Consider the following 57,671-nt stretch of genomic DNA (forward strand, 5'->3'; position numbering starts at 1 on the left):
CGGCGCCGACGCATCCGCGCCCGGGATGGTCACCAACACCCGGACCGGTCCCAGCGCCCCCGGACCCAGGGCTTGGGCCGCTGCGGCCACCCCGCCCCGGATCTCGTGGGAAGAATCGAACTGGCGAAGCATGCTGTTGCCCAGCGACAGCGACAGCGCCGGCGCCGCGAGCGCCAGCAGGAATCCCGCAGCCACCAACGCCGAGGCCCAGGGGCGCCGCATCACCGAAGCCGTCCAGCTGGTCCAGAACCGGGACTGGATGGTCTGCGGGCTGCGCGCCCAATGCAGCAGCGCCGACCGCTTGGCTACTGCTCGGCCGAACAAGGCCAGCACCACCGGGGTCAGGCTGACCGACGCCAGCACCGCCACCGAGACAGCCAGGATCGCTCCGGTCGCCATCGACACCAGCACCGGCGTGTTGATCAGATAGATCCCGGTCAGGGAGGCCACCACGGTGAGACCCGACAGCACCACCGCCAGCCCCGACGTCGCCATCGCCGCGTCGACGGCTTCCTGCGGCTGGCGGCCGGCCCGCAGTTCCTCGCGGTAGCGCATCAGAATGAAGAGCGAGTAGTCGATCGCCAGGGCGATCCCGAACATCGACACCGTCGACGTGACGAACACCGACATCGTGGTGAACAGCGACAGCAGATAGACCAGCCCCATGGTGACGATCACGGTGCCGATCCCCAGCGCCAGCGGGATCGCGGCGGCCGCCAGTGAGCCGAACACCGCCAGCAACACGACCAACACGATCGGCAGGTTCCATCGCTCTGCTGCGCCGATGTCCTGCTTGGTCTTCGCCGACGCTGCGGCGCCGAGGGCGCCCTGCCCGATCACGTAGAGGTTCACCGAACCGTTTTCGACCCGGCCGGGATGTTCTCCTTCCACCCCCAGCTTGGTGCGCAGCTTTTTGGCGACGTCAACCGCGCCGGTGTTGTTGAAGTCCACTCGCAGGGACACCACGTACGGCCGGTCGGGCCGCGGCGGCGGCTGTGTCGTATCCGGCAGCACCGTCACGCTGGGAACTTCGCCGGCGGCCCGCTGGAGCAGTGCGACGGCATCTGTCATGTCCCGGTAGGTGGCGTCGGCGCGGGGTGCGGCCACCAAGGCCAGCGGTGAGGCGCCCTGCTCGGGAAAATGGTCCTCGAGCTGGTACTGCACGTGCAGCGATTGCGATCCCTGGACCTCGAAGCCGCCACCGGTGAGGTGGCCGGACTGGGTGGCGGCCAGGTAGAGCGAGGGGATCACAGCAAGTAACCACCCTGTGAAGACCACCCAGCGGAATCTGCGCAGGTTGCTGCTGAAGCGCATCATGAACTGCTGGATTTCGTCTCTCCCCGCTCTCGCCCGCACTGGTGCGTCGCGTGCAGCGAGCCTACCGCAGCAACCTGTTGCGCTGGCCGTTTCTGTCGCCTCTGAGCTGCTCCGATGCCGTCCGGGAACCACACTGTGACCAGGCTGACCTGTGCTCGGGTGGCAGCATCAGGTGGTTACTGTCAGGATGGGGAAAAGGCCGTCTTTCGATCTGCCGTTGCTGCCGGGGGGCATCGCGCGCACACCAGACCATCGTCGAATCGCTATCCGCAATGTGGCGGGACTCGTCGGGGGCCGATCGGAGATCTCGCCAGTCGTGAGGAGAATTCGTGAACATCACCCGCGCCACCGTGCGTCGCAGTCTGTCGGGCAAGGGCGTCCTAGCTGCCGTGCCTGTCATTCTGGGCGGGGCCGTCACGGCCGCGCTGCTGGCCACCCCGTCGGCGCCCTCGGCGACCGCCGGCAAAGATCCCTGCGTGGCGAGCGAGATCGCCCGGACCATGGGCAAGGTCGTTACCTCGACCGGTGACTATCTGGACTCGCACCCGGACACCAACCAGGTGATGACCGGTGCGCTGCAGCAGCAGCCCGGCCCGCAGACGCTGGCAAACCTGAAGGCGCACTTCGACGCCAACCCGAAGGTCGGGGACGACCTGGCCAAGATCACGGCGCCGGTCCAGGAGGTGACTGACCAGTGCAAGCTGGCGATCAGCCTGCCGCAGGTGCTCGGGCTATTGCAGGCCGTGCAGGCTCAGGGCGGCCTGCCGGGTGGCGGACTGCCTGGCGGCCTGCCCGTAGGCGGCCTGCCGGTGACCGGCCTGCCGGTGAGCGGACCTCCGGCCGGTGCGGTGACCCAACCGATCGCGGTTCGCTGAGGACCGGCGCGTACTCGTCGGTGTCGTGGTCGGCCGCGTTGTCGGTGCGGAAGACGAAGAAGAACACCAGCCAGCCGGCGGCTGATATCAGCACCCAGCTGATCATCCGGTAGATCAGCACTGCAGAGATCGCGTCGGGCAACGTCAGCCCGCTCGACACCAGGCCCGGCACCAACACGGCCTCCACCACCAACAGGCCACCGGGGATCAGCGGAATCGTCCCCGCCGCGCGGGCGGCGGCGTAGGCCACCGTCAAACCGGCCACCGACGCCCGCCCACCGGCGGCATAGGCGGCGCACGCCAGGCAGGCGACGTCGGCGACCCAGTTGAACAGTGACCAGCCGAACGCCGTCGACAGGTCGCGGCGGCCCAGACTCACCGACTCCAGTTGGCCCAGCAGCCGGCGCCAGGTCGCCAGCCCGGCGTCCAGGGGCCGGGCACGCATCGAGTTGAACCAGGACAGCACGCGAACGCCGATACCGTCGATCAGCTCCGGTCGTGAGGCGACCGCCTGCGCCAGCAGTAGCAGCGCGATGAAGCCGCCGAGGGTGAACAACAGCGAGAACGGGTTGCTACGGGCCCCGAGGAGGAACGCGCCGCCGAGGCCCAGCACGGCCAGCCCGACCGCCTGCAGTACCCCCGACATCACCAGTTGCCATGACGCCACCACCGGGGTCGCACCCCAACGGCGTTGCTGCCGGTACAAGAAGGTCGCCGACAGCACCGGGCCACCGGGCAGGGTGGTACTGAGCGAGTTAGCGGCGTAGAAGGCGGCCTCGGACTGCCGTTGCGATACGTGCACACCGGCCGAGCCCAGTAGCGTCCGCTGGATCTGCGCGAAGCTGTGCATCGATGCCGCCGCGGCCACCACCGCTCCGAGGAGCCAGCGGGCGTCGGCACGGCAGAGACTGCACCACGCGGCGGAAACCTGATCCCACACCAGCACGAGTTCGACCGTGAGCACGACCGCGACCAGACCCACCAGGACGGGGCGCACCCACCGGTATTTGCCACCGGGGCGCTGTGGAGACGAGGGTTCTCGCCCGCCGACGCCATGAACGACGACGTCGGGATCGACGCAGTCGCGCGAAACGGGGGCGTGGGGCACGAATTTAAAGGTTAGCCGCGGTACGTCGATATTCGGCTACCTGATGTGCACCCGCTGCGGCATCGTTACGCTACCGGAATGTCAGCCAGCGCAGACGAATCCGTACATCCAACGGTGCGCAAGGCGGCCGCGTGGGCCTGGCGCTTGCTGGTGCTGTTCGCCGCGGCACTGCTGGTGCTGTTGATCATCAGGCGCCTTGAAGTGATCGTCGTTCCGGTGGCGATCGCGATGATGATGTCGGCTCTGCTGCTGCCCGGTGTGGACTGGTTGGCCCGGCACGGGGTGCACCGGGGGCTTGCGGTGTTCCTGCTGCTGCTGAGCGGTCTGGCGGTGCTCGCCGCGCTGCTGAGCTTCGTCGTCGACCAGTTCATCGACGGGGTGCCCGAACTGGTCGAGCAGGTCACCCAGGTGATCAACTCGACTCAGCACTGGCTCGTCGAGGGGCCGCTACACCTGAGCAGTGAACAGATCGACAGCGCCGGCGATACCGTGGTCAATGGCTTGCGCAACAATCAGGCGAAGCTGACCAGCGGCGCCCTGTCCACGGCAGAGACCGTCACCAAGATCATCACCGGCGCCTTCGTGGTGCTGTTCACGCTGATCTTCTTCCTCTACGGCGGCCGCGACATCTGGCGGTTCACGGTGAAGTTCTTCCCGAGCCAGGTGCGCGAGCGGGTGCACGCAGCCGGCATCGCGGGATTCGAATCACTGATCGGGTATGTGCGGGCCACGTTCCTGGTGGCGCTGGTCGACGCCCTCGGTATCGGAATCGGCCTGGCCGTCATGGCCGTGCCGTTGGCGTTGCCGCTGGCCTCGTTGGTGTTCCTGGGCGCCTTCATCCCGCTGGTCGGTGCGGTGCTCACCGGGTTGCTGGCCGTACTGGTCGCCCTGATCGCCAAGGGCTGGATCTACGCTCTGGTCACCCTGGGACTGATCATCGCGGTCAACCAACTCGAAGCCCATGTACTGCAGCCGCTGGTCATGGGGCGTGCCGTCTCCATCCACCCGCTGGCAGTGGTGTTGGGCATCTCCACCGGCGGAATCCTGGCTGGCATCGTCGGTGCGCTGCTCGCGGTCCCGACCATCGCTTTCATCGATCGGGCGGTGCGGGTACTGGTCGGAACCTCAGATTCGGGCGCGCCGGCCGATCCGGATGCCCCGGACGACGCGACTGTCGAGACGCCGAAAACAGCAGCCGACGACGTCAGTACCGACCCTCCCGACGCAGCAGTTCAGCAGCGCTGAGACCGCCGGAGGCACCGCGCCGCTGGGGACTCTGCGGGTTGTCAGGCGCATCGTCGCCGGGCTGATCACCGACCGCGGTGAACTTCTCGGTAGCCGGGTTCTCGGGGTCGGTTGCGGAGCCCTGAGCCGGGATCGCCGTCGTGGGAGCGTTCTCGGTGCTGTCTCCGCCGCCGGGGGGTTTGGGCAGGGACCGGGTTCGCTCGTCGGACGCCTCCGGCTCAGTTTCACCCTGCCGGCCGCGCCGGGCCTGCGACGCGTCACGGCCGCCGCGTAGTTCGCCCAGCCATGACTCGATTTCGCGTTCCTCGCCCGGTCCCGCGGATTCCTTGCCGGGGGACGGCACCCGCTCGGTCGCCGGGTCGGCTGCCGAGAAGCGGGTCGTCGGCGGCTCGGCCGGGCCGGTGTTGATCCGATTGGTCCGGGCGTTGGACGGATTGCCGCTCACCGGCCGGGTCGGAAGCTGTTCGGCGGGACGCCGTGCCGGGGCAGCGCGGCCCGGGGCGGGATGCGTGGGGTCGTGCGTCGGGCGCGGGGCGGCAGCACCTGCCGGGGCCGCCGCGACGGTTGCCGTCGCGGGGCGGCGGGTCACCCGGCGCCGCTCGTCGGGCAGCCGGATTTCGCCCAGACCGATCCGGTTCTGCAGGCGCTTCATCCAGCGTGGCGCCCACCAGCAGTCGTCGCCGAGCAGCTTCATCACCGCCGGCACCAGGAACATCCGGATCACGGTGGCATCCAGCAACAGTGCCGCCATCAGGCCGAACGCCAGGTACTTCATCATCACCAAGTCGGAGAACACGAACGACGCGGCAACCACCGCGAGGATCAGTGCGGCCGCGGTGATCAGCCGGCCGGTTGTGGCCGTGCCGATCCGGATCGCCTCGGTGGTCGACATCCCGGATTCTCGTGCCTCCACCATCCGGGAGACCAGGAACACCTCGTAGTCGGTGGCCAGGCCCCAGCCCACCGCAACGACCAGGGCGATGACCACCACCATCAGGGGAGTCGGGGTGAAGTTCAGCAGCCCGGCGCCGTGCCCGTCGACGAACATCCAGGTCAAGATGCCCATCGTCGACCCGATGGTCAACGCGCTCATCACCGCCGCCTTCAACGGCAGTACCAGGGAACCGAACGCCAAGAACATCAGCAGCGTGGTGGTGATCAGCAAGAGCGCCAACATCAGCGGTCCCTTGTCGACCATCGCGTGGATGCTGTCCTGTTCGAGCGCGGGTGTCCCGCCGACCAGCACGTCCAGGCCCTTGGGGGTGCTCAGGGTGCGCAATGCCTTGATCTTCTGTGCGGCGTCGTTGCGGTTGACCAAGCCGTTCTCGATCACCCGGACGGAGGGGGACTTAGAGGCCCCGGGAAGGTAGGGGCGCTCCTTCCACATCTCGGCGGGATCGTCATCGGGAACGACGAACCCGCTGATCGCCATCGCGCGGTTGCGGATATCGGCAACCTGCTGGTCGGTGACCGGTTTGTCGGTATCGCTCGTGATCACCAGGGTCAGCTTCTCGGTACGGAAGCCGGGGAAGATCTCGTCGAAGTGCTCTTGGGCCACTCGAGCGGTGTTGTCGGGCGGCAGATACTTCTCGCTCATTCCGCCGAACGACAACTTGCCCAGCGGGATGATCAACAGGATCATCGCGATGACAATGGGGATCGCGAAGGCCAGCGGTCGCTGCATCACGTAGTTGACCAGCTTGCCCCAGAACCCGGCCTCGACCTCTTCGCGGGTTTTGGTTTTCTGGGTCTTCTCGGCGAACCAGCCGATGATGCGGTTGGAGAAGTCCCATTCCCGCAGGAACGGAATGCGGTACAGGGTGCGGACCCCGAGTGCGTCGACATTGGTGCCCAGCACACCCAGAATGGCGGGCAGCAGCGTGATCGACAAGATCGCGGCCAGGCCCACCGAGGCAAAGAACGCGTAGGTCAGCGAGTGCACGAAGCCCTGCGGCAAGACCAGCAGGCTCGCGCACGAGACGATGATCAGCACCGCAGAGAACACCACGGTGCGCCCGGCCGTCATCACCGAGCGCCGTACCGCCGCCTCGGTGTCATAGCCCTCGGCGATCTCTTCTCGGAATCGGCTCACCACGAACAGGCCGTAGTCGATCGCGATACCCAGGCCGATCAGCGAGACCACCGGTTGGGCGAAGAAGTGCACCGGCCCGAAATGGGTGGTGAGCTGCAGGATGCCCGTCGCCCCGGCGATGCTCAATCCACCGACGATGACCGGGAGACTGGCGGCGATCACCCCGCCGAACACGAAGAACAGCACCACCGCCACCAACGGCAGCGCCAGCACCTCCATACGCTGTTGGTCGCTGGCGATAGTTCCGGTCAGGGCGTTGGCGATCGGTTGCAGGCCGCCGAGTTCGACCTTGCCGCCGTCGAGCTTCTGCAGATCCGGCTCGACAGCCTGGTAATTCTTGAGGATGGTGTCGTCGTCGTCGCCCTTGAGCTGGATCGACGCGAACGCATGCTTCTTGCTTGAGTCCGCCATGTTGGCCAGGGCTTCGGGATTCGTGAAGTAGCCGACCCAGCTCATGATCTGATCGGGGTGGTCGCTCTTGACCTTGTTCAGCCCGTTCTTGACTGCGTCGAACCATTCCGGGTCATCGACCGTCTCGCCCTTGGGTGCGGTGAAGACTGCCACCACATGGCTGGTGCGGTCCCGGCCGTAGACCTCGTCGCCGACGATCGACGCCTGCACTGACTGACTGCCATCGTCGTAAAACCCGCTCTGGGTGACGTGATCGCCCAGGCTCATTCCGTAGACGCCGCCACCCAGGCAGAGCGCCACCATCACGCCGATTACGATGAACCGGTAGCGGTATACAGTTCGACCCCACCAGGCGAACACCTATACGCTCCTTACTAAGGTCTGTGGAGACATCTTTCGGACCCGCGCGTCCCTGAATTCAAGCTCTCCAGTTGTCACTCTCGCGAGGTCAGTAGCGAGCTCAGCGGCCGGAACGGCTGCAGCCACGCCCCCTGTTCCGGCAGCGAATCAAGGCTGATCCGCGGCAACCGCTCCCGGAACACACCAGGGATGTCCTCGAGGTCGACGAACTCCAAGGTATCCGAGGCTAGCGCCCAGCTCGCATGTTCGCGAAATCCGAGCACAGAGGCGGCGATGCCGAGACCACATAGTTCTTCCAGCGGTTCCCGGAAAGCCTGACCGTCGGCGGAGGCGACCGCCACCGCCACCAGTCCCTGCTCCTTCCGCAGCGCGATGTGTTCGAGCATGTCGGAGTCGACATCACTGTCCTCATCGATCTTCGGCTTGGCAAAGACCGCAAAACCCACGTTACGCAACGCTTCGACCCAGGGCCGGACGACGTCGGCGCTGCCGGGGGCGATATTGGTGAACACGGTCGCCTCGGGCTCCACCCTGACCTGCGGGTGCAACGCCGCTACCTCGGCAGTGCGGTTGAGCAGCCAGCGGCCCAATGCATCGAAGCGGGGCCGCTCCACGCCGGTTGGACGGCGGCCCAGGATCGCGCCCAGACCCATGTCCAGATTCGGGGCGTCCCACACCAGCAACACCCGTTGTGTCGGTGGTACCTCGACGGTCGGGTCGGTCCCAGTGGGCTCGGCGTCCACTCCGACTTTCAGGTCGGGGCTGGTCATCAGACCCGCTCCCAGACGAACTCGTTGATGACGCTGCCCGCAGTGCGGCCCTTCGCCTCGTACTTGGTCGTGGGGCGAGCGATCGAGATCGGCAGGGCGGCGTCCCCGACCGGGTTGGTTACCCGGCGCAGACCCGGTTCGCCGTCGCCGGACTCGGCGATCTGCACCGCGTAGTCGGCATGATCGGTGGCCGCGTGCAGGATCCCGCCAGGCTGCAGCCGATCGGCGATCAGCGCCATGGTGGCCGGCTGCAACAGCCTCCGCTTGTGGTGCCGGGCCTTGGGCCACGGATCGGGGAAGAAGACGCGCACCCCGATCAGCGATGACGGGGCGATCAGGTACTCCAGCACGTCGAGGCCGTCGCCGCGCAGCAACCGGATGTTGCTCAGCTGTTCGCGGTCGATCGCGCACAACAATTGCGCCAGCCCGCGCTCGTAGATTTCGACGGCGATGACGTCGAGGTCCGGCTCGGCCTGTGCCATCGCCACCGTGGAGGTACCGGCTCCGCAGCCGATCTCGAGCACCAGGGGAGCGTCGCGGCCGAACCAGCCCTGCGGGTCCAGAGGCTGGGGCCGGTCCGGACCGTCCGGCGGCACGACCTCGGCGCCCAGGTCGGGCCAGAGCCGCTCCCAGGTCTGGCGCTGACCGTCCGACAGTGCGGAGTGCCGGTAGCGGACGCTGAAGTTGCGGAAACGGCGTGGAGAGGGGGTGTCGACGCCAGGGACGTCTGGTGCTGACTCGACGTCGCGCTGAGCATGCATGCAGTCCATGGTGGCCCATGGACCGTCGTGTACCCACTTCGCGGTCCACATTGATACCCAACAGTTGCCTACCGGGGCCCATGGGCGGGCGGTTCTGATCCGGCGGTGACTCGCGCCGCGGCGGGGCAGCTGACACCATGGCCCCGGGGCCGAGCGCGCAGGGAGGCAGGGCCGTGACACAGGGGCACCAGCTCTTCGCCGACGAGCTGACAGCGCTGGCCATGCAGAACGCCGACCCGCGACTGGCGATGATCGCCGCGGCCATCACCGCGCCGTTGCAGGTCGCGGTACGTGGCCGGCGCGGTGTCGGTCGGCGCACCGTTGCCGCGGCGCTGGCCGCCGCCGGGGTCCGCGTCGCCGAGCAGCCCGCTGGCGCTCAAGTCGCCGACTTGTCCGTTCATGTCGTCGCCGAGGTGATCAAGCCCGAGGACACTGCCGCACTGCATGCCGCGCGTCGGCACCCGGTGCTGGTGGTGCTGAACAAGGCCGACCTATGCGGGCACGACGGTGTTGCCGAGGTCGCGGGCGCGACTCGGGGGCCGGTTGAGCCGATGTCGGCGTTGTTCGCGCTGGCCGCACTCGGCGGTGGGCTGGACGAGGCACTGTGGGAGGCCCTAGGCCGCGTCGCCGCGCGGCCCGCCGATCTGCGCTGCGCCGAGCTGTTCGTGAGCGGTCCGCACCCGGTGCCGCGCCAGACTCGCGAGCGGCTGTGCGCCACCGTCGACCTCTCCGGGGTCGCGGCACTGCTTGACCTGGCCGGCAGCGACGGCACCGTGGCGCAGGCCCGCGCACGGATGCGCCGGCTCAGCGGTGTCGATCGTGTCGTTGCCCAGCTGAAGATGATGGGCGCGGCCGTCCACCACCGGCGGATGTCGGAGGCGGTGATCCGGTTGGAGGCGATGGCGGTCGGGGACAGCCGCCTCGACGAGTTTCTGAACCGCGACGCGACGGCCGCCGCCCGGCTGAGCGCTGCGGCGACCGCGGTCGACGTACCGGAGGAACCGGTGCTGGCACGGGCCCGCCGCTGGCAGGCTCACCGCAGCGCGCCTGTCAATGCCGCCCAGCGGTCCTGTGCCGCCGACATCGCCCGGGGATCGCTGCGGGCCTGGGCGGCGACGCGGGACCGCCCATGACCGCCTCTGGTGCAGATTCGGCCGATCCAGACCCCACCATCGGGGTTGACGCCCTCGTCGCTGAGGTTGCTCCCGAAGTGCGTCCACCGACGGTGCGGCGCTGCGACGTGGTGGTGGTGACCGGCCCCTGGCTGGCGGGGGTCAGTGCGATGACCCAAGCCCTGACCGACCGGATGCCGCAATGGCTGGTGATGGAAGCCACCGAACTCGCACCGGGGGAGGTGCCGCTGGCGGTGGTGTTCGTGGTGTCGGCAGCCGCCGTACTGACCGAGTCGGACTGCGCGCTGCTCGATGCCGTGGCCGCCCACACCGATGTGGTGATCGGCGTGGTCTCCAAGGTCGACGTCCACCGGCAGTGGCGCGAGATGCAGGCAGCAGCTCGCGAAACCCTTATCGGCCACGCGCCGCGCTACCGCGACGTGACCTGGGTGGGGGCAGCCGCGGCACCCGAACGTGGCGACCCGCGGATCGACGACCTGATCGCGGAACTGACCCAACAGCTCGAGGAAGGCGACGCCCCGCGGCGTAACAGGCTGCGGTCTTGGGAGTTCCAGTTGCGTACCGACGCCGATCGCATCGACCGCGACGCCCGCGCGGAAGGGCGTCGCGCTCGAGTGACGCAACTGCAGGAGCAGCGTGACGAGGTGGTGCGGCAGCGGCGAATGTCGAAATCGGAGCGCGTGATCGCTCTGCGCAGCCGCATCGCCCAGGCCCGTGTGCAACTGTCCTACTTCGCCAGCAAGCGGTGCGCCTCGGTACGCAGCGAGCTTGCCGAAGACGCGGCGGGCATGACGCGGCGCCGGTGGGCCGAGTTCGAGTCCTATGTCCACGACCGGCTGACCGAAGTGGTGGCGGAGGTCGACCAGGGGATCACCGACCATTTGGCCGACGTCGCCCAGGAACTTGGGCTGGCCGCCCACGAACCGTCGGCCGTAACGGCGGTGACACTGCCGCAGGTCGACTCCGGCAAGCCGCCGTTGGAGTCCCGACGGTTGGAGACCCAGTTGATGGCGGTGCTGGGGATCGGCTTCGGGCTGGGCGTGGCCTTGACCTTGAGCCGGGTCTTCGCTCATCTCGCGCCCGGACTTGCCGCGATGGGTGCGGCCGGATGCGCCATCGCCGGAGTGGTGGCCACGGTGTGGGTAGTCCGGATTCGGGGGCTGTTGCGCGACCGGGTGGTGCTCGATCGGTGGGTGGGACAGGCCACCACCGCAGTGCGGTCCTCGGTGCAGGAGCTGGTGGCCCTGCGGGTGGTGGCCGCCGAGTCGGTGCTCACCGCCGAGCTCGCCGGGCACAACGAGACCGAGGCCGCGCGCGTCGCCGACCGGGTTGCCGCATTGGACCGGGAACTGCGTGAGCATGCGACCGCCACGGCCCGCGCTGCCGCGGTACGCGATCGCAGGCTGCCGGCGTTGCGGCGGGCGTTGGACAATGTGCGCGCTGAGCTGGGTGAATCAGGCCCCGTCGACGCCGCGGTCACGGGCGACAGATAGCTCGAGTTGCGATTGTTTCGATCCGTGTAGCTATTGACGGTAATCTCTTATTTAATGACGGTATAAGAGGTGACAGCGGCGCGCAGCTGCGGCAACGCCACCGAGTGACACAGGTTACACAGGAGAGCTCAATGACCTCAGCGACCATTCCCGGTCTGGACACCGCCCCGACGAAGCATGGCGAGTTGTTGGCCTGGGTTCGGGAGGTCGCGGAGCTCACCCAGCCCGACCGGGTGGAATGGTCCGACGGTTCCGAGGAGGAGTGGAACCGGCTGATGGCCCTGCTGGTGGAGTCCGGCGCGGCGGTCAAGCTCGACGACGAGAAGAAGCCCAACTCCTACCTGGCGCTCTCCGACCCGGCCGACGTCGCGCGGGTCGAGTCACGCACCTTCATCTGTAGCCGCACCGCCGAAGGTGCCGGCCCCACCAACAACTGGATGGACCCGGACGAGATGCGGGCCACCATGACGGAGCTGTACCGCGGTTGCATGCGCGGTCGCACCATGTACGTCATCCCCTTCTGCATGGGCCCGCTGGGCGCCGAGGACCCCAAGCTGGGCATCGAGATCACCGACTCGCCCTACGTGGTGGCGTCGATGAAGGTGATGACCCGGATGGGCACCGCCGCGCTGGAGAAGATCGGCACCGACGGCGCCTACGTCAAGGGCCTGCACTCGGTCGGCGCCCCGCTGGCCGAGGGTGAGCAGGACGTGCCGTGGCCGTGCAACTCCGAGAAGTACATCACCCACTTCCCGGAAACCCGCGAGATCTGGAGCTACGGCTCGGGTTACGGCGGTAACGCGCTGCTGGGCAAGAAGTGCTACGCGCTGCGGATCGCGTCGGCGATGGCCCACGACGAGGGCTGGCTGGCCGAGCACATGCTGATCCTCAAGCTGATCTCGCCGGAGAACAAGGCCTACTACGTGGCGGCCGCCTTCCCCTCAGCCTGCGGCAAGACCAACCTGGCGATGATCCAGCCGACCATCCCGGGCTGGCGGGCCGAGACCCTCGGTGACGACATCGCATGGATGCGGTTCGGCAAGGACGGCCGGCTTTACGCGGTGAACCCGGAGGCGGGCTTCTTCGGCGTGGCGCCGGGCACCAGCCGCAGCTCCAACCCGAACGCGATGATCACGCTGGAGCGTGGGAACACCGTCTACACCAACGTCGGCCACACCGACGACAACGACGTGTGGTGGGAGGGCATCGACGGGGAGACCCCGGCGCACCTCACCGACTGGAAGGGCAACGACTGGACGCCCGAGTCGGACACCCCTGCCGCGCACCCGAACTCGCGGTACTGCACCCCGATGTCGCAGTGCCCGATCCTGGCGCCGGAGTGGGACGACCCGCAGGGCGTGCCGATCTCGGCGATCCTGTTCGGCGCCCGTCGCAAGACCACGGTGCCGCTGGTGAGCCAGGCCCGCGACTGGCAGCACGGCGTCTTCATCGGCGCCACCATGGGCAGCGAGCAGACCGCCGCCGCCGAGGGCACCGTGGGCGCGGTGCGCCGCGATCCGATGGCGATGCTGCCGTTCATCGGCTACAACGCCGGGGACTACATGCAGCACTGGATCGACACCGGTAAGCACTCCGACGAGTCGAAGCTGCCGAAGGTGTTCTTCGTCAACTGGTTCCGTCGTGGCGAGGGCGGCCGGTTCCTGTGGCCCGGCTTCGGCGAGAACAGCCGGGTGCTCAAGTGGATCGTCGAGCGGGTCGAGGGTAATGCCGGCGGCCAGGAGACGCCGATCGGCACCGTGCCCACCGCTGCCGACCTGGACCTGGACGGGCTGGACGTGACCGCCGCCGACGTGGACCAGGCGCTGATCGTTGACGCCGACGAGTGGCGCGCGGAGCTGCCGCTGATCGAGGAGTGGTTCGAGTTCATCGGCGACAAGCTGCCCACCGGCCTGCGTGACGAGTTCGAAGCCCTCAAGCAGCGCTTGGGCTAGTAACCCGTTTCGAGTACTTCACGGAACCGCACTTAGGGGATTCCCTGAGTGCGGTTCTGTTTTCTCCGGGTGCGGGGGTGCGGCTCAAGTGACTGACGCCCCCACTTGACAGCCGTCAAGTTTGCCCCCAGTACAGTCAGCCCATGCAGATTCGCGAACACCTCGATGCCGAGAACCCGGCCGTCATCCTGCACCCCTCGGGCACTGTCGTCACCTTCGGTGAGTTGGAAGCCCGGGCGAACCGGTTGGCGCACTTCTTCCGGGCCGCGGGGCTGGTCGAGGGCGACGTCGTCGCGATCATCATGGAGAACAACGAGCACATCCACGCCGCGATGTGGGCGGCGCGGCGCAGCGGCCTGTACTACGTGCCGATCAACACCCACCTCACCGCTGCCGAAGCCGCGTACATCATCGACAACAGCAATGCCAAGGCGATCATCGGCTCGGCCGCGCTGCGCCAAACCTGCGCGGACCTGGCCGAATACTCCCCCGCAAGCGGGAGGGACCCCCAGCCGGCCGGCCTGCCCGAGCTGCTGCTGATCGCCGATGGCGACCTGGACGGCTGGCAGCGTTACCCGGAATGTGTTGCCGACCAACCGGATACACCTATCGACGACGAAATCGAGGGTGATCTGCTGCAGTACTCGTCGGGCACCACCGGGCGACCCAAAGGCATCAAACGTCCGCTGCCGCACCTGCCCCCGACCGAGGTGCCGGGACTGATGGCGATGCTGGTCTCGGTATGGATGGGCCCGGGTTCGGTCTATCTGAGCCCCGCCCCGCTGTATCACACCGCGCCGTCGGTGTGGTCGATGCAAGTGCAGGCAGCCGGGCTGACCACCGTCGTCATGGAGAAGTTCGACGCCGAGTCCGCACTCGACGCCATCCAGCGCTATCACGTCACACACGGGCAGTTCGTGCCCGCGCACTTCACCCGGATGCTGAAACTTCCTGCGGACGTGCGGGACTCATACGACGTCTCCAGCCTCAAGCGGGTCATGCACGCCGCCGCGCCGTGCCCGGTGGAGATCAAGCAGCAGATGATCGACTGGTGGGGGCCGATCGTCGATGAGTACTACGCCTCATCGGAGGCGCACGGCTCCACGCTGATCAGTGCCGACGAATGGCTCAAGCACCCCGGCTCGGTGGGCAAGGCGATGTTCGGTGCGGTGCACATTCTCGACGAGGACGGCAACGAGTTGCCGGCCGGGCAGTCCGGTGAGATCTACTTCGAGGGCGGCAACGCTTTCGAGTACCTCAACGATCCGGACAAGACCGCGAAATCGCGCCACGCGCAGGGCTGGACGACCGTCGGCGACGTCGGCTACCTCGACGACGAGGGCTACCTGTACCTCACCGACCGGCGCCACCACATGATCATCTCCGGCGGGGTGAACATCTACCCGCAGGAAGCGGAGAACCTGCTCATCACGCACCCGAAGGTGTTGGACGCCGCAGTGTTCGGGATCCCCGACGACGAGATGGGCCAGAGCGTGAAGGCGGCCGTGCAGACCGTCGACCCGGCCGACGCCACGCCCGCGTTCGCCGCGGAACTACTCGATTGGGTGCGGAATCGCTTGGCGCACTACAAATGTCCGCGGTCGATCGCGTTCGAGGAGCAGTTGCCCCGCACCGACACCGGCAAGCTCTACAAGAACGAACTGGTGGCCAAGTATTCGGCGTGATGCCGGCCCGTCGCGGCGAGGTTAGGACGCGTCGCCCGGCTGCCCGGGGGCGCCTTGACTGCCGGCCTGCCCGTGCACGGTGCCCGGTCCGGCGGCGCCGCCAGGGCCGCCTGCACCGGCGGTAGACCCGTCGCCCCCATTGCCGCCCGCGCCGCCGTTGCCGCCGTCACCGCCGAAGCCGACCCCGTGGCCGCCGTCGCCGCCATGGCCGCCGGCCCCGCCGGTCCCGGCGGCGCCAAGGGCGTCGCCGCCGTCGCCCGCCGTACCGCCGTTGCCTCCGTCGCTGCCGCTGCTGCCGACTATCACCGGGGTGGCACCGCCGCCGGTCCCGCCGTCACCGCCGCGGCCGCCCCGGCTGCCGGTTCCGGTGGCCGTGCCGCCGTCGCCGCCGTGACCGCCCTGCCCGCCGCCGGCCGCGTCGCCGCTGCCGCCGATTCTGCCGCCGTCACCTCCATTGCCCCCGGACCCGCCGGCAGTGCTGTTGCCGGTCGCCGACCCGCCGTGGCCCCCGATGCCGCCCGCGCCTCCGCCGCCGGCCAGCTGGCCGCCGTCGCCTCCCCGGCCGCCGCTTCCTCCGGACCCGGCCGTCCTGCCGTCGCCCACGGCGGCGCCACCGTTGCCACCATCACCGCCGGCGCCCCCGCTGCCGTACAGGTAGTTGCTGTCGCCGCCGTTACCACCGTTGCCGGCCGAACCGCCGTCTTCGGCGCCCTCGCCGCCGTGCCCGCCATTGCCGCCGTTGCCCCACACTTCGCCGCCATTGCCGCCGCTACCGCCGTCGGCGCCCAGCCCACCTGCGCCGCCGTCACCGCCGTTGCCGAACAGGCCGGCATTGCCGCCGTTACCAGCAGCGACACCCGCGAGGGTCGACGACCAACCGTTACCCCCGTCGCCGAACCACAGGCCGCCGGAACCACCGTCTGGGTGGTCCGCGGTCCCATCGGCACCGTTGCAGATCACTCCGCAGCCGCCGTCGGCCAGCGGTGCGAACAGTGGGTTTACCAGGTTGTCGAACAACTGGCCGGCCGGACTGTCGAGCCAGTCCTGCATGGACTCGTGCAGCCACTCGTAGAGACCGGCCGTACCGGAGGCGTCGGCGGCCAGCGCCAGCACGTCGCTGCCGCTGGGATCTGGGCTCGCCAAGCTCCAAACAGTGGGATCCAGCCAGGCCAGGCCCGCGGTCGATGCGCCCGTGTCTTGGTCCGTCAAGCCGAGAAGCGGGTTGAGCAGATCGGCGATCCAATCGAACTCGTCCGCGCGTGCGCCAGGGGCCGAACCGATCGGAGCCAGGCCGAACGCGGCCAGTGCTGCCAGCGCGGGAACGGTCCGTCGCGTGGCCTTACTGCGGTGAAGCGGCATTACTGAGCAACCTTTCGGGAGCGCGTCGCGCGAAGCGGGCGGAAGGCGCCCGTCCGGCTGGACCTTTTGCAGCAGTTCGGTCCGTAGCCGAGAAATGACTCATGGTCTCCCTAGGCTACTAAACCAACCCATTGGTATGACTTTATAGCACTTTACCGTATGTTCATGTGGACAACGGTCGGCTTGAAGGCTACCGTCAAGCACTGTAGGGGGACGGGCACAGATTCTCTTAAGCCCAAACAAAGTCTTAGTCAAGTTCAGAAGGGGCGGGCCAACGGTGGCACATATTCGGCGCGGTAGTCAGAACACTCAATCGGCAGCGCGGCGACGCGACCGTGCGATCGGGGCGGCAGCCTCGGTCGGGGCCTTCTTGGCGTTCGGAATGGCGCCCCTGGCGGCCGCTCCGTCTGCGCAGGCCGACGACTTCGGCCTCGACGCGTTCTGGGACATGTTCGGCGTCGGCGACAGCAACACCACGGGATTCGACCTGTTCGACGTCTCCGCGTGGGGTGTCCCGGGCGCTGCCGACGGTGGCCTGTACGACGCTGACTTTGCCCAGATGTGGCAGGACAGCTTCTACCTCCCGCTGCACGCCATGATGCAGGACTGGATCAACAGCGACTTCGGATCGAGCGTTAACGGTGTGGTCAACCAGCTCTTCGCGCCGTTCACCGATGGCTTCTGCGGGATGATCTGCAACGGCGCGGACGGCACCGAGACCAGCGTGGACGGCCGGGCCGGCGGGTTGTGGTTCGGCGACGGCGGTAACGGCTGGGCCTCGAACCTCGAGGGCATTGCCGGTGGTAACGGCGGGCACGCCGGCGGTATCGGAAACGGCGGTGACGGAGGCGTGGGCGGCCTGGGCGCCGACGGCGGAAACGGGGGCCACGGCGGCGAGATGTGGGGCAACGGCGGCGACGGTGGCGCCGGCGGTAACGGCACCGCCACGTTGGACGCGGGTAACGGCGGCAACGGTGGCTCGTCGGGTCAGGCCCAGGACCTCTTAGGCATGGGCGCCTGGGGCAACGGCGGCAACGGTGGGGCCGGCGGCGCCGGCTGGACCGGTACCAACGGCTCCGCGGGAAGCGGTTCCGGGGGCGCCGGGGGTGACGGTGTGGCCGGTGGCAACGCCGGCAACGGTGGCGCTGGCGGCGCCGGCTCCTCCTATGTCGGCATCGGAGGCAACGGCGGCGCGGGCGGTGTCGGTGGCGCCGGCGGCAGTGGCGGCAACGGCGCGGCCGGTGACGGTGGCACCTTCGCCAACAACGGTTCTGGAGACGGCGCCGGCGGCGGCAACGGTGGCAACGGTGCCGTCGGCGGCAAGGGCGGTGTCGGTGGTGCTGCCGGTAACGGCGGCTCCGCCAACGGCATGGTCGGTGTCAACGGCGACGGCGGCCTCGGTGGTAACGGCGGCCTCGGTGGCGACGGCGGTACCGGCGCTGCCGGCTTGGCGGTGAACGGCGTCGGCGCCAACGGTGCCGCCGGTGGTAACGGTGGCACGGGAGGTAACGGCGGTGCCGCGGCGGCCGGCGGCGCAGCCGGTGGAACCGGTGCCACCGTGGGCGCTGCCGGTGCCGACGGCGACGGCGGAAACGGTGGCAACGGCGGCGCCGCCTCGGCTGCGACCGACGGCCGCGACGGTGTCAACGGCTACCGCGATGGCGGCACCCCGCCAGACATCTCAGCTACCAGTGGCGGTAGCGGCGCTGCCGGCGGTAACGGTGGCGCCGGCGGAAACGGCGGCGGGACCGCCGGCAATGGCGGCAACGGCGGTGTCGGCGGTGCCGGCTCCGACGGTGGCGACGGCGGCCACGGCAGTGCCTCGATTCACGGGACGACCGATTCCGTGCACGGCCTCTACAACGCCCCCGGCAACGGTGGCTCCGGTGGCGCCGGCGGTAACGGTGGCGCGGCTGGTTCCGGTGCGGCCAACGGCAGCGACGGCCAGATCGGTGACGGCGGCGACGGCGGTAACGGTGGTAGCGGCGGCGACATCGCCGACGTCACCGGCCAGGCATCCGTGGAGGGCCCGGCCGGCTCCGGGACCCTGGGCCCGCAGGGCTCGGCCGGTACCGGTGGAGCCGGTGGCAACGGCGGCTCGGGTGCCACCGGCGGTACCGGCGGCAACGGCGGCAACGGCGGTAGCGACCCGAACGCGGGTGGCGCCCACGGCGGTGACGGTGGCGCCGGTGGCTCCGGCGGCGTCGGCCTGGCGAACGCCGACGGCTCCGGCGGCGTCGGTGGCGACGGCGGTACCGGTGGAAACGGCGGCAACGGCAGCAACATTCGTTGGGGTGACCCGGACTGGAACACCACCTCCAACGACTCGTCCTCTGGCCCGATTGACAATGTCCACGGTGGAGCCGGTGGTGACGGTGGTGCCGGCGGTGCCGGTGCCAACACCGGTGGTAACGGCGGCACCGGCGGTGACGGCGGCGACGTCATCACCCCGCACCTGGGCGACGACGGCCTCAACGGTGGCGCCGGCGACACCCCAGGAACCGGCAGCACCGGTGGTGCTGAAGGCGCCGGGGGCGCCGCGGGCGCCGGCCCCGCCGCGGGCGACGCGGGCCAGGACGGCACCCCGGGCGTCGTTGTCCCGTAGTAGGACAGCCCACAAAGAACACCCCGCACGAATCGTGCGGGGTGTTCTTTGTGGCGGATAGGCTGGCGTAGCGGCTAGATCCCGCCGCGGGAAACCAGTTGTGCTGCAATCACATTGCGTTGTATCTCGTTGGTTCCCTCGCCGACGATCATCAGCGGTGCATCCCGGAAGTAGCGTTCCACGTCGTACTCGGTCGAGTAGCCGTAGCCGCCATGGATCCGTACCGCGTTCAGCGCGATCTCCATCGCGGCTTCCGACGCGAACAACTTGGCCATGCCCGCCTCCATGTCGCAGCGCTGCCCACTGTCGTAGCGTTCCGCGGCATACCGGGTGAGCTGGCGGGCGGCCGTCAACTTGGTCGCCATGTCGGCCAGATAATTGCCCACGCTTTGGTGCTTCCAGATCGGCTGGCCGAAACTCTCGCGTTGTTGGGCGTAGGCGAGTGCATCCTCGAGCGCGGCGGTCGCCACCCCCAGGGCCCGCGCCGCGACCTGGATGCGACCGGTCTCCAGCCCCTTCATCATCTGGGCGAAGCCATTGCCGGGGGTGCCGCCGAGCACCGCCGCCGCCGGCACCTGGCAGCCGTCGAAGCTCAGCTCGCAGCTCTCCACCCCCTTGTAGCCCAGCTTCGGCAGGTCGCGTGAGATCGTCAGGCCGGCGCTGGGATTCTCCACCAGCAGCACCGAGATACCGCTGTGCCGCGGCGTGGCCTTCGGATCGGTCTTAGCCAGCAGCGCAATCAATCCCGAATAGCGGGCATTGGAGATCCAAGTCTTGGACCCGTTGATCACCAGCGTCTCCGGGTCGGCCGACGGCACCGCGGACGTCGTCATGCTCTGCAGGTCACTGCCGCCGCCCGGCTCGGTCAGGGCCATGGTGGCGCGCAGCGCCCCGGTGGCCATCGCCGGCAGATAGCGCTGCTTCTGCTCATCGGTACCGAACAGGGTCAGCAACTTGGCCACCACGGTGTGGCCGCCCATCGCCCCGGCCAGGCTCATCCAGCCGCGGGCCAGCTCCTGGGTGACCAGTACGTAGCACGGCATCGACACCGGGGTACCGCCGAACTCCTCGGGAACAGCCAGGCCGTAGATGCCGAGGTGCTTCATCTGTTCGATCCACGCCTCCGGGTAGGTGTTGGCGTGCTCGACGTCGCGGACCGTCGGCTTCACCTCCCGGTCGATGAACTGACGCACGGTTTCGACCAGAATCGACTCTTCGTGGTTCATCGGTTCACCGTATGTCAGGATTTTCCCGTGACCAGCGGCCCCTACTTCGATGAGCTCCAGGTCGGTCAGGTGTTCGACGAGGCTCCCGCGATGACCCTGACGGCCGGTGCGGCCGCGCTGCATCAGGCGATTCTCGGGGACCGGCTCCGGCTGCCGCTGGACGCCGAACTGTCCCAGGCCGTGACCGGGGCGACGACGCCGCTGGCCCATCCCGGGCTGGTCTGCGACGTCGCGATCGGTCAGTCCACGCTGGTCACCCGGCGCGTCAAAGCCAACCTGTTCTACCGCGGCCTAGCCTTCTTCCGGTATCCGCTGATCGGCGATACCGTTTTCACCCGCACTGAAGTCGTTGGACTGAAGCAGAATTCAGCCAAGCCCGGGCGCGAACCCACCGGTCTGGTGGCACTGCGGATCACCACCATCGACCAGGTGGACCGGCTGGTGCTCGACTTCTACCGTTGCGCGATGCTGCCGCTAAGTCCGGGTGCCTCAGATACTGGCCACAGCGATGACCTCTCTGCCATTGGTGCGGGCCTCGCGGTGCCGCCGGACGTGACCGCCGAGTGGGACGCCGCGGAGTTTCGTCAGCGGGTACCGGGACCGCACTTCGACCCCGGTCTTGCCGGTACGGTCCTGACCAGCACCGGCGACGTGGTCTCCTCCGCCCCGGAGCTGGCCCGATTAACCCTCAACATCGCTGCCACCCACCATGATTCGCGGGTTGCCGGGCAGCGGTTGGTCTACGGCGGGCACACCATCGGCTTGGCGCTGGCCCAGGCCTCGCGGCTGCTGCCGAACCTGGTCACGGTGCTGGGCTGGCAGTCCTGCGATCACACCGGGCCCGTCCACGAAGGTGACACCCTCTACAGCGAACTGCACGTCGAATCCGCCCGCGACAGCGTGCTGGAGCTGCGGTCGCTGGTCTACGCCGCCGGTGCCGCCGGTGAAGCGGACCGTCAGGTACTGGACTGGCGTTTCACCGCCCTGCAGTTCTGAGCGCAGCTCTGCTCGCCAATGAATTAGTGCGGCAGGTCGCGGAACGGGGCCTCTCGGTACGGGTCGGGCTCCTTGGGCAGGCCCAGCACCCGCTCGCCGATGATGTTGCGCTGAATCTGGTCCGTGCCACCACCGATCGAGGTGAAGTAGGCGTTGAGCGCCCGGAAGGTCACCGCGTCGCCGACCGGATTGTCCGGACCGGAGAGCATCGACTCGACGCCGACGATCTCGGTCTGGACCCGCGCAGTCTCGTGCAGGATGCGGGACATCGCGATCTTGCCCAGTGCCAGCAGGGTGGCCGACTCGGCGCGATCGGCGCTGGTTTTGGCCCGCTGATTATTCCAGCGGTTCACCGTGGTCAGCGCCTGTATGCGGGCGATCTCCTGGCGAATGTGCGAGTCGCCAAGACAACCGGCATCGCGGGCCAATTCGACCAGGCCGCTGGACTTCTCCTTGCGGCGTGCGGTGCGTGCGACGTCGCCCATCAGCCGACGCTCGTAGCCCAGCGCGACCTGCAACACCGACCATCCTTCGCCCGGTTCCCCGATCCGGTTGGCGTCGGGAACCCGGGCGTTGGTCAGAAACACCTCATTGAACTCTGATTCACCGGTGATCTGGTGGATCGGCCGGACTTCCACGCCGGGCTGGCGCATCGGGAGCATGAAAAAGGTGATTCCATTGTGCTTGGGCACGTCCGGATTGGTGCGCGCCACCAGCATGCCGTAGTCGGCGGTGGTCGCGAACGACGTCCAGACCTTCTGCCCGTTGATGATCCAGTCGTCACCGTCACGCTCGGCTCGGGTGCGCAGGCCGGCCAGATCCGATCCCGCGCCGGGTTCGCTGTAGAGCAGGCACGACTTGGTCTCGCCACGCAGCGCCGGCGGCAGCAGCCTGTGCTTCTGCTCGTGCGAGCCGCGGTCGTGGATGGTGCAGGCGAACAGGTCGGCCCGGTCATGGCCAGTCCCCGGAGCGCCGACTGCAGCGAATTCGGCTGCCACCACGCGGGATTGACGGTCGGTCAGGCCGCGGCCGTAGCAGTCCGGCTCCCAGCTCGGAGCGGTCCATCCGGCGGCGAGAATCGCCGCGGCGTAGGTGGCACGGTCGGTTCCGGGTGACCAGTTGGCGGCCAGCCAGTCGCGGACTTCACCGCGAAGTTCGTCGTTGGGGTCGGGCAGCGTCATCTCACGCTCCGATCTCTTGCAGGTAGCGTTCCCGGTGCCAGGAGGGGCTGCCGAACAGGTGGGCATCGCTGCGCGCCCGGCGCAGATACCGGTGCGCGGGATGTTCCCAGGTGAACCCGATTCCGCCGTGCACCTGAATGTTGGTGGCGCCAACAAAGACAAAGGCATCCGAGCAATACGCCTGGGCCAGTGCCAGATCCGCGGTCCAGTCGGCAGATCCGTCGGCGCCCGCCGCAGCCACATGGCGAGCGGCCGTCACCGCCGACTCGGCCTCCAACAACATGTCGGCGCACATGTGCTTGACGGCCTGGAAACTGCCGATAGCCCGGCCGAATTGGAAGCGGGTCTTGGCGTAGTCGCGCGCCATCTCCATGGCGAACCGGGCGGCACCCGCCTGCTCCCCGAGCAGTGCCACCGCGGAACGGTCCAGCGCGGAGTTCAATGCGGCGACGCCGGCTGCGGCCGAGCCGACCGCCGTCGCCGGAGCGTCTGCCAACCGGACCAGACACAATCGTCGGGAGGGATCGACGGTGGTCAGCGGCTCCACCGTCACGCCCGGCCCGGCCGGATCGACAGCGAAGATTCCGGGTCCGTCCTCGGAGTCAGCCAGCACGTAGAGCAGGTCGGCGGTGTCCGCGTCGAGGACGAACCGCTTCTCGCCGGAGACCAGTCCGTCGCGCGCCGTGGTGGCCGGTATCGCGGGTGGACGGGTCGAATCGCTCTCGGCGAAGGCAACCGCGACCCGGGTGCGCCCGGCGGCAATCGCCGGCAACACCGCCTCGTGTTGCGCCGGGTCATCCACTGCCATAAGAAGATTGACCGCAAGCACCGCCGTCGACAAGTACGGGCCGGAGAACAGGACCCGACCCAGCTCTTCGGCTACTACGCCTACCTCGACCAATCCGGCACCGGCGCCGCCATACTGCTCGGGCACCAACAGGCCCAGCAGACCCATCGCCGCCAACTCGGACCAGGCATCGTCGTCGGGCGAGCGTTTGGTCATCAACTCCGCGACCGCGCCGCGCAGGGCCCGCCGTTCTTCGGGGCTGGAGCCTGCCACCGTCAGGCCCTCCGGCCGAAGGCGTTCCGCAGGCTCGCGCACTGGGAGGCGAAGAAGGCCCGTGACACCGCGACTTTGGGCATCAACAGGTCGAACCCGTGGAATGCCCCCTCGACGGTCTCGACCTCGCAGGGCACACCGGCTTGACGCAGTCGCTGCGCGTAGGCCAGATCCTCGTCGTGAAACAGATCCAAGGTGCCCACTCCGATCCAGGCCGGCGCCAGCCCGCTCAGGTCCGCACGCCGTGCCGGCACTGCGACCTGCGGATCCGCGTCGCCCAGATACGCGGTCCAGCCGAACAGATTGCTCCGCGGATTCCACAATCGGTAGCTCCGATTGGCCGGCAGCGCCGCGCTGCGATCATCGAGCATCGGGTACACCAGCAGCTGCAGCACGGGGGAGACCTCCCCGCGGTCGGCGGCCAACTGCGCCAGCGCGGCAGCCAACCCGCCACCGGCACTGGCGCCGCCGATCGCGATCCGGGCCGGATCGACCCCGGGCAGCTCAGCGAGCCGGGTCAGCGCCGCCCAGCAGTCCTCCAACGCGGCGGGATAAGGGTTCTGCGGCGCCAGTCGGTAGTCCACCGACGCGACCGTGGCACCCAGTTCGGCGCTGAACCTGCGGCAGAGGCGGTCATCCTGGGCGGCCGTGCCGATGACGTAGCCGCCGCCGTGAATCCACAGCAATGCCGGTGCCGGATCGGCGGCGCGATTCGGCGGCCGAAAGATCCGGACGCCTGCGCCCGAGGGCAGGCCCAAGACCTCGACGTCGCCGGGGGTGCGCCGGCCCTGCACCCCGGTGAGTGCCTGCAGCACCGGCAGCGTCCGACGCCCGATCCCGCCACGCGGAAGGAACCGGGCAGTTCTGCGCAGATCTGGATGGAACCCGCTGCTTACCATCGGCTCAGTATTACCGGCGCCGGATCGGCGGCGTCGTCAACCCACCGGATTGCAACCGCCTCCGAACCCAAACGCGGTACCCTGCGCCAATGACGGGACGATCGCAGACCCCGGAGACCGGGCTCGACCTGGCCGGCCGGCTGCGTTGGCTGATGCGAGCTCGGCCGAGCGACTACCTGCTGGCGCTCAGCGTCGCCTCAGCGTCCTTGCCGGTGGTCGGCAAGCACCTGGAACCCCTGGGCGGGATGACCGCGATGGGGGTATGGGGCACGCGCCACATGCCGGAATTCTTCTCCAGCGCCACCAAGTCCTGGCTGGCGCCAGGGGCCGCCGCCGCCCGCAAGCAGGAGCGCGAGCAGACCCCTGTGGTCAGCGATGCCGCGCTGCGCGGGGTGGTCGCGGCAGCCGACCTCGACATCGACTGGCCCCAGCCGGAACAGGCGCCGCCGGTGGTGAAGGCGTTGCAGCACCGCCGGCACATCTATCGCTCCGGCGTGCAGTACGGCAGCGACCCCGCGCAGGTGCTCGATGTGTGGCGGTCCCGCGAGCTGCCCGACGGGCCTGCACCGGTGCTGATCTACGTCCCCGGTGGTGCCTGGGTGCACGGCAGCCGGCTCTTGCAGGGTTATGCGCTGCTGTCCCACCTGGCCGAGCAGGGCTGGGTGTGCCTGTCGATCGACTACCGGGTCGCCCCCCACAACCGGTGGCCGAGCCACATCGTGGACGTCAAGACCGCGATCGCCTGGGCGCACGCCAACGTCGATAAATTCGGCGGCGACCGCAATTTCGTTGCCGTGGCGGGCGCTTCGGCCGGCGGGCATCTAGCCGCCCTGGCCGGGCTGACCGGCAATGCGGTCCGCGACGCCGAATTCGCCGATCAACTGCCGGCCGGTGGGGACACCTCGGTGGACGCCGTGGTGGGGATCTACGGCCGCTACGACTGGGAGGACCGCTCCACCCCCGAACGGGTGGCGTTCGTCGACTTCTTGGAGCGGGTGGTGGTCGGTCGCTCGATGCGGCGCCATCGCGACATTTACCGGCAGGCTTCCCCGATCGCACGGGTGCATCTGGATGCGCCGCCCTTCCTGGTGGTGCACGGCAGCGCCGACACCGTCATCCCGGTCCAGCAGGCGCGTAGCTTCACCGACCGACTGCGGGCGGTGTCACGTTCCAAGGTCGGCTACCTGGAGCTGCCGGGTGCAGGGCACGGTTTCGACATGACCGACGGGGCCCGCACCGGTGCGGTGAGCACGGCAATCGGTTTGTTTCTCAACCAGATTCACCGCGACCGCACCACGGTCGGGAGCAAACAGATCATCTGAACCCGCCCGCCGCGGTATGGTCCCTGCATGGCGAGGGGTGTGGGGTGAAGCGGCTCACCGGGTGGGATGCGGTTCTGCTGTACAGCGAGACGGCGAACGTGCACATGCACACTCTCAAGATCGCGGTGATCGAGCTGGATTCCGATCGGCACGGGTTCGACGTCGAGGCTTTTCGGCGGGTGATCCACGGTCGGCTCTACAAGCTGGATCCGTTCCGGTACCAGCTGGTGGACATCCCCGGTAAGTTCCACCATCCGATGTGGCGGGAGAACTGCGAAGTCGACCTGGCGTATCACATCCGGCCGTGGTCGCTGCCCGCTCCGGGTGGGCGCCGCGAACTCGATGAGGCCATCGGCGAGATCGGCAGCACGGCACTGGACCGTAGCCGCCCGCTGTGGGAGATGTACTTCATCGACGGCCTGGCAAACAACCGGATCGCGGTGGTCGGCAAGATCCACCACGCCCTGGCCGACGGGATCGCATCGGCGAATCTGATGGCTCGCGGGATGGATCTGGTGGCCGGTGGGCCAAACGAGCGTGACTCCTACGAAACCGATCCCGCCCCCACCGGCGGGCAGCTGGTGCGCTCGGCGTTCCGCGATCATTTCCGGCAGATGGGCAAGATCCCGGCGACCATCGGCTATACCGCAGCCGGCATCGGTCGGGTCCGGCGCAGCAGCCGCAAACTCTCCGCCGACCTGACCCGGCCGTTCACCCCGCCGCCGAGCTTCATCAACCACGTGCTCACACCCGAACGCCGCTTCGCCACCGCAACGCTGGCGCTGGCCGATATCAAGGCGACCAGCAAACAGTTGGGGATCACCATCAACGACCTGGTGCTGGCCATCTCGGCCGGGGCGTTGCGCACGCTGCTGCTGCGCTACGACGGGAAGGCGGATCACCCGCTGTTGGCGTCGGTGCCCATGAGCTTCGACTTCTCCGCCGACCGGATCTCCGGCAATCGGTTCTCCGGAGTGCTGGTGGCCTTGCCGGTCGATGTGGCCGACGTTCGGGATCGGATCGCAAAGGCCCGGGAGGCGGCTGATCTGGCCAAGGAGGCCCACCACTTGGTCGGGCCGGAGCTGGTCAGCCGGTGGTCGGCGTACCTGCCGCCGGCGCCCGCGGAGTCATTGTTCCGGTGGCTGTCGGGTAAGGACGGCCAGAACAAGGTTCTCAACCTCAACATCTCCAATGTTCCCGGTCCGCGGGAGCGCGGCAGGGTCGGCGGTGCGCTGGTCACCGAGATCTACTCGGTGGGGCCGTTGACCGCCGGCAGTGGCCTGAACATCACGGTGTGGAGCTACGTGGACCAGCTCAATATCTCGGTGCTGACTGACGGTGTCACCGTTGAAGATCCGCATGAGGTGACCAATGCTCTGGTCAACGAGTTCGTCGACATCCGCCGTGCCGCTGGACTTTCCGAGCAGCTGACAACCGTCGAGACCGCGATGGCGCCGGCTTAGGTCTCAGTCGGACGCCGCCAGCTCCTGAAGTTCGCGTCGCAGTACCTTGCCGGTGTTGTTGCGCGGCAACGCCTTCAGGATGGTGATGTCGCGCGGAACCTTGTACCCGGCCAGATTCTCCCGGACGTGCTGTTTCAGTTCGTCGGGCGACGCCGAGGTTCCGGGCGTCAACACCACGAAGGCCACCAGCCGTTGCCCGTAGTCGGCGTCGTCGACACCGATCACCGCGGCCTCGGCGACGGCACCATGGGTGATCAACGCCTTCTCGGTCTCGATCGGGTAGACGTTCTCGCCCCCGGAGACGATCATCTCGTCATCCCGGCCGACCACGAAAAGCCTTCCGGTGTCGTCGAAGTGGCCCAAGTCGCCGGATGCCATGAAACCGTCGTGGAACATCTTCGAGTCGCCGCCGGTGTAGCCGTCGAACTGCGAGGAGTTGCGGACGAAGATCTGCCCGGTCACCCCGACCGGAACCTCGGCGAAATCCGCATCCAGGATCCGGATCTCGCTCCCCGGTGCCGGGCGGCCGGCGGTGTCGGGGGAGTAGCGCAGGTCCTGCGGTGTCGCCAGTGCGATCATGCCGGCTTCGGTCGCGTTGTAGTTGTTGTAGACCACATCGCCGAAGGTGTCCATGAACGCCGTCACCACGTCGGGATGCATCCGCGAACCAGACGCCGTCGCGAACCGCAGTGACTTGCAGGGGTATTGGGATCGAATCTCGTCCGGCAGCGCCATGATCCGGTCGAACATCACCGGTACGACGCACAGTCCGGCCGCGCGGTTGGACTCGATGAGTTCCAGGGTGGCTTCGGGGTCGAACTTCCGTCGGGTGGCGATCGTGCAGGCCATGGTGAGCGCCAACGCCAGCTGGGAGAACCCCCAGGCGTGGAACATCGGCGCGGCGATCACCACGGTTTCCTCGGTGTGCCAGGGGATTCGGTCGAAAATCGCTTGCAGGTCGGCGATCCCGCCTCCGCCGCGTCCGGAGCGCCGCGCCCCCTTGGGGGTGCCGGTGGTTCCGGAGGTGAGCATGACCAGCTTGCCGCTCCGCGCCGCTTTGGCCGGTCGACGTCCGGCGTTGGCGTCGATCAAGTCGTCTGCCGTCAGGCCGGGAACCTTACTGTCGGTCCAGCTCACCACCCGCGTGCAGCCCGAGTCGACCGGCACGGCCAGATCCACTGCGGCGGTGAACTCTTCGTCGTAGAAGATCAGGTCAACGCCTTCACGGGCGACGACTTCGGCCAACGCCGGTCCGGCGAAGCTGGTGTTGAGCAGCAGCACATCCGCGCCGATCCGGTTGGCGGCCGCCAGCGCCTCGATGAAGCCGCGATGGTTTCGACACATCAGCGCGATCGCCCGAGGCGTCCGTCCGGGAAGCCGTTGCAGACCGGCGGCCAGCGCGTTACAGCGCCGGTCGAGCTCGGCGTAGGTACACATACCGCGCTCGTCGATGATCGCCGCGCGATCGCCGCACCGCTGGGCCGCCATGGCGATCCCGGTAGTGGTGGTACCGCCTTCAGCGGCGGCCGCGGCGGCGATCCGCAGGTATTTGTCCGGGCGCATGGGTGCCAACAGCCCGGCCCGGCTGAAGGTCACCAGCATCGAGCCGACCCGGTTGAGCGAGTCGAATAGGCCCATCCCGTTCAGCCCAAGATCGGCAGACGGCGTTCGCTGGCCAGCTTGTCCAGCGCCTTTTGCATGACGGCACGCACGTGCGCGTCGACGACGTCGATGTCCGGGTCCTCGCCGAACTCCGCGATGATGTCGATCGGCTCGCACGTCTGCATGACGATCTTGGCGGGCAGCGGCAGGTTGACCGGCAGGACCGCCGACAGGCCGAACGGGAAGCCGAACGAGATCGGCAGAATCTTGACCCGCATCAGTTTGTCCAGCCGCAGGGCTTTGGCAAGCCCGGCCCCGCGGGAGAGATAAAGCTGGCTTTCCTGGCCGCCGATCCCGACCGTCGGCACGATCGGCACGCCGGCGTTGATCGCGGCGCGGATGTAGCCCTTGCGGCCGTCGAAGTCGATCTTGTTCACCTCCCGCGTGGGCCGGTAGGCGTCGTAGTCGCCGCCGGGAAAGACCACCACCACGCCGCCGGAGCGCAGCGCCTCGTCGGCGTTGGCGTGGTTGGCCGGGATGAAGCCGGTCTTGCGGAAGAAGTCGGCGGTGTAACCGGTGAAGATCAGGTCGTGGCTCAGCGTGTAGACCGGGCGCTCGTAGCCGAACTTCTCGTAGAAACCGGTGGCGAACACCGGGACGTCCATCGGAAACAGGCCGCCGGAATGGTTCGAGACCACCAGGGCGCCGCCGTTGGGGAATGACTCCAGGCCCCGCACCTCGGCCCGGTGGTAGCCCTTGATGAAGGGTCGCAACAGGCCCATGACCCGTTCGGTCAGCCCCGGGTCCCATTTCGTGATGGGCCGGGGAACGTCGTCCGACCAGTCATTGTCCGGCGTGTCCACCGCGGCCCCCTCAATTGGAACGTGTTCTAGTTTTGCCCATATTACCGGCTCAGACCCGCTGGTGGATACCATCAGCAAACTGTTCCGAGTGGCCCGAGGGGAGCTCCGCATCGACCTGCAGGCGTACTTCGATCGCATCGGCTATCGCGGTGGCACCGAGCCGACGCATGAGACGCTCACCGCCTTGGTGTCCGCGCACGTCCGTCGCATCCCGTTCGAGAATCTCGATCCCGTCATGGGTGTGCCGGTGATCGACCTCAGCTCGGCGGCACTGAGCGCCAAGCTGGTGGCGCGACGCCGCGGCGGCTACTGCTACGAGCACAACAATCTGATGCGCGACGTACTGTGCGCGCTCGGCTTCGGAGTCGAGCGGCTGGCCGGGCGGGTGGTGTGGATGAGCCCGGAGGGATTGGACGGGCCGCCGCATCCTCAGACCCACCAGGCCTTGGCGGTGAGGATTCCGGGATCAGAGCAGCCCTATCTCGTCGACGTGGGATTCGGCGGGCAGACGCCCACGGCTCCGATCCCCATGGTCCTCGACGAAGTTCAGCAGACGTCCCATGAGCCGTTTCGGCTGTGTCGGCGTGGGAGCGGTGCCGACGAGTTGGTGTTGGAGACGCTGATCGGCGAGCGCTGGCGGCCGTTGTACATCCTGGCGCTGCAGCCACGGCCGCTGATCGACATGCAGGTGGGCAGTTGGTACGTGTCCACCTACCCCGAGTCGAACTTCGTCGTGGGCCTCAGTGCGGCGCTGGTGACCGACGATGCCCGCTGGAACCTGCGCGGCCGCAACCTCGCCATCCACGCCGGCGGCGGCACCGAGCGGATTCGGTTCGACGACGCCGCACAGGTGTGTACGGCCCTGACCGATCGCTTCGGCATCGACCTGGCGGGGTTGGGCGACGTCGAGGCCAAAGTCGCATCGGTGCTGGACACCTGATGGTCAAGATCGCGTTGGCGGGCGCTGTGGCGGCCGCGGGGCTGGCCTTCGCCGGCGTCGCGTCGGCCGCACCGATGCCGGGTATTGAGTTGCTGGACGACAACAGCAGCTGCACAGCGGGCTTTCTCACCCAGGACGACGCCGGCGGCTACTACCTGCTGACCAGCGGTCACTGCGATTCGCACGACGGGTCGCAGTGGACCGACGTCTTCGAGACGCCGCTGGGCCGGATCACTGCGAGTGAGAACAACGGCGAGGACCGCGACGCCGCGATCATCAGGCTCGACCCGGCCGCCGGCCGGCCCAACGGCAGGATCGCGGGCCGTTACCCGGTGGCCAATGTGCTCACTGCCGATCAGATTCACGTCGGGATGGAGATCTGCAAGATCGGTGCCCAGACCGGTGAGACCTGCGGTCCGGTCAGCGCCATCGTCGGCAACCTTGTGGAGACCGATGTGTACAGCACCATCGGCGACAGCGGCAGTCCCGGCTATGTGGTCAACCCGGACGGCACCGTCAGCGCGGTCGGGATCCTGATGGGCGGACCGGTGGACGACGACTACTCCACCGACTTCGTCCTGCTGGATCCGTTCCTGCGTCAATGGGGATTGCACGTGGTCCGTTAGAACGTTGCGATTCCGGCGACCCGCGCATCGTCAAGGTGCATGCTGGAATCATGGGTCACTTCAAGAGCAATGTGCGCGACCTGGAATTCAATCTGTTCGAACTGCTGGGGCTGGAGCAATGCCTGGCTGACGGCGCGTTCGGAGACCTCGACGGCGAAACGGTGCGCCAGATGCTGGCCGAAGCCGCCCGGCTGGCCGAGGGGCCGGTAGCCGAGTCGTTTGCCGCCAGCGATCGCCATCCGCCGGTGTTCGACCCGGCCGCCCACCATGTGACGCTGCCAGAACCCTTCAAGGAATCGCTGCGGGCCTGGCAGGCCGGCGAGTGGTTCCGGATCGGGCTGTGCGAAGACGTCGGCGGTGTCCCGGCGCCGGCGATGGTGTCGTGGGCGATCGCCGAGCTGGTGCTGGGCGCCAATCCGGCCGTGTACATGTTCATGGCCGGCCCGGTCTTTGCCAACATCCTCTACGCGCTGGGAAATGAACAGCAGCGGCACTGGGCTGCCATGGCGATCGATCGGAACTGGGGCGCCACTATGGTGCTTACCGAACCGGACGCCGGTTCCGATGTCGGGGCGGGGCGAACAAAAGCCATCGAGCAGCCCGACGGCAGTTGGCACATCGACGGCGTCAAGCGGTTTATCACCAACGGCGACAGCGACGACCTGTTCGAGAACATCATGCATATGACCCTGGCCCGCCCCGAGGGCGCCGGGCCGGGAACCAAGGGGCTCAGCCTGTTTCTGGTGCCCAAATTCTTGCCGGATCCCGAGACCGGGGAGCCCGGCGAACGCAACGGGGTATTTGTCACCGGTTTGGAACACAAGATGGGACTGAAGGTTTCGACCACCTGCGAACTGACCTTCGGCCAACACGGCACTCCGGCGAAAGGGTGGCTGGTCGGCGACACCCGCAACGGCATCGCGCAGATGTTCCACGTCATTGAATATGCGCGAATGATGGTGGGAACCAAGGCGATCGCCACGCTGTCCACCGGCTATCTCAATGCCCTGGAGTACGCCAAGACACGCATTCAGGGGGCCGATCTGACCCAGATGACCGATAAGACCGCGCCGCGGGTGACCATCATCCACCACCCGGATGTGCGGCGCGCCCTGATGATGCAGAAGGTCTACGCCGAGGGCATGCGCGCGCTGTACCTCTACACCGCCGCCCACCAGAATCCGCAAGTCGCAATGCAGGTCTCGGGCGCCGACGCCGAGCTGGCCGAGCGAGTCAACGACTTGCTGCTTCCGATCGTCAAGGGCGTCGGATCGGAACGGGCCTACCAGTACCTGACTGAATCGCTGCAGACATTCGGCGGCTCGGGTTTCCTTCAGGACTACCCGATCGAGCAGTACATCCGCGACGCCAAGATCGATTCGCTGTATGAGGGCACCACCGCGATTCAGGCGCAGGACTTCTTCTTTCGCAAGATCGCCCGCGACCGCGGCGTGGCTTTGACGCACCTGGTCGGCCAGATCGAGGAGTTTCTCGACAGCGCCGACGGTCACCCGGACCTGGTCGACTCGCGCAAGCTGCTGGCCGCCGCGCTCGACGATGTGCGGGCGATGGTGGCCGCCATGACCGGATACATGTTCAGCTCACAGCAGGAGGCCAAAGAGCTCTATCGGGTGGGTTTGGGCTCGGTCCGGTTCCTGCTGGCCGTCGGCGATCTGGTGATCGGCTGGCTGCTGCTGCGTCAGGCCGAGGTGGCGCTGACGGCGCTGGACCAAGGAGCGTCGGGCGACGAGCAGCATTTCTATCGGGGAAAGGTGGCGGCGGCAAAGTTCTTCGGGGCCAACGTTTTACCCCGGCTCGGCGCGGATCGGCGCATCGTGGAAAGCGAGGACCTCGCGTTGATGGAACTCGCTGAGGACGCGTTCTAAAGCGCCTGCGCTGGGTCACGATGCCTCTGCTTGAGTCGGATGTTTATAGACCACACCGTCTTTCATGACGAAATCGACTTGGCCGGTCACCTCGATGTCGGTGAACGGGTTACCTGGCATGGCAACTAGATCGGCGATCTTGCCCTCGGCGATCACGCCGAGGTCGTCGAGTCGAAGCAGTTCGGCTGCCACGCTGGTCGCGGCTCGCAGGGCGCGCAGCGGGGTGATGCCGGTGGCGACCATCATCGGAAACTCGCGCCAGTTCTCGTCATGGGGGAACATGCCCGCGTCGGTGCCGAACGCGATCCGGACGTTGCTGGCCGCCAACCGTTCGGCGGTGTCCAGTAATGCGCCGCGATACTTTTCGAATTTGCGACGGGCATAGTCGGGGACCATGGCCCAGAACGGATCGTCGTCGGCCAGTCGGGTGCCGAACAGGATCGCGTACTGGGTCGGCACCAGAAACACGCCGGCATCCTCCAGCATGCGTAAGGCTGCTGCTGAGGCGAGGTTCCCGTGCTCGATGCTGCGCACTCCGGCGCGCACCGCCCGCCGGATGCCGTCGTCGCCGTAGCTGTGCGGGGTGACCGGGATGCCCAGATCGGTGGCAGTGGCGACCAGCGTGTCCATCTCGTCTTGGCTGTAGGTGGCGTGACCCGGGTCATCCGACGGAGACGAAAAGCCGCCGGTCGCCGCGAACTTGATCCAGTCGGCGCCGGCCCGAATTTCCTGGCGCACCCTGGTGCGGATCTCGTCGGGGCCGTCGGCTGCCGCGAGTTCCAGTGGCCGTGACGCGCCTTGATACTCGTCGGCCATCAGGCCGCTGAAATCGCCGTGGCCCCCGCGCGCAGAGATCAGGTGCGGTGCCACCAGCATCCGTGGCCCCTCGACAATGCCGGATGCCACCGCGTCCCGTAGGCCGATTGTTGGGTAGTCCAGGTCCGCACACCCGAGGTCGCGCACGGTGGTGAAACCGTTGTGCAGCAACGCCTGCAGCACCGGCAGTGCTTTCAACGCCTTGGCGGTGCTCGAGTCGGCGGCCAGGGCCGGCCTGACCGGTGGTATCACCGTGACGTGGGTGTGGCAGTCGATGAATCCGGGTGTCAGGGTGTGCCCGGTCAGATTCACCACCTGGGCATCCGCCGGGGGGTCGACCGCCTCAGCGACCTGCTGTATCCGCCCGTTGGCCACCAGTACCTGGCGCGGTGTCGCCGTGTCCGAGACTCCGTCCCACACGTCGGCGCCGGTGATCAAGGTCGTTGGGCTCATCGTGGTCGCCTCCTCGGGTCCCACTAACCCGTCTCGCTGGCCTGTTACGCCCGAGGCGGTGGACACCCACACCAGAAAGTATCGGCTGCCCGACCATGACTACGCCATCGATTGAGCGACGGAGACCCGGCATTCCCGGCTGTTCCTGCGGGTGATCGACCAGTTGCAGCCGAAGGCCCGCAGTCCCTTTGTCCCCCGCGGGCGGCTGGGCCGCTGGTTGGAGCTCCGCGCCGATTTCGCGCTCGTCCGCCGGCCGGCGTTGTTCACCACGCTGGTGCTCGGCGGCGAGGAAATCCCGGACCTGATGCAGAAGCGCGCCGCAGAGCATCCGGACACCGACCCGTTCCTGGCCGCCGTTAACCGCTACCACCGTCAAGAGGAAGCCCGGCACCTGTCCTTCGCTCGGCTGCGCATCCCCGAGATCTGGGCCGACACCACCTGGGGTGACCGCTTTGCGGTCCGTTATTTGGCGCCGCTGATTCTGCGGGAACTGTTCCACGAGCTGGTCCACCCCGGTGTATATGGCAGGGTGGGGTTGCCGAAATGGCGCACCTGGCGGGCGGTGCGCCGGCTGCCGCAGCGTCGTGAACTGCTGCACGAGGCCGTCCGGCCGGTGTTGAAAGCGCTGCTCGAAGGTGGCGCGCTGCGAGCGGGCGCCATCCCCAAGCCGTGGCGAACGCTGTGCCACGTCGACCGCGACGGACGACCCATCAGCTGACGCGTCGGTACGGTGTCCGAAGGCGGGTGGCCGGCGCCCTGTGCCATCTGGGTCGACCCGGAAAGGTGGACCGTGGACACCCACACCCGGAAGTACCGGCTACCCGATCGCGGCTACGCCATCGTTCGGTGGGCCCATGAGCTGGCCAAGGGTCGCGGCGCAGTCGTGGTTGAACCCGATATCGAGGGCATCCGCCGTCCCGGCGGTGCACTGACTTTCGTCGATGCAGCACCGTTCAAGACCCTGCCGGACGGGCCGCTGTCGGTGTTGCGCGAACTGCTCGACCTGGAAGCCCTGGAGCTACGCGCTTGGAGCAGGCGCGGGTTCGCCAGGTTTCGCAAGCGCGCCGCCGCCAAACAGGCCGAGCGGATCTGCCGAGAACAGGGCAGCGAAGCTGCCGTCGACTGGGTGCTGGCCAACGCCACCACCGATGAGGTGGATCTTGATGAGCTGCGGGACCGGCTCGGTGCGCGGCTGTACACCGCCGGCGGGCGCGACGAAGACTTCTACCGCGCCCAGGTAGGGCGCTGCATCGAGCACCGCCGACGGCGCCGGCTCGACGGCTGAGCCCCGACTCAGCTGCGGCGCTGCCGAACCTTGTAGGTGGACGGCCACGACACCCGGGTGTCGTCGCCTGACAGCGGTGTTCCCTTGGTGCCGACGGTGACGTTGTAGGCCTGTTCGCCGGGGCCTAGTTCACGGTTGGCGTGTTCGGTGGCCAGGTAGTACAGCTGGTCGATCTCCAGGTCGACGAAGGCGACAAAGCTGGTCTTGCGGACCGCATCGCCGAAGCCGGCGGTCATGCGATCCGACAGGATGCGCGATGCGATCGCCGCCGCGGCCAGGACCGCGAACGGAATGACCCAGGAGCACAGGTAGCTCAGCGGCGTGCCGGCGTCGGGCAACAGGATCGCGGCGATTACCGCCGAGACGAATGTTGCCGTCACAGCGCCCAGCCAGATCCACCTCACCCGATTCACGATGGGGCCGAACAGGTCGGATTGCGCCACTGCCGCCGGCAGATCCGCCTTCACGACGGCTTCCACCACGGATCTGCCCAGAACCATGCTGGCGAGCAGCGTCGCGAGCAGTCCGGCGAAACTCAACGCCAGCAGCCGGGGTTGCGCCCCGGTGAACGCCGGCGGCAGCACCGCCAGCACCGCGAACGTCGCAACGGCACCGATACTCACGGGCCGTGCCGACGCGTCGCGGCTGCTGACCGCGACGGTGAACGCGACAGTCAGCGCCACCGCCGCCGCGATCACCGGCGGCGCATTTCCCACCAGCACCCAATACACCGCCCAGGGTGCAAACCACACCAGCACGCCCACGCACGGCAGTATAGGGGCTTACCGTTGTGGCAACGGCAAGGTGAACTGATCTGGGGCGCTACCCGATCAGGCGTCCAGCGTGTAGCCCATCGGCATCAGCACGCTCTTCTGCTGGGTGAAGTGCTCGACGCCCTCTTTGCCGTTCTCCCGGCCGATACCGGAGTTCTTGAAGCCGCCGAACGGGCAGCACGGGTCAAAGGCGTACCAGTTGATTCCGTAGGTACCGGTGCGGATCTTGTTCGCGATCTCGATCCCGCGCGGGACATCGGAGGTCCACACGCTGCCGGCCAGCCCGTACACCGAGTCGTTGGCGATCGCGACCGCGTCGTCCTCGGTGCCGTAGGCGATGATCGACAGCACCGGCCCGAAGATCTCCTCCTGGGCGATGGTCATGGAGTTGTCCACGTCGGCGAACACCGTCGGCTCCACGAAGAAGCCGGAGTCCAGACCCGCGGGGCGGCCGCCGCCGCAGACCAGCCGGGCGCCCTCCTCGATGCCCTTGGCGATGTAGCCCTCGACCCGCTCGCGCTGCTTTTCGCTGATCAGCGAACCGATCTGGGCGCCCGGGTCATCCGGCAGGCCGACCGGAAGCGCGGTGACGAAGTTCTTGACCGCCTCCACGACTTCCTCGTAGCGCGAGCGCGGCGCCAGGATGCGGGTCTGGGCCACACAGGCCTGCCCGGTGTTCATGATCCCGGAGAACACCAGCATGGGGATCGCCGATGCCAGGTCGACGTCTTCGAGCACGATGGACGCCGACTTGCCGCCGAGCTCCAGCGTGCACGGCTTGAGCAGGTCCGCGGCGCGCTTGCCGATCTCCTTGCCGACGGCCGAGCTGCCGGTGAAGGAGAAGATGTCCACATCCGGGTTGGAGGTCAGTGCCTGACCGGTCTCAGCGCCGCCCGGCACCACCGACAGCACGCCTTCCGGCAGGCCCGCGTCGGCGAACGCCTGTGCCAGCAGGTTCGCGCTGAACGGCGTCTCGGCAGCAGGCTTGAGCACCACCGTGCAGCCGGCCAGCAGAGCCGGTCCCAGCTTGTTGACCGCCAGGAACAGCGGCACGTTCCACGCCACGATCGCGCCGACCACGCCGATCGGTTCGCGGCGCACGATGGTCTGGCCGTAGGCGCCGGTGCGGACCTCCTCCCAGCTGACCTCGTCGGCGGCGGGGCCGGCGAAGAAGTTCAGGGCGCCCAGCGAGCTCATCCAGTGCATCGTCTCGACGCTCAGCGGGGGCTGGCCGGTCTCGGCGCCCAGCAGCGCGGTGAACTGGTCCTTGCGCTCTTCCATCAGCTTGATCGCGGCGGCGATCACCGCGGCCCGCTCGGCCGGCGGGGTCGACGGCCACGGGCCGGAGTCAAACGCGGTGCGCGCGGCGGCCACCGCGGCGTCCACATCGCCCTTGGCTGCCAGCGGCACCTTGCCGACATACTCGCCGGTGGCCGGGCTGTGAACTTCGATCACCCGATCGGTGGACGGGGCGGTCCACTTGCCGCCGATGAAGAGGGTGTCGTATTCGGTGATGCTGGAGTCGGTCATGGGCGTCACCCTACCTAGCCGACCGGCGGATTAGAACACGTTGCAGTCAATCTGTTAGCCGGGCTGCAGGACCAGCACCAGATTGCTCACACCGAACTCGCGAATGCCCGGCACTTTCGCCATCGACCACGCCCATCGCGGGTGATAACGGGGGAAAGCCGCAACCAGGGCACCGGTGTGGCGGGCCCAGTCCAACCCCTCGGCGGCCGACACCGCGAACAATGACGAGCCGTAGTTGTTCTTCGGTGGGTGGCCGTGTCGGCGGGTGTAGCGCCGGGCGGCGCGCGGCCCGCCCAGATAGTGCGTCAGGCCCATCTCGTGGCCGCCGAACGGGCCCAGCCACACCGTGTAGGACAGCACCACCAGCCCGCCGGGCCGGGTGACCCGCAGCATCTCGTGGCCGAGCTGCCAGGGCCGTGGCACGTGCTCGGCGACGTTGGACGACAGGCAGATGTCCACGCTGGCGTCGGCGAACGGCAGGGCCATCCCCGAGGCCCGTACGAACGTGCCCGGCGACGAGGCGGAACCCGCGGCGTGCATCGCGTGCATTTCTCCGGGGTCGGGTTCCACGCCCACATAGCGCAGCCCGGCGTCGGCGAACGCGGTGGCGAAATAGCCCGGCCCGCCGCCGACGTCGAGCACGGTCTTGCCGGCCGGATCGTCGCCACGCGCCCCCCGCCACAGCTCGGTGACCATCGCGGCGGTGTCGTCGGCCAGCGCACCGTAGAACCGGGCCGGCGCGCTCTGCTCGTAGCGGAACTGGGACAGCAGGCGCACCGAACGGGCCAGCGTCGCGCGTCGCGCGAATAGGTCGGTGGCAGCCACCGAGCCAGCCTAGAACCCGGCCTTGAACCCGCCGAGGGTGAAGGTGGCCGCACGCCGGGGGTCGAACGTGCAGCTGGCTTCATGCTCGGCGAGGCTTGGAGCCGGCCGACTACCCTGGTCGGGGTGTCTGCCGTCCGCTCCGTCCTGCTGCTGTGTTGGCGTGACACCGGGCACCCGCAGGGCGGCGGCAGCGAGACCTACCTGCAGCGCATCGGCGCCGAGCTGGCCGCCGCCGGCGTCGCGGTCACCCTGCGCACCGCCCGCTACCCGGGCGCGCCCAAACACGAGGTCGTCGACGGCGTGCGGATCAGCCGGCGCGGCGGGCCCTACACCGTGTACCTGTGGGCGGGGGCGGCCATGGTGGCCGCTCGGTTCGGCCTCGGTCAGCTGCGGCGGGTGCGGCCCGACGCCGTGGTCGACACCCAGAACGGGTTGCCCTTCCTGGCCCGACTCGCTTACGGGCGCCGGGTGGCGGTACTGGTGCACCACTGCCACCGCGAGCAGTGGCCGGTGGCCGGGCCGGTGCTGAGCAGGATCGGCTGGATGGTGGAGTCGAGACTGTCGCCCTGGCTGAACCGCCGCAATCAATACCTGACCGTGTCACTGCCCTCGGTGCGCGACCTGATCGAGCTGGGAGTGGGCCCCGAGCGCATCGCGGTGGTGCGCAACGGCCTCGACGAGGCGCCGCCGGCGACGCTGACCCAGCATCGATCGCCGACGCCGCGGGTGGTGGTGCTGTCCCGCCTGGTGCCGCATAAGCAGATCGAGGACGCGCTGGACGCGGTTGCGGCGCTGCGTGCCGAAGTACCGGGCCTGCACCTCGATGTCATCGGCGGAGGCTGGTGGAGCGACCGACTGGTGGAGCACACCGCCGAGCTGGGGATCACCGACGCGGTCACCTTCCACGGGCACGTCGACGAGGTCACGAAACACGAACTCGTGCAACAGGCGTGGGTACACGTGTTGCCGTCCCGCAAAGAGGGCTGGGGCCTGGCCGTCATCGAGGCGGGCCAGCACGGGGTGCCCACCATCGGCTACCGGTCCTCCGGTGGGCTGTCCGATTCGATCGTCGACGGGGTCACCGGGATGTTGGTCGACGACCGCGACGAGCTCGTCGAGCAACTGCGGCGACTGCTGGCGGACGCGGTGCTGCGCGAGCAGCTCGGCGCCAAGGCGCAGGACCGCAGCGCCGAATTCTCCTGGCGGCAAAGCGCCGAAGGTTTGCATACGGTGCTGGCGGCCGTCCGAGAACGTCGCTACATCAGCGGCGTGGTCTGAGGCAGTAGCTCGCTAAGCAGTGCGTGGCCAGGGTTGGAGCTGCTCGATTTGAGCGGCGAGGCCTAGCAGGGTCCGCTCCGACCCGGGTTTGCCGACCAACTGCACGCCGACGGGCAGGCCGCGGCGGTCGAGTCCGGCGGGCACGTTCATCGCGGGCCAACCGATGATGTTCCACGGTGCGGCGAAGGGGGCGTAGCGAGCGTTGGTGACCAACGAGGTGAGCCAGCCCCGCTGCGCCCATCGCCGTGATCTGATCGGCGGTTGAGCCAGCGTCGGCGTGACCAGGACGTCGGTGTCGGCGAAGAAGTCCAACGCGCGCTGCCGCCACACTTCGCGTCCCCTGGGGTTCGCAAGACCCCGCTTCACGACGGCGTCTCCGATCCGCACGTGAATGCGGTTGCGGCGCTCCAATAAGGAGGCGTTCGTCGAGGCGTGTGCATCGGCAGCAGCTCCCGCCGTCCACAACGCCAGTGCGGTCGTGTTCATCAGCGTGGCCGGGTAACGCGGGGTCGCCGACCGAATGAGGTGGCCGCTGCGAAGAAGACCGGTAGTCCGAGAGACCGCCTCAGCCCAACCGCGTGCTACCGGCGTCGCGAGGCTGGGAGTCGAAGTCGACACAGCGATCCGCAGGGTGGGCGGATCGATCAGTGTCGCGGCGTCGGGATCGTCGGCCAGGACCGAGAACATCAGCGCGGCATCTGCGACCGTGGTCGTAAGCGGTCCGTTCTCCGACATCCCTCCCCAGGATGTGTGCGCTTCGCCGACCGGCACCACCCCGTGACCAGGCTTGAGGCCTACCAATCCGCAGCATGCAGCCGGGATCCGAATCGAGCCCATGCCGTCGTTGCCGTGGGCCATCGGTACCGCTCCCGATGCGACCGCAGCCGCGGATCCCCCGGACGAGCCGCCCGGCGTCCGCTCCGGATTCCAGGGATTGCGAGTGACGCCGAAGGCCGAATCGGTTGCGCCCCAGATGCAGAGCTCGGGAACGCGAGTCAGCCCGACGATCACCGCGCCGGCAGCCCGAAGGCGACGAACGACCTCGTGATCGGTTGTTCGAGGTGCCGCGCTGGTGGCCAGCGAGCCGTCCCGCATCGGTTCCCCGGCTACGGCGATGTTGTCCTTGATGGCAATCGGAACGCCCGCCAAAGGAAGCGAACCGCGATCGTCGCGGGCGTCGATCGCGTCCGCCTCGGCCAGCGCGGCGTCGTTGCGGATCACCTGCCACGCGTTGAAGGCCGGCTGGGTCTGTTCGATCCGGTGCAGCGCCTGCTGTGTGGCGGCTCGGGCCGTCAGTGATCCGCTCTGAACTGCGGCCGCAATCTCGGTCGCGGTGAAGTCCACGCCGAGACCCTATCGCCTGGCACGCCTCGGTCGGCGTCGATTCCCACCGGTTAGCGGCCTGCTTCATACTGGTAAGAGGTTGTGCAGACACGTGGAGGTGCACCGGTGACCGACGACCACCCCGCTCCTGTGCTGCTCTATGACGGTGTCTGCGGAATCTGCAATCGATCGGTGCAGAGCATCCTGCGGTTCGACCGGCGCGGCACCCTGCGATTTGCGGCATTGGAAAGTGACTTCGCGCGCGCGATCATCGAGCGTCATCCGGAGCTGCGGAACGTTGACTCGATGGTGTTCGTGGAGAACCCCGGCCGGCCCGATGAGCACATCGATGTTCGATCGGCGGCCGCCCTGCGGGTGCTGAGCTATCTGGGCGGGCCCTTCCGGCTACTGCTCGCGGCACACATCATCCCGGCAGGACTGCGTGACTGGCTCTACGACCGCTTCGCCGCCGTCCGTTATCGGTTGGGTGGTCGGCACGACACCTGTCCCATCCCCGGACCGGGCGTGCGGGCCCGCTTCCTGGACGCTTAGGTGTCCGTCCCGGCGTATGTAGTCGACACGTTCACGACGGTCAGGTTCCGGGGGAACCCCACCGGCGTGGTGCTGCTGGACGGTCCCGTCGACACCACGTGGATGCAGGAGGTGGCTGCCGAGTTCAACTGCCCGGCAACAGCATTCGTCGGACCGGTCAAGGCCGATGCTGGACCGCGAGCTCTGCGGTGGTTCAGCCCGGTGGCCGAATTGGCGTTGTGCGGCTCGGGAACCCTGGCCAGCGCCCATGTCCTGGGTGGGGGCCAGTCCTTCAGCGTGGGCGAGCGGTTGCTGTCCTGCACGACGGGTTCTGATGGTGCGATCAGCATGGAATTTCCGGCCGACCCGGTGTTTGCCGAATCGCCGACGGCCGATCTGGTGGCCGGCTTGCCCGGGATAAGCATTCGCTCGGTGTGGCGGGGAAGTATGGATGTGGTCGTGGAAGCCGGATCGGCGGCCGAGGTCCGTGCGCTGGAGCCGGACACGGCGTCGCTGGCGAAGGTCGAGGCCCGCGCCGTCGTGGTCACTGCAGCTGGTGACGGCGGCGCCGACATCGTGAGCCGGGTGTTCGCGCCCCGTTTCGGGCTCTCCGAGGATCCGGTGACCGGCTCGGCGCACTGCACTCTCGCCGCGCTGTGGGGCAAGCGCCTTGGGGGCGTCGAGTTCTCGGCTGAACAGGCCTCCGCGCGAGGCGGGCAATTGCGCGTCCGCCGTGACGGCGAACATGTCATCTTGACCGGTCACGCCGTGACCGTCTTGCGCGGTGAACTCCGCCGTTAACCGCGCAAGCGCCGTCGTATCAACGGCGCCGTCAGACCTCCCGCGCCCGCGACCAGCATTGCCAGCCATACCAGGTGGGCGGCCATCGCGGCCCGGCGTGGGCCGGGCGACGTCTTGGGTGCGCGGCCGCCGACCCGGTAGACGGTAAGGTCAGAATCTCGGTAGGCGACGGGAAGTCGGGTCAGAGTTTTTGCCGCAGAGCCTATTTCGCCGTCGACATCGGATTCTGTGACCACCCAGCCCACCCCTTTGACACCGAGCCCGGCGGGCTCAGCCCCGGACAACAGCGCCTCCTGCACCTCGCGGGCGTGGCTACCCTCCCCGGGCACCGTCTGTCCGCCGACGGTCAGGTCGCCGGTCGTGAGCACCTCGGCGCGCACCCACCGCGGCAGCGGATCGAGCACCGGGGCCGGCCCCGCCCAGGGGAAGTGGCGCATGGTGTCGGCCGGCAGCACGGCCACCGGGCGCGGATCGGCGTTGATCTTGGCCGCCACCGCCGCCCAACCGGGCGGGTAGTGCACCGGCGTGACCCGCCCGGCCACGCCCCAGGCCAGGTCCGGCAGGACGACGATCAGCGCGACGGAGCACACCAGCGCCGCCCGCGCCGGCGCCAGCCGGTCCCGCAGCCCCACGACCGCCCCGGCCCCGGCCAGTAGGTAGCCCGGGACCGCCAGTGCCACCCACTTCTGACCGTCGCGCAGCACCCCGAGCCCGGGTGCGATCTCCGTCGCCCAACGCAGCAGTGCGAGCCCCGGCCCGGTGGCCGCAAGGGTGAACGTCAGCACCGTCGCGCCCGCCAGGATCAGCAGTGGCCGTACCGCGGGCAGCTCGCGCACCGAGGCCCATCCCAGTCCCAGCACCCCGATGAACACCGCCGTCGCCACTAGCGCAAAAGCGGTTCGTCGTGAACCGGGTACCGCCTCGGCGTTCCAGATCCCGCCGAGGCCGGCGAGGCTGCCTAGGGTGCCCAGGCCGGGCTCGGCGCGGGCCGCGAATGCCGCCACCCCGGCCGACTCGCCCTGTGCCGATCCCGGGCTCAGCACCACCGCCATCAGCCACGGCAGTGCGGCGGTCGCCGCGATCGCCAGTGCGCTGGCCGCGCACCACCAGCGCGGCGGCCCGGACCCGGGCGCGGCGACACACACCAGCGCCACCACCGCCGCCAGCAGCAGCCCGGTCGGGGTCAAGCCGGCCAGCGCCAGAAAGAACACCAGGCCGAACAGCCGCATGGGCCCGGTTGCGCCGGCGCGTAACCCCAGCATCGCCGCCGCCACCCATGGCAGGCAGCCGTACCCGACCAGCAGGCTCCAATGGCCCTGCAGCAGCCGCTCGGCCACATACGGGTTCCAGATCGCCACCGTGATCGCCACCAGCTGACCGGGCAGCCCGGCCTCCGGCAGCACGGTCGCCACCAGCCGTGCTGCACCACATCCAGCCAGCCACAGGCCCACGAACAGCAGCGCTTTGACGACGGTGCCGCCGTCGATCAGCCGCGACGCCAGCGCCACCGCGAAGTCTTGGGGCACCGCTCGCGGGGATGCTTCACCCAGTCCGAGGGCCGCGCCGGTCAGGTATGACCGCGGCGTCGAAACCGCGTCTCGCAACAGCAGATAACCCGGGCGCAGCAATGGCGCCAGGATGAGCAGGGTCAGCCCGAGTGCATAGCACGGCGCGATCGCGCGCCTGGCTCGCACCACCGCGGAATTACGGCTGGTCGGGAGCCGGATCAGGGGTGCCCCGGTCCGGGGGGCTCGACTCTGGTGGTGCCGCGGGGCGGTCCAGTTGGGGACGTTGCGCCGGGATCTTCTCGGTCTCGGCCTCGGCCCCAGACGGGCGGTCGGCGGTGGGCGCCTTGGGCGCGAAACCGCCGAAGAATCCGCCTTCGGAGCCGTGCCGGTCGCCACGGCCCAGCGCGGCCTCGGCCGGCAGGCTGAACCAGCCGACCAGGACGCCGCCGATCAGGCAGATCAGCCCCGCCGCGGTGAAGGTGATCGGCAGGACCCGGGACCACAGCGCCACCCGGTCGCGTTCGTTGCGAGCCGCGTTGACCTGCGCTTCGATGGTGTCCTCGGAGCTGGTGACCGTGTAGTCGGCCAGTGCAATCTCCGGCTTGAGTGCGTCTCGGGCGTAGTAGTGGTTGGCGTGCAGCTTCGACTTGACGATGGTGCCCGAGACGGGGTCGACCCACATGGTGCGCTGCGCGGCGTAGTACCGCGTCATCGTGACCTCTTCGTCGGGGTCGGCGCCTTCGATGTTCCAGAGCCGCGCCGGTGCGGTGATCTCACCGTCTTCGTCGTGGCCGTACAGCGACGGGTAGCGCACCGGCTCGGCCAGGGTGCCGTCGCCGTCGTAGCCGACGTTCTGGACGAACCGGTAGGTGGTCAGCCCATTGACGTCGTCTTCGCCTTCGTAGTTGGCCTCGTAAGCCTTCTGCGCGATCGGATCGAAGTATTGGTAGGACTGCTTCTTGGTGTCGAAGGGGAACCGGTAGGACAGTCCTTCGTGCGGCAGGGCGATGTTGGTGGGCGGGTTCTCGTCATCAAAGTTGCGCGGCCGCTGCACCGAGCCACCCGGGTGGGTGTCATCCGAAATCGCCTCGGCGGTCGTGCGGTTCAGCGTCACGGTGTCGACGATGGCCAACAGCAGCCCGGTGTCCTTCTGCCGGTCCGCGCGCCGCAGCGACGAGCCGACCTGCAGGGTCACTACGTCGGCATTGGCGGGCGACTCGACACCGATCTGTTGCTGGGACACCAGCGGCACGTCCTGATCGACGACGGCGTGTTCGCTGCCCAGGGACTCCGGGTCCAGCGCGGCGCCGCTGCCGGTACCGATCATCGTGATGTCGATGTCGAGCGGGATCTTGGCGATTCTGCCCGCGGTGTAGGTGGACAGCAGCAGTGCCGCGACCATCAGGGCGGCGCCGAGGCCCATGACTGCGCATGCCGCGATACGCATCATGATTGCTCGGTTCACGTCGCCGCATCCTCCTTTTGTCCCCGTACCCAAATTTGTTCGACCCTAACAGCAGCAGCTGCAACAGCTACTGTGTGTCCATCGATGCCTCGGTCCCAAAACAGATGAGTCAGCAGGTGGGTGGCGTACGGAGCTTCCTGCCCGCAGTCGAGGGTATGCGTGCCTGCGCGGCTATTGGGGTGGTTATCACGCACGTCGCGTTTCAGACGGGACACTCGTCGGGGATCAGCGGCCGGCTGTGGGGTCGTTTCGACATGGCCGTCGCGGTGTTCTTCGCGCTGAGCGGATTTTTGCTGTGGCGTGGCCATGCGGCGGCCGCGCGCGGACTGCGTCCGGCGCCGTCGACCGGGCATTACCTGCGGTCACGGGTGGTGCGGATCATGCCGGCCTACCTGGTGTCGGTGGTAGTGATCCTGGCGCTGCTGCCTGATGCCGGGGGCGCCAGTCTCGTGGTGTGGCTGGCCAATCTCACGATGACGCAGATCTATGTGCCGCTGACCCTGACCCCGGGCCTGACCCAGATGTGGAGCCTGGCCGTGGAGTTCAGCTTCTACATCGCGTTGCCGGTGCTGGCGCTGGCGGCGCGGCGGTTGCCGGTGCGCGCCCGAATACCGGCGATCGCGGGCGTGGCGCTGCTCAGCCTGGGGTGGGGGTTCCTGCCCATCCACACCCCCTACGGGGTGAATCCGTTGAACTGGGCGCCGGCCTACGGCTGCTGGTTCGGGGCGGGCATGCTGCTGGCGGAGTGGGCATACAGCCCGGTCGGGCGGGTGCACCGGCTGGCCCGCCGGCGACTGCCGATGGCGCTGCTGACCCTGGTGGCATTCCTGGTTGCGGCCTCACCGCTGGCTGGGCCGGAAGGGCTGACCTCGGCCACCGTCGGGCAGTTCATCGTGCGCACCGCGATGGGCGGAGTACTGGCGTGGGCCCTGTTGGCGCCGCTGGTGCTGGACCGGCCCGACACCCCGCACCGGTTCCTGGCCAGCGCGCCGATGGTGACGTTGGGCCGCTGGTCCTATGGGATCTTCATCTGGCACCTGGCGGCCCTCGACATGGTGTTCCCGGTGATCGGCCGATTCGCGTTCACCGGGGACATGGCGGTGGTGCTGGCGCTGACGCTGGTGTTCACCGTCGCCATCGCCGCGGTCAGCTATGCCCTGGTGGAGCAGCCATGCCGCGAGAAACTACGAGGCTGGGAGACCCGGCATCCGCCGGAGCGCTCCGATGGCGCTCAGGCGGCCTTGCCGGACGGGGTGTACTCGGCGGAGTCGCTGGTGAATTCGGGCGTGCCGTAGGCCTTCAGCCGCCGCTTGAGCAGCCGCAGCACGTAGGCGTTGGTCAGCCGGCGCAGGCCGGGGATGCGCACAGCGCGTTGCACCACCAACAGGCGGCCCGTCACGAACGGAGCCGTCAGGGCGATCCGCGCATAGTCGCCCGCACCGAGCGTGACACTCATCTTCTTGGCCACGTCACGTCGCCCGCCGCAGAACGTCTTGACGAAAAAGGCCTTGCTGTAGCTCTTTTCGACTGCATCGGCGATGCGCTCGCTCAAGGTGTTCTCTTGCCGCAGGTAGGCGGCCATGGTCGAGCGGACCAACTCCCCGCAGGTGGAGTCGTCGAAGTCGTCGCGCAGCAGTGCAGCGCGGGCGCTGAACACTCGGATGATCTCGTCGGGTGTGGTCGGGAGCATCTCCTCGGGAAGGCCGAGTAGCACGCAGCGGTAGCGGGTGAACTCGACCTGAGCGCGCTCGCTGGGGGTGAACTCCGTGCGTTTTTGGCGGCGGGCATCCATAGCCAGCACGAAGAGGTTGATCATCCCGGCCGGCATCTGGTCGATCTGCGGAATCGGCAGGCCGTAGATGCTGACGTCCCACTTTGGGGATCGCTTGAGCGCGTTGAAGCGGACCATCGAGTGCATCAGCCGCACCATGGCCGCCGCCTCGAAGCCCGGGCCGTGCCGGTCCAACGCGCCGGGCAGCGTGGTGACGGCGAAGAAACTGGTGGTCTCGTTGACCCGCCCGGCGGCACGCTTGCCCGACAGTGCGCCGGTCAGCGCCATCGGCAGCGCGGCATAGGTGTTGAGGAAGGTCGCGATGAACGCCCCGCGGACGACGAACGGCGCCAACAGTGCCATCGGGAGTCGGGAGTGCTCTGCGCCCTTGCGGACCAGGTCCATGTCCAGCCAGTCCGGGGTGGCCTCCATGTCGGCGATGAACGCGGCCAACTCGGGCGGCGCGTCGGGCACCGCGTCGACGCCGTGGCGACAGGCCTGCTTGAGCATGCCGATCAGAGAGCTGACGCTGTACTGGCCCATCAATGCGGCGTAGGAGTCCGACACCACGTCGCCCAGCCAGGTGGCCGTGGTGATCAGCTCGACGGCGGCGTCGTCGGCCAGCAACTTGGCCCGGGTGGCGGGGTTGCCCGGCAGCGAGGAGACGTCGTCGGGGGAGGCCGCCGTGCGGTAGGGCTGCACGTCGAAATCCAGGTTGCCGTAGAGCTCCGGCAGCAGCTCGGCCTGACGGCGGACCCGCTGATACAGCTCGGGGTAGTGCGTGGACATCGAAGACCTCCGATAAACGACAGTACTGCTGCACGATGGCACAGAATCATGTAATTGTGTCACGATAACAGGTGAGAAGACCCGCCGACAGAGCCGAGGGCCCACCTCGCCTCGGTCCAGCTCAAAGCGCAGCATGACAGGATGAACGCCATGGCCAGTCCGGCATCAGTCAAGGTCGGCGATCCCATGATTGGCACCGCGGGCGCCATCCTGGCGGCCGCTCGCGTGGAGTTCGCCCGGCATGCTTTTCGCCGGGCCAATATCGATGCGGTCGCCCAGCGCGCCGGGGTGAGCCGCCGCACGCTGTACCGGCACTTCCCCACCAAAGAAGCACTGTTCGAGCAGCTGGTGGAGACCGACACGCGAGCCCTGTTCGTCGAACTCGGCGACGCCGCCCGAGCGCAGGACGCCCGCGGCGCCATCGTGGAATGCTTCACCCTCGCCATGCGCCGTATCACCGAGAGTCCGCTGGCTACCGCGGTCATCGAAAGCGAGCCGGAACTGCTCATCGGAGTCAACACTCCCAGCGGTGAGAAGGCTCTGGTGCGTGCCAGCCATCTGGTCGCCGCGACGCTGCGCCTGTGTGGGGTCACCATGCCCGACGACGAGGTCCTCACCACCGCCGAAATCCTGGTGCGCCTGGTCGCTTCACTGCTCACCAACAGGGCAGGGGTCCTGGACATCAACGACACCGACGCCGTCCGCAAGTACGCTCAGACCTACCTCGCCCGCCTGGTCTGGTAGCGCGCCGGCGCCCGGGCGCGTTACGCCAGCTGCCCTGCCGGTGTGTAATCGTTTGCATCGCTAGTGAATTCGGGCTTGCCATAGGTCTTGAGTCGGCGTTTGACGAGCCGCACCAGGTAGTCGTCGGTGATCTGGCGCAGTGCCGGGATCCGGCTGGCCCGCCGCACCACGAGCAGGCGCCCGATGATGAAGGGTGCTGTCACGCCGATTCGCAGGTAGTCGGCCAGGCCGATCGACACCCCCTTGTCCTTGGCCACGGCACGGTCGCCGTTGCAGAAGGCTTTCGTGAAAGCGGCCTTGCTGTAACTCTTCTCGACGGCATCGGCCATGCGTTCCCATCGGGTGTCGACGGGCCGCAGATAGGCGGCCATGGTCGAGCGCACCATCTCGCCACAGGTGGCGTCGTCGAAGTCCTCACGCAGCAGCGCCCCGCGGGTGTGAATGAGATGGATGATCTCGGTAGGCGTGGTCGGCAGGAGTTCCTCGGGCAGACCGAGCAAAAACGCTCGGTAGCGCGTGAATTCGACGGCGGCGCGTTCGCTCGCGCTGAACTCGGTGCGCCCTTTCCGGGCGGCGGCCGTGGCCAGCAGGTAGAGGTTGATCATGCCGGCCGGCATCTGGTCGACCTGGGGGACCGGGACCCCGTAGGCGCCGACGTCCCACTTCTCGGAGCGCTTGAGTGCGTTGTAGCGCACCATCGAGTGCATCAGTCGCACCATGGCGGCCGCTTCGAAACCCGGGCCATAGCGATCCAACGCCCCGGGCAGCGTGGTGACGGCGAAGAAGCTCGTCGTCTCGTTGACCCGGCGCGCGGCGCGCCTGCCGGACAATGCCCCGGTCAGCGCCATCGGCAGGGCGGCGTAGGTGTTGACGAAGGTCGCGATGAAGGCGCCACGGGTGACGAACGGTGCCACCAATGCCGCCGGGATGCGGGCGTGCCGCGCGCCCTCACGCACCAGATCCATGTCCAGCCACGGGGGCGCGGCCTCCATGTCGGCGATGAACGCCACCAACTCTGACGGCGCGTCGGGCACCGCATCGATGCCCTCGCGGCAGGCCACCTGGAGCATGTTGATCAACGCGGGAACGCTGTACTCGGACATCAGCGCTGCGTAGGGATCGGCCACCACATCGCCCAGCAGGGTTGCCGTGCAGATCAGTTCGACGGCTTGCTCGTCGGCCAGATAGGGAGCTCGGTCGGCGACCCACTCCGGCAGCGCCGAGAGGTCGCCCGGATCGGTGGTGGTGCGGTAGGGCTGGGCGTCGAAGTCGATGCCGCCGTAGAGGCCCGGCTGAAGCTCGCGCTGACTGTGGACGCGGCGCGCAAGCTCGGGGTAGTGCGTGGGCATCCGGCCTCCAGTAACTAACATATTGTTAGTTAACCAACTAACAGATTGTTAGTTATGCTGTCAACTATGACTTTGGGGCAGTCGCGACGGCGGATGACGGCCGAGGCTCGGCGTAGCCAGATCCTTGACGTTACCCACACGATTGTGGATGCGGAGGGATTTCACGCCGCTACGCCCAACCGAATAGCCCGCGAGGCCGGGATCAACCGATCGCTGCTTTACCAGCAGTTCGGTGATCCCGCCGGCCTGTTCGTCGCGCTGATCGATCGCGAAGCCGCCCGCGCAGGCGCCCAATTCGCCGAGGTGATCTCCGAAACGGCGGGACCGGGTGGGGAACGCGATCTGGCCAGCAGATTCGACAGTGTGGTCAGGGCCGCCGACGCCCATCCCGCGACATGGCGACTGTTTCTGTTCCCCCCGCAGGGCGCGCCGCCGGAACTGCACGAACGCCTTGCACAGGCGCAAGAGGTCGTGCGTGCCTATCTGGCCGGTGAGCTGCTGCGTGTCTATCCCGAGCTACCGGATCCCGACTACACCGCCCGCGTGCTGCACGCAGCAGCCCGTGAACTCCTGCAGTTGCGCCTCAGCGATCCGGAAGCCGCCACCCACGAACGGCTACACGCGCTGGTCCGGTCATTGGCGCTGCGTGTTGCCGTTCCGGCCAGGTGAAGTCGGGGCGCGGCCTCAGTAGCCGCCGGAATGCTCGAAGATCTTGCGCGGGTTGTCGACCAGCATGGTGCGCAGCTGCTCCTCGGTGACGCCGCGCTGGCGTAGCGCCGGAATCACGTCATTGTGGATGTGCAGGTAGTGCCAGTTCGGTGCGGCCACCGAACTCAGGTCGCCGGGCAGCGCGTCGAAATAGCAGTTGGCGTCGTGGGAGAGCACCATCTTGTCGGCATGGCCGCGCTCGCACATCGCCGCGACGGTGTTCACGCGCTCCTCGAACGGCAAGATCAGGTCGATGCCGAAGCGGTCCATGCCCAGATACGATCCGGCCGCGATCAGTTCCTCCAGATAGCCCAGGTCGGTGCTGTCCCCGGAGTGTCCGATCACCACCCGGGACAGGTCGACGCCTTCTTCTTCGAAGATGCGCTGCTGCTCCAGGCCGCGGCGGGTGCCGGCGTGAGTGTGGGTGGAGATCGGCGCGCCGGTGCGCCGGTGGGCGTTGGCCACCGCGCGCAACACCCGCTCGACGCCGGGAGTCACGCCCGGTTCGTCGGTGGCGCACTTGAGGATTCCCGCCTTGATCCCGGTGTCGGCGATGCCGGACTCGATGTCGCGGACAAACATGTCGGCCATGATCTCGGGGCCGTCCAGCATGGTCCCGGGTCCGCGGTAGTGGTAAAAGAACGGCACGTCGTTGTAGGTGTAGATGCCGGTGGCCACCACGATGTTCAGGTCGGTGCCGGCGGCCACGCGGGCGATCCGCGGAATGTAGCGGCCCAGTCCGATCACGGTCAGATCGACGATGGTGTCGACTCCGGCGGCCTTCAACGCGCCCAGACGGGCGATCGCGTCGGCCACCCGGGCGTCCTCATCGCCCCAGGCGTCCGGATAGTTCTGGGCGATCTCGGTGGTCATGATGAACACGTGCTCGTGCATCAGCGTGACGCCGAGGTCGGCGGTGTCGATGGGCCCGCGCGCGGTGTGGCATTGCGACATGGCTCGATCGTATGGAGATTGGCGCGGCGGTCGGTTGCCTTCGCCCAGAATGCCTACTGGTGCTCCAGCAGATTGTCGCGGATCCGCGCGTAGGAGTGGGTGAACAGTTCCACCTCACGCGGACTGAGCGAATCGAACAGGCCGGCCCGCACCGCTTGCACGTGACCCGGCGCCGCCGCACTCAACTTGTCCATACCCGACTCGGTGAGCTCGGCGTACTGGCCGCGTTTGTCTTCCTCGCACTTGACCTGGTGCACCCAGCCGGCGTCGGTCAGCCGTTTGACCGCTCGGGTGACTCCACTGCGAGTCGTCACGGTGATGTCGGCCAACTCATTCATCCGCAGCCGGCGTTCCGGCGCCTCGGACAGTAGCGCCAGGATCTCGAAGTCGGACAGGGTCAGTCCCGCGTCCGCGGCCAATTGTCGGTCCAGGCTGCGTAGCAGCAGTCGGGTGCTGTCGAGGTAGCCCCGCCACATCTGCTGTTCCTCCTCGTTGAGCCACCGTGTCTCCATGAGACCTAAATATAGTTGACATGAGCACAATCGTCCAGGCGGCGTGGCGCGTTAAGCGGCCAGAAAATGCGGGAATGGACCGAGAACTAGTTGCGTTGGCAACTATCAGTTAGAGTAATGAGCAACCAACCAAGGAGGGCCTGCCGTGACGAGCACCGGTATGCAGTTCGGCATCTTCACCGTCGGCGATGTGACCGTCGACCCGACCACCGGCCGCGCGCCGACCGAAGCCGAGCGGATCCGGGCGACCGTGGCGATCGCCAAGAAGGCCGAGGAGGTCGGCCTGGACGTCTTCGCCACGGGTGAGCACCACAACCCGCCGTTCGTGCCGTCGTCGCCGACCACCCTGCTGGGTTACATCGCGGCGCAGACCGAGCGCATTGAGCTGACCACCGCCACCACCCTGATCACCACGAACGATCCGGTGAAGATCGCCGAGGACTACAGCGTGCTGCAGCACCTCGCCGACGGCCGGGTGGACCTGATGCTGGGGCGTGGGAACACCGGACCGGTGTACCCCTGGTTCGGCAAGGACATCCGCGCCGCCTTGCCGCTGACGGTGGAGAACTACCAGTTGCTACGCCGGCTGTGGCGCGAGGAGGTCGTCGATTTCAGCGGTGAATACCGTACCCCGCTGCACGGCTTCACTCTGGCGCCGCGTCCGTTGGACGGCGTTGCCCCGTTCGTTTGGCACGGGTCCATTCGCACTCCCGAAATCGCCGAGCTGGCTGCGCACTTCGGTGACGGCTTCTTCGCCAACCACATCTTCTGGCCGGCGTCGCACACCAAGCGGATGGTGCAGCTCTACCGGCAGCGCTTCGAGCACTACGGCCACGGTGGTGCCGACCAGGCGATCGTGGGCTTGGGCGGTCAGGTGTTCCTGCGGCCCAACAGTCAAGATGCGGTCAACGAGTTCCGGCCATACTTCGACAACGCCCCGGTCTACGGGCACGGCCCGAGCCTGGAGGAGTTCAGTGAGCAGACCCCGCTGACGGTCGGCTCGCCGCAGCAGGTGATCGACAAGACCCTCAGCTTCCGGGAATACGTCGGCGACTACCAACGCCAGCTGTTCCTGGTCGACCACGCGGGTCTGCCGTTGAAGACGGTGCTCGAACAGCTCGATCTGCTGGGCGAACACGTAATCCCGGTGCTGCGCAAGGAGTTCGCCATCGGACGCCCCGCGCATGTTCCCGGCGCGCCGACGCACGCGTCCCTGGTCGAAGCTGCGAGGCAATCCGAGATCCAGGAGGCGTCATGAAGTTGATCGTGATCAGCGGCGGCCTGCGTGAGCCGTCGTCCACCCGGCTGTTGGCCGACCGGCTCGGGGCGGCGGTTCGCGCCGAGCTCGGGCAGGTCGATATCGAGGTCGTCGAGTTGCGGCACCTGGCTCGGGCGATCACCGACGCCATGTTGACCGGGTTCGCCGCACCCGAGCTGGAGGCGGTGTTCGACGCGATCGCGGGCAGTGACGGGGTGATCGCGGTGACGCCGACGTTCAACGCGACGTTCAGCGGGTTGTTCAAGTCGTTCTTCGACGTGCTGCCCGAGCAGACGCTGGAGGGGACGCCGGTGCTGATCGCGGCGACCGGCGGTACCGAGCGCCACTCGTTGGTGCTGGACCACGCCCTGCGTCCGATGTTCGGCTATCTGCATGCGCTGGTATCGCCCACCGGGGTGTTCGCCGCCACCGCAGACTTCGGCGCGGACGGACTGGACGTGCGGATCGCGAAGGCAGCCAACGACTTCAGTCGGCTTTTACAACTCTGCGAACCCGGCCGTAGGGATACGGTCAGCGCAGAACTCGATGAGATGCAACGCCTGCTCGCGGGCGCCTAACAAAAAGGAGAGATGGCAATGACGAAGTTGGCGGTTATCTACTACTCGGCCACCGGGCACGGCACCAAGATGGCGCAGCGGGTGGCCCAGGCGGGCGAGGCGGCGGGCGCTGAGGTCCGCGTGCGCCACATCGAGGAGACACGCGACCCGGAGACCTTCGCCCATAACCCGGCGTGGAGCGCCAACTACGCGGCAACCAAGGACCTGCCCGCGGCCACCGGTGACGACATCGTCTGGGCGGACGCGGTCATCTTCGGGTCGCCGACCCGATTCGGTTCCCCCTCAGCGCAATTCCGGAACTTCCTGGACGGGCTGGGCGGGCTGTGGGCTAAGGGTGCGCTTGCCGACAAAGTCTATGCCGGCTTCACCTCGAGTCAGACCGCCCACGGTGGCCAGGAGGCCACGCTGTTGAACCTCTACGTGTCGCTGATGCATTTCGGCGGCATCCTGGTCCCGCCGGGTTACACCGACCCGATCAAGTTCGCCGACGGCAACCCCTACGGCGTCGGGCACATCACGGGACCGAATAACCAGAACGAGCTGGACGAGCCCACCCTGGCCGCGCTCGACCACCTGGCCACTCGGGTGGTGGGTGTGGCCGCCAAGCTCGCCGCGGGGTGATCCCCGGGGGTCAGGCCACCCAGACCGTCTTGAGGTTGCAGAACTCCCGGATGCCGTGACCCGAGAGTTCCCGGCCGTACCCGGATCGCTTGATCCCGCCGAACGGCAGTTCCGGGTAGGAGACTGTCATCCCGTTGATGAAGACCTGGCCGGCCTCGATCTCATCGGCAAACCGGCTGATCTCCGCCGCATCGCGGGTCCAGGCATTGGACCCCAGCCCGAACGGGCTGGCGTTGGCGATCTCGATGGCCTCGTCGATGTCGGCGGCGCGGTACACCGATGCCACCGGGCCGAACACCTCCTCGGTGAAGAGCGCCATGTCCCGGCTGATGTCGGTGATCACGGTGGGCGGATAGAACCAGCCCGGGCGGTTGAGGCGCTTGCCGCCGCACCGGATCACCGCGCCGGCCGCGACGGCGGTATCGACTTGCTGGGCGACCTCGTCACGGCCCGATTCGGTGGCCAGCGGTCCGACGTCGGTGTCCGGGTCGGTCGGGTCGCCGACCCGCAGCGCCGACATCTGGCTGACGAACTGGGTGACGAAGTCGTCGTAGATGTCGGTGTGGACGATGAATCGCTTTGCCGCGATGCATGATTGGCCGTTGTTCTGCACCCGCGCGGTGACTGCGGTGCGCACCGCCGACTCCAGGTCGGCGGAGGGCATAACAATGAACGGGTCGCTGCCGCCCAGTTCCAGCACGGTGTGTTTGACTTCGTCGCCGGCGATGGCGGCGACCGAACGCCCGGCGGGTTCGCTGCCGGTCAGGGTTGCCGCCGCTACCCGCGGGTCGCGCAGCACCCGCTCGACGGCGCCCGAGGAGATCAGCAGAGTCTGAAAGCAGCCCTCCGGGAAACCGGCGCGGCCCAGCAGGTCGGCGAGGTACAGCGCGGTCTGCGGCACATTCGAGGCGTGCTTGAGCAGGCCCACGTTTCCGGCCATCAGGGCTGGGGCGGCAAAGCGGACCGCCTGCCACAGCGGGAAGTTCCACGGCATCACTGCCAGTACCACCCCGAGCGGCTGATAGCGGGCGAACGCCTTGGACGCGTTGACCTTCGACGCGTCGGCGACCTCGTCGGCCAGCAACTCCGCACTGTGGTCGGCGTAGTAGCGGAAGCCCTTGACGCACTTGAGTGCTTCGGCCTTGGCCGAGGTCAAGGTCTTGCCCATCTCAAGGGTCATCATGGCGGCGACCTCGTCGGCTTCAGCCTCCAGCAGATCAGCGGCAGCGTGCATCCATCTGGCGCGCTGAGCGAAATCGGTGCGGCGGTAGTCGACGAAGCGTTTCGCCGCGCGGGTGATCGCGGCATCGACTTCCGCGTCGCTGGCGGCGGTGAACGTCTTGACCGTTTCGCCGGTGGCCGGGTTGGTCGTGGCTATCGGTGTTGCGGGCACGCGGGCCTCCTTCGGAGCGCTGCGGTGTGAGAGTGCATGTCCAGCCTGCCACCATCGAACCGCGTAGGCTCGCCACGAGCCAGCGTCAGTACATCGATACGGGAGTCGCCCGATGCGTTTCAACCCACCGCCCAACTGGCCGCCCCCGCCCCCGGGCTGGGCGCCGGATGCCAACTGGGCGCCGGATCCGACGTGGCCGCCCCCGCCCCCGGGTTGGGCGCTGTGGGTGGAGGATGACGCTGTCGGCGTGGCTCCCGGAGGCTATCCGACCTATGGTGCGCCGTGGCCGGTTCCGGCGCCCGAGCCCAGGTCACGCAAGGTGTTGTGGCTGTCGCTGGCCGCGGCTGCGGTGGTGGTCGCGGTGGTCGCCGGGCTGGTTCTGAGCCTGGGTGGTCGACTCACGGCCGAGGACAAGCCGTCCCGCAAACCTGACATCAAGGATCTGACTTCGGAGATGCTGGTGGAGCGGTCCTCGTTCCCGGACCCGTCCGGCGGAAAGTGGATCAGCGGGGTGAACAGCGCCGGTGACGCGCCCTCGGACATGCCGAATCTGACGATCGACCCGCCCGAGTGTGCCGACTTCTACTCCAGTCCCTCCTCGGCCACGCAGACCGCGACGGCGACGCTGGCCAAGCTGCAGCCCGGTGGCCTGCACACGATGCGCGTGCGACTGGCCCTGACGCCGGACCGTCCGAACCTCAAGCGGTTCGTGGAGAAGTGCCAGACGTTCAAGCAGACCTTCGAACAGGGTGGGCGCTCGGTGACCACCGACATCCAGATGAACCCGCTGGATGCGGACGGGGTACCGCCGTGGGCGGTCGCGACCGTGATCACCAGCGCGAGCAAGGCCGCCATCCGGTTGCCGATCTCGATCACCGCCTCCACCATCTCCGGCTATTACCGCGGGGTGCTCGTCGTGGCGACCAGCAACGACATCGGGTTGCGTGCAGAGAGCGACGGATCCGATGACGCCACGCACGCCGAGGACCTGGTGAAGTTGTTCAACACGCAGATCGAGAAGCTCGAAGCCGCGCAGTAGCTCCAGGTGCCACGTGGGCCCCACCGGCCCCGTGGCGGAACCATGTGGTGCTGTTCGAATCGGCTATCGCATGCGCTATCGCGTGTTGGGTGGCCGCGTGGTGCTAGCGCCGGCGATATCCGATTCGGACGGCAGCT

The 57,671-nt window shown here is 68.0% G+C and carries 47 protein-coding genes and 2 pseudogenes (1 of these 49 running past the window's edge); 25 read left to right on the forward strand and 24 right to left on the reverse strand.

Annotated elements, in window-relative coordinates:
- A protein-coding gene (locus RCP37_RS00850) for an MMPL family transporter (protein ID WP_308485181.1) crosses the window boundary here: on the reverse strand, positions 1-1,317 show its beginning. 1,671 nt of this gene lie to the left of the window's left edge; 1,317 of the gene's 2,988 nt are visible here — the first part of the coding sequence; it begins with the start codon at positions 1,315-1,317; the stop codon falls past the left edge of the window.
- Between the two features lie 389 nt (positions 1,318-1,706).
- Here RCP37_RS00850 and RCP37_RS00855 point away from each other — a divergent pair.
- A pseudogene (locus RCP37_RS00855) lies at positions 1,707-2,009 on the forward strand (hemophore); the annotation flags it as partial.
- Between the two features lie 16 nt (positions 2,010-2,025).
- Here the strand turns inward: RCP37_RS00855 and RCP37_RS00860 are convergent.
- Positions 2,026-3,189, reverse strand: coding sequence for a lysylphosphatidylglycerol synthase transmembrane domain-containing protein (locus tag RCP37_RS00860; protein WP_308487224.1), 1,164 nt, complete (start codon positions 3,187-3,189; stop codon positions 2,026-2,028).
- A gap of 189 nt (positions 3,190-3,378) precedes the next feature.
- Here RCP37_RS00860 and RCP37_RS00865 point away from each other — a divergent pair, with 189 nt between their 5' ends.
- A complete protein-coding gene (locus RCP37_RS00865) occupies positions 3,379-4,545 on the forward strand; it encodes an AI-2E family transporter (RefSeq protein WP_308485182.1) in 1,167 nt (388 codons plus the stop codon).
- On the opposite strand, the gene mmpL3 is transcribed toward RCP37_RS00865, so the two are convergent.
- The 3 genes from mmpL3 to trmB all read right to left on the reverse strand — a co-directional run bounded on the left by mmpL3 (position 4,505) and on the right by trmB (position 8,939).
- Positions 4,505-7,408: a trehalose monomycolate exporter MmpL3 gene (gene mmpL3, locus RCP37_RS00870; protein ID WP_308485183.1), complete on the reverse strand. Its 2,904-nt coding sequence runs from the start codon at positions 7,406-7,408 to the stop codon at positions 4,505-4,507. The genes RCP37_RS00865 and mmpL3 overlap by 41 nt on opposite strands.
- A gap of 74 nt (positions 7,409-7,482) precedes the next feature.
- A complete protein-coding gene (locus tag RCP37_RS00875) occupies positions 7,483-8,178 on the reverse strand; it encodes a PIN domain-containing protein (RefSeq protein ID WP_308485184.1) in 696 nt (231 codons plus the stop codon).
- Positions 8,178-8,939 (reverse strand): tRNA (guanosine(46)-N7)-methyltransferase TrmB, encoded by a 762-nt coding sequence (gene trmB, locus RCP37_RS00880; protein ID WP_308485185.1) that lies wholly within the window; start codon positions 8,937-8,939, stop codon positions 8,178-8,180. The genes RCP37_RS00875 and trmB overlap by 1 nt, the downstream gene beginning before the upstream one ends.
- 173 nt (positions 8,940-9,112) lie before the next feature.
- On the opposite strand from trmB, the gene RCP37_RS00885 reads away from it, so the two are divergent.
- The 4 genes from RCP37_RS00885 (at position 9,113) to fadD4 (ending at position 15,202) form a co-directional block, all read left to right on the forward strand.
- Entirely contained in the window at positions 9,113-10,072 is a 960-nt protein-coding gene (locus RCP37_RS00885; protein WP_308485186.1) for a P-loop NTPase family protein, read from the forward strand.
- Entirely contained in the window at positions 10,069-11,565 is a 1,497-nt protein-coding gene (locus RCP37_RS00890) for an AAA family ATPase (protein WP_308485187.1), read from the forward strand. Before RCP37_RS00885 ends, RCP37_RS00890 begins: the two co-directional genes overlap by 4 nt.
- 131 nt (positions 11,566-11,696) lie before the next feature.
- Complete coding sequence (locus RCP37_RS00895; RefSeq protein WP_308485188.1) at positions 11,697-13,517, forward strand: phosphoenolpyruvate carboxykinase (GTP); 1,821 nt, start codon at positions 11,697-11,699, stop codon at positions 13,515-13,517.
- A gap of 143 nt (positions 13,518-13,660) precedes the next feature.
- A complete protein-coding gene (fadD4, locus tag RCP37_RS00900; protein ID WP_308485189.1) occupies positions 13,661-15,202 on the forward strand; it encodes a fatty-acid--CoA ligase FadD4 in 1,542 nt (513 codons plus the stop codon).
- A gap of 21 nt (positions 15,203-15,223) precedes the next feature.
- Here the strand turns inward: fadD4 and RCP37_RS00905 are convergent, their stop codons facing one another.
- The gene (locus tag RCP37_RS00905) at positions 15,224-16,561 is read right to left on the reverse strand and encodes a PGRS repeat-containing protein (RefSeq protein WP_308485190.1); all 1,338 of its coding nucleotides are present in this window, start codon (positions 16,559-16,561) and stop codon (positions 15,224-15,226) included.
- A 277-nt stretch (positions 16,562-16,838) separates the two neighbouring features.
- Between RCP37_RS00905 and RCP37_RS00910 the strand changes: the two genes are divergently transcribed.
- Positions 16,839-19,166, forward strand: a complete 2,328-nt coding sequence (locus RCP37_RS00910) for a PGRS repeat-containing protein (RefSeq protein WP_308485191.1) — start codon at positions 16,839-16,841, stop codon at positions 19,164-19,166.
- Positions 19,167-19,240: 74 nt separating this feature from the next.
- Here the strand turns inward: RCP37_RS00910 and RCP37_RS00915 are convergent, their stop codons facing one another.
- On the reverse strand, positions 19,241-20,392 hold the full coding sequence (locus tag RCP37_RS00915; protein WP_308485192.1) for an acyl-CoA dehydrogenase family protein: 1,152 nt from the start codon (positions 20,390-20,392) through the stop codon (positions 19,241-19,243).
- Positions 20,393-20,419: 27 nt separating this feature from the next.
- On the opposite strand from RCP37_RS00915, the gene RCP37_RS00920 reads away from it, so the two are divergent.
- Positions 20,420-21,388, forward strand: coding sequence for a MaoC family dehydratase (locus RCP37_RS00920; protein ID WP_308485193.1), 969 nt, complete (start codon positions 20,420-20,422; stop codon positions 21,386-21,388).
- Between the two features lie 23 nt (positions 21,389-21,411).
- Here the strand turns inward: RCP37_RS00920 and RCP37_RS00925 are convergent, their stop codons facing one another.
- From RCP37_RS00925 to RCP37_RS00935, 3 genes are read right to left on the reverse strand one after another with little or no spacing between them, the layout of a single operon-like run.
- Positions 21,412-22,569, reverse strand: coding sequence for an acyl-CoA dehydrogenase family protein (locus RCP37_RS00925; RefSeq protein WP_308485194.1), 1,158 nt, complete (start codon positions 22,567-22,569; stop codon positions 21,412-21,414).
- A gap of 1 nt (position 22,570) precedes the next feature.
- Positions 22,571-23,629: an acyl-CoA dehydrogenase family protein gene (locus RCP37_RS00930; RefSeq protein ID WP_308485195.1), complete on the reverse strand. Its 1,059-nt coding sequence runs from the start codon at positions 23,627-23,629 to the stop codon at positions 22,571-22,573.
- Between the two features lie 2 nt (positions 23,630-23,631).
- On the reverse strand, positions 23,632-24,528 hold the full coding sequence (locus RCP37_RS00935) for an alpha/beta hydrolase (RefSeq protein ID WP_308485196.1): 897 nt from the start codon (positions 24,526-24,528) through the stop codon (positions 23,632-23,634).
- An 89-nt stretch (positions 24,529-24,617) separates the two neighbouring features.
- Between RCP37_RS00935 and RCP37_RS00940 the strand changes: the two genes are divergently transcribed.
- Positions 24,618-25,850: an alpha/beta hydrolase gene (locus RCP37_RS00940; protein ID WP_308485197.1), complete on the forward strand. Its 1,233-nt coding sequence runs from the start codon at positions 24,618-24,620 to the stop codon at positions 25,848-25,850.
- 44 nt (positions 25,851-25,894) lie between these two features.
- A complete protein-coding gene (locus RCP37_RS00945; protein ID WP_308485198.1) occupies positions 25,895-27,313 on the forward strand; it encodes a WS/DGAT/MGAT family O-acyltransferase in 1,419 nt (472 codons plus the stop codon).
- A 3-nt stretch (positions 27,314-27,316) separates the two neighbouring features.
- Here RCP37_RS00945 and fadD12 read toward each other — a convergent pair whose 3' ends face one another.
- Entirely contained in the window at positions 27,317-28,951 is a 1,635-nt protein-coding gene (gene fadD12, locus RCP37_RS00950) for an acyl-CoA ligase FadD12 (protein WP_308485199.1), read from the reverse strand.
- Positions 28,952-28,956: 5 nt separating this feature from the next.
- Positions 28,957-29,778, reverse strand: a complete 822-nt coding sequence (locus tag RCP37_RS00955; protein ID WP_308485200.1) for a 1-acyl-sn-glycerol-3-phosphate acyltransferase — start codon at positions 29,776-29,778, stop codon at positions 28,957-28,959.
- Between the two features lie 88 nt (positions 29,779-29,866).
- On the opposite strand from RCP37_RS00955, the gene RCP37_RS00960 reads away from it, so the two are divergent.
- From RCP37_RS00960 to RCP37_RS00970, 3 genes are read left to right on the forward strand one after another with little or no spacing between them, the layout of a single operon-like run.
- The gene (locus RCP37_RS00960; RefSeq protein ID WP_308485201.1) at positions 29,867-30,718 is read left to right on the forward strand and encodes an arylamine N-acetyltransferase family protein; all 852 of its coding nucleotides are present in this window, start codon (positions 29,867-29,869) and stop codon (positions 30,716-30,718) included.
- Positions 30,718-31,344, forward strand: coding sequence for a S1 family peptidase (locus tag RCP37_RS00965; RefSeq protein WP_308485202.1), 627 nt, complete (start codon positions 30,718-30,720; stop codon positions 31,342-31,344). Before RCP37_RS00960 ends, RCP37_RS00965 begins: the two co-directional genes overlap by 1 nt.
- Positions 31,345-31,394: 50 nt before the next feature.
- Complete coding sequence (locus tag RCP37_RS00970) at positions 31,395-33,230, forward strand: acyl-CoA dehydrogenase (RefSeq protein ID WP_308485203.1); 1,836 nt, start codon at positions 31,395-31,397, stop codon at positions 33,228-33,230.
- Between the two features lie 15 nt (positions 33,231-33,245).
- Here RCP37_RS00970 and RCP37_RS00975 read toward each other — a convergent pair whose 3' ends face one another.
- The gene (locus tag RCP37_RS00975) at positions 33,246-34,499 is read right to left on the reverse strand and encodes a metal-dependent hydrolase family protein (RefSeq protein WP_308485204.1); all 1,254 of its coding nucleotides are present in this window, start codon (positions 34,497-34,499) and stop codon (positions 33,246-33,248) included.
- Between the two features lie 133 nt (positions 34,500-34,632).
- Here RCP37_RS00975 and RCP37_RS00980 point away from each other — a divergent pair.
- A pseudogene (locus tag RCP37_RS00980) lies at positions 34,633-35,217 on the forward strand (diiron oxygenase); the annotation flags it as partial.
- Between the two features lie 72 nt (positions 35,218-35,289).
- Positions 35,290-35,784, forward strand: a complete 495-nt coding sequence (locus RCP37_RS00985) for a hypothetical protein (protein ID WP_308485205.1) — start codon at positions 35,290-35,292, stop codon at positions 35,782-35,784.
- Positions 35,785-35,792: 8 nt separating this feature from the next.
- On the opposite strand, the gene RCP37_RS00990 is transcribed toward RCP37_RS00985, so the two are convergent.
- From RCP37_RS00990 to RCP37_RS01000, 3 genes are all read right to left on the reverse strand, one after another.
- Entirely contained in the window at positions 35,793-36,548 is a 756-nt protein-coding gene (locus RCP37_RS00990) for a hypothetical protein (protein ID WP_308485206.1), read from the reverse strand.
- Positions 36,549-36,614: 66 nt separating this feature from the next.
- Positions 36,615-38,087, reverse strand: a complete 1,473-nt coding sequence (locus RCP37_RS00995; RefSeq protein WP_308485207.1) for an aldehyde dehydrogenase — start codon at positions 38,085-38,087, stop codon at positions 36,615-36,617.
- A 54-nt stretch (positions 38,088-38,141) separates the two neighbouring features.
- A complete protein-coding gene (locus tag RCP37_RS01000; protein ID WP_308485208.1) occupies positions 38,142-38,912 on the reverse strand; it encodes a class I SAM-dependent methyltransferase in 771 nt (256 codons plus the stop codon).
- Between the two features lie 123 nt (positions 38,913-39,035).
- Between RCP37_RS01000 and RCP37_RS01005 the strand changes: the two genes are divergently transcribed.
- The gene (locus RCP37_RS01005; RefSeq protein ID WP_308485209.1) at positions 39,036-40,190 is read left to right on the forward strand and encodes a glycosyltransferase family 4 protein; all 1,155 of its coding nucleotides are present in this window, start codon (positions 39,036-39,038) and stop codon (positions 40,188-40,190) included.
- A gap of 12 nt (positions 40,191-40,202) precedes the next feature.
- Here RCP37_RS01005 and RCP37_RS01010 read toward each other — a convergent pair whose 3' ends face one another.
- Complete coding sequence (locus RCP37_RS01010; RefSeq protein ID WP_308485210.1) at positions 40,203-41,534, reverse strand: amidase; 1,332 nt, start codon at positions 41,532-41,534, stop codon at positions 40,203-40,205.
- Positions 41,535-41,639: 105 nt separating this feature from the next.
- Between RCP37_RS01010 and RCP37_RS01015 the strand changes: the two genes are divergently transcribed.
- Both RCP37_RS01015 and RCP37_RS01020 read left to right on the forward strand, forming a co-directional pair.
- Positions 41,640-42,065: a thiol-disulfide oxidoreductase DCC family protein gene (locus RCP37_RS01015; protein ID WP_308485211.1), complete on the forward strand. Its 426-nt coding sequence runs from the start codon at positions 41,640-41,642 to the stop codon at positions 42,063-42,065.
- Positions 42,066-42,845 (forward strand): PhzF family protein, encoded by a 780-nt coding sequence (locus RCP37_RS01020; protein ID WP_308485212.1) that lies wholly within the window; start codon positions 42,066-42,068, stop codon positions 42,843-42,845.
- Here RCP37_RS01020 and RCP37_RS01025 read toward each other — a convergent pair.
- Both RCP37_RS01025 and pgfA read right to left on the reverse strand, forming a co-directional pair.
- Entirely contained in the window at positions 42,842-44,542 is a 1,701-nt protein-coding gene (locus RCP37_RS01025; protein WP_308485213.1) for an MmpA family trehalose lipid delivery protein, read from the reverse strand. The genes RCP37_RS01020 and RCP37_RS01025 overlap by 4 nt on opposite strands.
- Positions 44,543-44,549: 7 nt before the next feature.
- Positions 44,550-45,818: a cell envelope lipid trafficking protein PgfA gene (gene pgfA / locus RCP37_RS01030; protein WP_308485214.1), complete on the reverse strand. Its 1,269-nt coding sequence runs from the start codon at positions 45,816-45,818 to the stop codon at positions 44,550-44,552.
- Between the two features lie 104 nt (positions 45,819-45,922).
- Between pgfA and RCP37_RS01035 the strand changes: the two genes are divergently transcribed.
- Entirely contained in the window at positions 45,923-47,113 is a 1,191-nt protein-coding gene (locus RCP37_RS01035) for an acyltransferase family protein (RefSeq protein ID WP_308485215.1), read from the forward strand.
- Here the strand turns inward: RCP37_RS01035 and RCP37_RS01040 are convergent.
- Complete coding sequence (locus tag RCP37_RS01040) at positions 47,050-48,378, reverse strand: oxygenase MpaB family protein (protein WP_308485216.1); 1,329 nt, start codon at positions 48,376-48,378, stop codon at positions 47,050-47,052. The genes RCP37_RS01035 and RCP37_RS01040 overlap by 64 nt on opposite strands.
- A 150-nt stretch (positions 48,379-48,528) precedes the next feature.
- Here RCP37_RS01040 and RCP37_RS01045 point away from each other — a divergent pair, with 150 nt between their 5' ends.
- Positions 48,529-49,122, forward strand: coding sequence for a TetR/AcrR family transcriptional regulator (locus RCP37_RS01045; RefSeq protein ID WP_308485217.1), 594 nt, complete (start codon positions 48,529-48,531; stop codon positions 49,120-49,122).
- A gap of 20 nt (positions 49,123-49,142) precedes the next feature.
- Here the strand turns inward: RCP37_RS01045 and RCP37_RS01050 are convergent, their stop codons facing one another.
- Complete coding sequence (locus RCP37_RS01050) at positions 49,143-50,471, reverse strand: oxygenase MpaB family protein (protein WP_308485218.1); 1,329 nt, start codon at positions 50,469-50,471, stop codon at positions 49,143-49,145.
- A 93-nt stretch (positions 50,472-50,564) separates the two neighbouring features.
- On the opposite strand from RCP37_RS01050, the gene RCP37_RS01055 reads away from it, so the two are divergent.
- On the forward strand, positions 50,565-51,140 hold the full coding sequence (locus RCP37_RS01055) for a TetR/AcrR family transcriptional regulator (RefSeq protein WP_308487225.1): 576 nt from the start codon (positions 50,565-50,567) through the stop codon (positions 51,138-51,140).
- Between the two features lie 15 nt (positions 51,141-51,155).
- Here RCP37_RS01055 and RCP37_RS01060 read toward each other — a convergent pair whose 3' ends face one another.
- A complete protein-coding gene (locus tag RCP37_RS01060; protein ID WP_024441377.1) occupies positions 51,156-52,133 on the reverse strand; it encodes a phosphotriesterase family protein in 978 nt (325 codons plus the stop codon).
- A gap of 53 nt (positions 52,134-52,186) precedes the next feature.
- Positions 52,187-52,645, reverse strand: coding sequence for a MarR family winged helix-turn-helix transcriptional regulator (locus RCP37_RS01065; protein ID WP_308485219.1), 459 nt, complete (start codon positions 52,643-52,645; stop codon positions 52,187-52,189).
- Positions 52,646-52,805: 160 nt separating this feature from the next.
- Between RCP37_RS01065 and RCP37_RS01070 the strand changes: the two genes are divergently transcribed.
- From RCP37_RS01070 to wrbA, 3 genes are read left to right on the forward strand one after another with little or no spacing between them, the layout of a single operon-like run.
- Complete coding sequence (locus RCP37_RS01070) at positions 52,806-53,903, forward strand: LLM class flavin-dependent oxidoreductase (RefSeq protein WP_308487226.1); 1,098 nt, start codon at positions 52,806-52,808, stop codon at positions 53,901-53,903.
- The gene (locus RCP37_RS01075) at positions 53,900-54,481 is read left to right on the forward strand and encodes a CE1759 family FMN reductase (protein WP_308485220.1); all 582 of its coding nucleotides are present in this window, start codon (positions 53,900-53,902) and stop codon (positions 54,479-54,481) included. Before RCP37_RS01070 ends, RCP37_RS01075 begins: the two co-directional genes overlap by 4 nt.
- 18 nt (positions 54,482-54,499) lie before the next feature.
- Positions 54,500-55,102 carry an NAD(P)H:quinone oxidoreductase gene (gene wrbA / locus RCP37_RS01080; RefSeq protein WP_308485221.1) on the forward strand — a complete coding sequence of 201 codons (603 nt, stop codon included), beginning with the start codon at positions 54,500-54,502 and terminating at the stop codon, positions 55,100-55,102.
- Between the two features lie 10 nt (positions 55,103-55,112).
- Here wrbA and RCP37_RS01085 read toward each other — a convergent pair whose 3' ends face one another.
- Entirely contained in the window at positions 55,113-56,495 is a 1,383-nt protein-coding gene (locus RCP37_RS01085; RefSeq protein WP_308485222.1) for an NADP-dependent succinic semialdehyde dehydrogenase, read from the reverse strand.
- 112 nt (positions 56,496-56,607) lie between these two features.
- On the opposite strand from RCP37_RS01085, the gene RCP37_RS01090 reads away from it, so the two are divergent.
- Complete coding sequence (locus RCP37_RS01090) at positions 56,608-57,534, forward strand: hypothetical protein (protein ID WP_308485223.1); 927 nt, start codon at positions 56,608-56,610, stop codon at positions 57,532-57,534.
- Positions 57,535-57,671: the final 137 nt, after the last annotated feature.

Source organism: Mycolicibacter sp. MU0102 (assembly GCF_963378105.1).
In the GTDB taxonomy this organism is placed as follows: Bacteria; Actinomycetota; Actinomycetes; order Mycobacteriales; family Mycobacteriaceae; genus Mycobacterium; species Mycobacterium holstebronense.

Bases quoted from the DNA above. Each gene is read 5' to 3' on its own strand.
- RCP37_RS00865 (WP_308485182.1), top strand. From the start codon at position 3,379: ATGTCAGCCAGCGCAGACGAATCCGTACATCCAACGGTGCGCAAGGCG.
- RCP37_RS00875 (WP_308485184.1), bottom strand. From the start codon at position 8,178: ATGACCAGCCCCGACCTGAAAGTCGGAGTGGACGCCGAGCCCACTGGG.
- trmB (WP_308485185.1), bottom strand. From the start codon at position 8,939: ATGCATGCTCAGCGCGACGTCGAGTCAGCACCAGACGTCCCTGGCGTC.
- RCP37_RS00890 (WP_308485187.1), top strand. From the start codon at position 10,069: ATGACCGCCTCTGGTGCAGATTCGGCCGATCCAGACCCCACCATCGGG.
- RCP37_RS00895 (WP_308485188.1), top strand. From the start codon at position 11,697: ATGACCTCAGCGACCATTCCCGGTCTGGACACCGCCCCGACGAAGCAT.
- fadD4 (WP_308485189.1), top strand. From the start codon at position 13,661: ATGCAGATTCGCGAACACCTCGATGCCGAGAACCCGGCCGTCATCCTG.
- RCP37_RS00905 (WP_308485190.1), bottom strand. From the start codon at position 16,561: ATGCCGCTTCACCGCAGTAAGGCCACGCGACGGACCGTTCCCGCGCTG.
- RCP37_RS00915 (WP_308485192.1), bottom strand. From the start codon at position 20,392: ATGAACCACGAAGAGTCGATTCTGGTCGAAACCGTGCGTCAGTTCATC.
- RCP37_RS00925 (WP_308485194.1), bottom strand. From the start codon at position 22,569: ATGACGCTGCCCGACCCCAACGACGAACTTCGCGGTGAAGTCCGCGAC.
- RCP37_RS00935 (WP_308485196.1), bottom strand. From the start codon at position 24,528: ATGGTAAGCAGCGGGTTCCATCCAGATCTGCGCAGAACTGCCCGGTTC.
- RCP37_RS00940 (WP_308485197.1), top strand. From the start codon at position 24,618: ATGACGGGACGATCGCAGACCCCGGAGACCGGGCTCGACCTGGCCGGC.
- fadD12 (WP_308485199.1), bottom strand. From the start codon at position 28,951: ATGGGCCTATTCGACTCGCTCAACCGGGTCGGCTCGATGCTGGTGACC.
- RCP37_RS00965 (WP_308485202.1), top strand. From the start codon at position 30,718: ATGGTCAAGATCGCGTTGGCGGGCGCTGTGGCGGCCGCGGGGCTGGCC.
- RCP37_RS00970 (WP_308485203.1), top strand. From the start codon at position 31,395: ATGGGTCACTTCAAGAGCAATGTGCGCGACCTGGAATTCAATCTGTTC.
- RCP37_RS00975 (WP_308485204.1), bottom strand. From the start codon at position 34,499: ATGAGCCCAACGACCTTGATCACCGGCGCCGACGTGTGGGACGGAGTC.
- RCP37_RS00995 (WP_308485207.1), bottom strand. From the start codon at position 38,087: ATGACCGACTCCAGCATCACCGAATACGACACCCTCTTCATCGGCGGC.
- RCP37_RS01035 (WP_308485215.1), top strand. From the start codon at position 45,923: ATGAGTCAGCAGGTGGGTGGCGTACGGAGCTTCCTGCCCGCAGTCGAG.
- RCP37_RS01040 (WP_308485216.1), bottom strand. From the start codon at position 48,378: ATGTCCACGCACTACCCCGAGCTGTATCAGCGGGTCCGCCGTCAGGCC.
- RCP37_RS01045 (WP_308485217.1), top strand. From the start codon at position 48,529: ATGGCCAGTCCGGCATCAGTCAAGGTCGGCGATCCCATGATTGGCACC.
- RCP37_RS01050 (WP_308485218.1), bottom strand. From the start codon at position 50,471: ATGCCCACGCACTACCCCGAGCTTGCGCGCCGCGTCCACAGTCAGCGC.
- RCP37_RS01055 (WP_308487225.1), top strand. From the start codon at position 50,565: ATGACGGCCGAGGCTCGGCGTAGCCAGATCCTTGACGTTACCCACACG.
- RCP37_RS01060 (WP_024441377.1), bottom strand. From the start codon at position 52,133: ATGTCGCAATGCCACACCGCGCGCGGGCCCATCGACACCGCCGACCTC.
- RCP37_RS01065 (WP_308485219.1), bottom strand. From the start codon at position 52,645: ATGGAGACACGGTGGCTCAACGAGGAGGAACAGCAGATGTGGCGGGGC.
- RCP37_RS01070 (WP_308487226.1), top strand. From the start codon at position 52,806: ATGCAGTTCGGCATCTTCACCGTCGGCGATGTGACCGTCGACCCGACC.
- RCP37_RS01075 (WP_308485220.1), top strand. From the start codon at position 53,900: ATGAAGTTGATCGTGATCAGCGGCGGCCTGCGTGAGCCGTCGTCCACC.
- wrbA (WP_308485221.1), top strand. From the start codon at position 54,500: ATGACGAAGTTGGCGGTTATCTACTACTCGGCCACCGGGCACGGCACC.
- RCP37_RS01090 (WP_308485223.1), top strand. From the start codon at position 56,608: ATGCGTTTCAACCCACCGCCCAACTGGCCGCCCCCGCCCCCGGGCTGG.